Annotated in this window: 59 protein-coding genes (2 of these 59 only partly in view); 8 read left to right on the top strand and 51 right to left on the bottom strand. The window is 36.8% G+C overall.

The features are described from left to right. From I6G50_RS09545 to I6G50_RS09435, 23 genes are all read right to left on the bottom strand, one after another. Window positions 1–1,423: the 5' portion of a hypothetical protein gene (locus I6G50_RS09545; protein ID WP_197908692.1), read on the bottom strand. 374 nt of this gene lie to the left of the window's left edge; the window shows 1,423 of its 1,797 coding nt (coding positions 1–1,423); the start codon lies at window positions 1,421–1,423; its stop codon lies off the left edge, out of view. Beyond that, the gene (locus tag I6G50_RS09540) at window positions 1,420–2,490 is read right to left on the bottom strand and encodes a glycosyltransferase family 2 protein (protein ID WP_197908691.1); all 1,071 of its coding nucleotides are present in this window, start codon (window positions 2,488–2,490) and stop codon (window positions 1,420–1,422) included. Before I6G50_RS09540 ends, I6G50_RS09545 begins: the two co-directional genes overlap by 4 nt. A gap of 14 nt (window positions 2,491–2,504) precedes the next feature. Further along, window positions 2,505–3,479, bottom strand: a complete 975-nt coding sequence (locus I6G50_RS09535; RefSeq protein ID WP_197908690.1) for an alpha-1,2-fucosyltransferase — start codon at window positions 3,477–3,479, stop codon at window positions 2,505–2,507. Window positions 3,480–3,609: 130 nt separating this feature from the next. After that, window positions 3,610–4,620: a stealth conserved region 3 domain-containing protein gene (locus tag I6G50_RS09530; protein WP_232252356.1), complete on the bottom strand. Its 1,011-nt coding sequence runs from the start codon at window positions 4,618–4,620 to the stop codon at window positions 3,610–3,612. Window positions 4,621–4,641: 21 nt separating this feature from the next. Beyond that, window positions 4,642–5,775, bottom strand: a complete 1,134-nt coding sequence (locus tag I6G50_RS09525) for a glycosyltransferase (protein WP_197908689.1) — start codon at window positions 5,773–5,775, stop codon at window positions 4,642–4,644. Window positions 5,776–5,777: 2 nt separating this feature from the next. Continuing rightward, a complete protein-coding gene (locus I6G50_RS09520; RefSeq protein ID WP_197908688.1) occupies window positions 5,778–6,575 on the bottom strand; it encodes a glycosyltransferase in 798 nt (265 codons plus the stop codon). Window positions 6,576–6,643: 68 nt separating this feature from the next. Then, entirely contained in the window at window positions 6,644–7,003 is a 360-nt protein-coding gene (locus tag I6G50_RS09515) for a DUF2304 domain-containing protein (RefSeq protein WP_197908687.1), read from the bottom strand. Next, window positions 7,003–7,740 carry a glycosyltransferase family 2 protein gene (locus I6G50_RS09510; protein WP_197908686.1) on the bottom strand — a complete coding sequence of 246 codons (738 nt, stop codon included), beginning with the start codon at window positions 7,738–7,740 and terminating at the stop codon, window positions 7,003–7,005. Before I6G50_RS09510 ends, I6G50_RS09515 begins: the two co-directional genes overlap by 1 nt. A gap of 94 nt (window positions 7,741–7,834) precedes the next feature. Then, on the bottom strand, window positions 7,835–9,286 hold the full coding sequence (locus I6G50_RS09505) for a DUF2142 domain-containing protein (RefSeq protein WP_197908685.1): 1,452 nt from the start codon (window positions 9,284–9,286) through the stop codon (window positions 7,835–7,837). A gap of 12 nt (window positions 9,287–9,298) precedes the next feature. Beyond that, window positions 9,299–11,056 carry a rhamnan synthesis F family protein gene (locus I6G50_RS09500; RefSeq protein ID WP_197908684.1) on the bottom strand — a complete coding sequence of 586 codons (1,758 nt, stop codon included), beginning with the start codon at window positions 11,054–11,056 and terminating at the stop codon, window positions 9,299–9,301. A gap of 4 nt (window positions 11,057–11,060) precedes the next feature. After that, complete coding sequence (locus tag I6G50_RS09495) at window positions 11,061–12,032, bottom strand: glycosyltransferase family 2 protein (protein WP_197908683.1); 972 nt, start codon at window positions 12,030–12,032, stop codon at window positions 11,061–11,063. Between the two features lie 20 nt (window positions 12,033–12,052). Beyond that, window positions 12,053–13,420 (bottom strand): DUF2142 domain-containing protein, encoded by a 1,368-nt coding sequence (locus I6G50_RS09490; RefSeq protein ID WP_232252355.1) that lies wholly within the window; start codon window positions 13,418–13,420, stop codon window positions 12,053–12,055. A 19-nt stretch (window positions 13,421–13,439) separates the two neighbouring features. After that, on the bottom strand, window positions 13,440–14,630 hold the full coding sequence (locus I6G50_RS09485) for an ABC transporter ATP-binding protein (RefSeq protein WP_197908681.1): 1,191 nt from the start codon (window positions 14,628–14,630) through the stop codon (window positions 13,440–13,442). Continuing rightward, window positions 14,630–15,439, bottom strand: coding sequence for an ABC transporter permease (locus I6G50_RS09480; protein WP_003134561.1), 810 nt, complete (start codon window positions 15,437–15,439; stop codon window positions 14,630–14,632). Before I6G50_RS09480 ends, I6G50_RS09485 begins: the two co-directional genes overlap by 1 nt. Before the next feature lie 32 nt (window positions 15,440–15,471). After that, window positions 15,472–16,425 (bottom strand): glycosyltransferase family 2 protein, encoded by a 954-nt coding sequence (locus I6G50_RS09475; RefSeq protein WP_197908680.1) that lies wholly within the window; start codon window positions 16,423–16,425, stop codon window positions 15,472–15,474. Continuing rightward, complete coding sequence (cps2T, locus tag I6G50_RS09470) at window positions 16,415–17,563, bottom strand: beta 1-4 rhamnosyltransferase Cps2T (RefSeq protein ID WP_003134563.1); 1,149 nt, start codon at window positions 17,561–17,563, stop codon at window positions 16,415–16,417. Before cps2T ends, I6G50_RS09475 begins: the two co-directional genes overlap by 11 nt. Before the next feature lie 56 nt (window positions 17,564–17,619). Further along, window positions 17,620–18,519 (bottom strand): dTDP-4-dehydrorhamnose reductase, encoded by a 900-nt coding sequence (gene rfbD / locus I6G50_RS09465; protein WP_197908679.1) that lies wholly within the window; start codon window positions 18,517–18,519, stop codon window positions 17,620–17,622. Window positions 18,520–18,535: 16 nt separating this feature from the next. Then, entirely contained in the window at window positions 18,536–19,579 is a 1,044-nt protein-coding gene (rfbB, locus tag I6G50_RS09460) for a dTDP-glucose 4,6-dehydratase (protein WP_197908678.1), read from the bottom strand. 23 nt (window positions 19,580–19,602) lie between these two features. Then, complete coding sequence (locus I6G50_RS09455; RefSeq protein ID WP_042753021.1) at window positions 19,603–19,860, bottom strand: hypothetical protein; 258 nt, start codon at window positions 19,858–19,860, stop codon at window positions 19,603–19,605. A gap of 1 nt (window position 19,861) precedes the next feature. Further along, entirely contained in the window at window positions 19,862–20,458 is a 597-nt protein-coding gene (locus I6G50_RS09450) for a dTDP-4-dehydrorhamnose 3,5-epimerase family protein (RefSeq protein WP_197908677.1), read from the bottom strand. Further along, on the bottom strand, window positions 20,459–21,328 hold the full coding sequence (gene rfbA, locus I6G50_RS09445) for a glucose-1-phosphate thymidylyltransferase RfbA (protein ID WP_197908676.1): 870 nt from the start codon (window positions 21,326–21,328) through the stop codon (window positions 20,459–20,461). A gap of 152 nt (window positions 21,329–21,480) precedes the next feature. Continuing rightward, complete coding sequence (locus tag I6G50_RS09440; RefSeq protein WP_197908675.1) at window positions 21,481–23,802, bottom strand: HAD-IC family P-type ATPase; 2,322 nt, start codon at window positions 23,800–23,802, stop codon at window positions 21,481–21,483. Between the two features lie 107 nt (window positions 23,803–23,909). Then, window positions 23,910–24,560 carry a DUF1129 domain-containing protein gene (locus I6G50_RS09435; protein ID WP_197908674.1) on the bottom strand — a complete coding sequence of 217 codons (651 nt, stop codon included), beginning with the start codon at window positions 24,558–24,560 and terminating at the stop codon, window positions 23,910–23,912. Between the two features lie 179 nt (window positions 24,561–24,739). On the opposite strand from I6G50_RS09435, the gene rpmB reads away from it, so the two are divergent. Continuing rightward, window positions 24,740–24,934, top strand: a complete 195-nt coding sequence (rpmB, locus tag I6G50_RS09430; protein WP_003133678.1) for a 50S ribosomal protein L28 — start codon at window positions 24,740–24,742, stop codon at window positions 24,932–24,934. Window positions 24,935–25,085: 151 nt separating this feature from the next. Here rpmB and I6G50_RS09425 read toward each other — a convergent pair whose 3' ends face one another. Further along, window positions 25,086–25,472 (bottom strand): RidA family protein, encoded by a 387-nt coding sequence (locus tag I6G50_RS09425; protein WP_197908673.1) that lies wholly within the window; start codon window positions 25,470–25,472, stop codon window positions 25,086–25,088. Window positions 25,473–25,781: 309 nt separating this feature from the next. On the opposite strand from I6G50_RS09425, the gene I6G50_RS09420 reads away from it, so the two are divergent. From I6G50_RS09420 to feoB, 4 genes are all read left to right on the top strand, one after another. Then, complete coding sequence (locus I6G50_RS09420; RefSeq protein ID WP_042753033.1) at window positions 25,782–26,144, top strand: Asp23/Gls24 family envelope stress response protein; 363 nt, start codon at window positions 25,782–25,784, stop codon at window positions 26,142–26,144. Beyond that, window positions 26,144–27,814, top strand: a complete 1,671-nt coding sequence (locus I6G50_RS09415; protein WP_197908672.1) for a DAK2 domain-containing protein — start codon at window positions 26,144–26,146, stop codon at window positions 27,812–27,814. The genes I6G50_RS09420 and I6G50_RS09415 overlap by 1 nt, the downstream gene beginning before the upstream one ends. 176 nt (window positions 27,815–27,990) lie before the next feature. After that, complete coding sequence (locus I6G50_RS09410; protein ID WP_197908671.1) at window positions 27,991–28,464, top strand: FeoA domain-containing protein; 474 nt, start codon at window positions 27,991–27,993, stop codon at window positions 28,462–28,464. Continuing rightward, window positions 28,465–30,570, top strand: a complete 2,106-nt coding sequence (gene feoB / locus I6G50_RS09405) for a ferrous iron transport protein B (protein ID WP_197908670.1) — start codon at window positions 28,465–28,467, stop codon at window positions 30,568–30,570. A 206-nt stretch (window positions 30,571–30,776) separates the two neighbouring features. Here feoB and I6G50_RS09400 read toward each other — a convergent pair whose 3' ends face one another. From I6G50_RS09400 to I6G50_RS09335, 14 genes are all read right to left on the bottom strand, one after another. Continuing rightward, window positions 30,777–31,679, bottom strand: coding sequence for a prenyltransferase (locus I6G50_RS09400; RefSeq protein ID WP_003135211.1), 903 nt, complete (start codon window positions 31,677–31,679; stop codon window positions 30,777–30,779). A 2-nt stretch (window positions 31,680–31,681) separates the two neighbouring features. Further along, window positions 31,682–32,662: a polyprenyl synthetase family protein gene (locus I6G50_RS09395; RefSeq protein ID WP_003135212.1), complete on the bottom strand. Its 981-nt coding sequence runs from the start codon at window positions 32,660–32,662 to the stop codon at window positions 31,682–31,684. Window positions 32,663–32,772: 110 nt separating this feature from the next. Continuing rightward, on the bottom strand, window positions 32,773–33,384 hold the full coding sequence (locus I6G50_RS09390) for a nitroreductase family protein (protein WP_003135213.1): 612 nt from the start codon (window positions 33,382–33,384) through the stop codon (window positions 32,773–32,775). Window positions 33,385–33,461: 77 nt separating this feature from the next. Further along, the gene (locus I6G50_RS09385) at window positions 33,462–34,592 is read right to left on the bottom strand and encodes an aminotransferase (RefSeq protein ID WP_197908669.1); all 1,131 of its coding nucleotides are present in this window, start codon (window positions 34,590–34,592) and stop codon (window positions 33,462–33,464) included. Window positions 34,593–34,603: 11 nt separating this feature from the next. Then, a complete protein-coding gene (locus tag I6G50_RS09380; RefSeq protein ID WP_081165739.1) occupies window positions 34,604–35,095 on the bottom strand; it encodes a YbaK/EbsC family protein in 492 nt (163 codons plus the stop codon). Between the two features lie 51 nt (window positions 35,096–35,146). Next, window positions 35,147–36,097, bottom strand: a complete 951-nt coding sequence (gene arcC, locus I6G50_RS09375) for a carbamate kinase (RefSeq protein ID WP_081165742.1) — start codon at window positions 36,095–36,097, stop codon at window positions 35,147–35,149. A gap of 97 nt (window positions 36,098–36,194) precedes the next feature. After that, window positions 36,195–37,658, bottom strand: coding sequence for a basic amino acid/polyamine antiporter (locus I6G50_RS09370; RefSeq protein WP_197908668.1), 1,464 nt, complete (start codon window positions 37,656–37,658; stop codon window positions 36,195–36,197). A gap of 204 nt (window positions 37,659–37,862) precedes the next feature. Further along, window positions 37,863–38,903 carry an ornithine carbamoyltransferase gene (argF, locus tag I6G50_RS09365; RefSeq protein ID WP_003135223.1) on the bottom strand — a complete coding sequence of 347 codons (1,041 nt, stop codon included), beginning with the start codon at window positions 38,901–38,903 and terminating at the stop codon, window positions 37,863–37,865. A 134-nt stretch (window positions 38,904–39,037) separates the two neighbouring features. Then, window positions 39,038–40,267 (bottom strand): arginine deiminase, encoded by a 1,230-nt coding sequence (arcA, locus tag I6G50_RS09360; RefSeq protein WP_003135225.1) that lies wholly within the window; start codon window positions 40,265–40,267, stop codon window positions 39,038–39,040. 208 nt (window positions 40,268–40,475) lie between these two features. Then, the gene (gene rlmN, locus I6G50_RS09355; protein WP_197908667.1) at window positions 40,476–41,546 is read right to left on the bottom strand and encodes a 23S rRNA (adenine(2503)-C(2))-methyltransferase RlmN; all 1,071 of its coding nucleotides are present in this window, start codon (window positions 41,544–41,546) and stop codon (window positions 40,476–40,478) included. 90 nt (window positions 41,547–41,636) lie between these two features. Next, entirely contained in the window at window positions 41,637–42,245 is a 609-nt protein-coding gene (locus tag I6G50_RS09350) for a YutD family protein (protein WP_197908666.1), read from the bottom strand. Between the two features lie 440 nt (window positions 42,246–42,685). Beyond that, entirely contained in the window at window positions 42,686–43,138 is a 453-nt protein-coding gene (locus I6G50_RS09345; RefSeq protein ID WP_197908665.1) for a dUTP diphosphatase, read from the bottom strand. 24 nt (window positions 43,139–43,162) lie between these two features. Then, window positions 43,163–43,855: a rhomboid family intramembrane serine protease gene (locus tag I6G50_RS09340; RefSeq protein ID WP_003135236.1), complete on the bottom strand. Its 693-nt coding sequence runs from the start codon at window positions 43,853–43,855 to the stop codon at window positions 43,163–43,165. Next, a complete protein-coding gene (locus I6G50_RS09335; RefSeq protein WP_197908664.1) occupies window positions 43,845–44,363 on the bottom strand; it encodes a 5-formyltetrahydrofolate cyclo-ligase in 519 nt (172 codons plus the stop codon). Before I6G50_RS09335 ends, I6G50_RS09340 begins: the two co-directional genes overlap by 11 nt. A 110-nt stretch (window positions 44,364–44,473) precedes the next feature. On the opposite strand from I6G50_RS09335, the gene I6G50_RS09330 reads away from it, so the two are divergent. After that, a complete protein-coding gene (locus I6G50_RS09330) occupies window positions 44,474–44,671 on the top strand; it encodes a cold-shock protein (protein ID WP_003135240.1) in 198 nt (65 codons plus the stop codon). 133 nt (window positions 44,672–44,804) lie between these two features. Then, a complete protein-coding gene (locus I6G50_RS09325) occupies window positions 44,805–46,160 on the top strand; it encodes an MATE family efflux transporter (protein ID WP_197908663.1) in 1,356 nt (451 codons plus the stop codon). A 13-nt stretch (window positions 46,161–46,173) separates the two neighbouring features. Here I6G50_RS09325 and gatB read toward each other — a convergent pair whose 3' ends face one another. The 13 genes from gatB to rnpA all read right to left on the bottom strand — a co-directional run bounded on the left by gatB (window position 46,174) and on the right by rnpA (window position 56,894). Further along, a complete protein-coding gene (gene gatB, locus I6G50_RS09320; protein ID WP_081165751.1) occupies window positions 46,174–47,607 on the bottom strand; it encodes an Asp-tRNA(Asn)/Glu-tRNA(Gln) amidotransferase subunit GatB in 1,434 nt (477 codons plus the stop codon). A 1-nt stretch (window position 47,608) separates the two neighbouring features. After that, window positions 47,609–49,081, bottom strand: coding sequence for an Asp-tRNA(Asn)/Glu-tRNA(Gln) amidotransferase subunit GatA (gene gatA, locus I6G50_RS09315; protein WP_003135244.1), 1,473 nt, complete (start codon window positions 49,079–49,081; stop codon window positions 47,609–47,611). Beyond that, on the bottom strand, window positions 49,081–49,386 hold the full coding sequence (gatC, locus tag I6G50_RS09310) for an Asp-tRNA(Asn)/Glu-tRNA(Gln) amidotransferase subunit GatC (protein WP_003135246.1): 306 nt from the start codon (window positions 49,384–49,386) through the stop codon (window positions 49,081–49,083). Before gatC ends, gatA begins: the two co-directional genes overlap by 1 nt. Before the next feature lie 171 nt (window positions 49,387–49,557). After that, window positions 49,558–50,349: a GTP-sensing pleiotropic transcriptional regulator CodY gene (gene codY, locus I6G50_RS09305; protein ID WP_003135247.1), complete on the bottom strand. Its 792-nt coding sequence runs from the start codon at window positions 50,347–50,349 to the stop codon at window positions 49,558–49,560. A gap of 136 nt (window positions 50,350–50,485) precedes the next feature. Next, window positions 50,486–52,084 (bottom strand): glycosyltransferase, encoded by a 1,599-nt coding sequence (locus tag I6G50_RS09300; RefSeq protein WP_197908662.1) that lies wholly within the window; start codon window positions 52,082–52,084, stop codon window positions 50,486–50,488. Window positions 52,085–52,223: 139 nt separating this feature from the next. Next, window positions 52,224–52,547 (bottom strand): DUF1292 domain-containing protein, encoded by a 324-nt coding sequence (locus tag I6G50_RS09295; protein ID WP_332262353.1) that lies wholly within the window; start codon window positions 52,545–52,547, stop codon window positions 52,224–52,226. Window positions 52,548–52,561: 14 nt separating this feature from the next. After that, the gene (gene ruvX / locus I6G50_RS09290; protein WP_003135253.1) at window positions 52,562–52,990 is read right to left on the bottom strand and encodes a Holliday junction resolvase RuvX; all 429 of its coding nucleotides are present in this window, start codon (window positions 52,988–52,990) and stop codon (window positions 52,562–52,564) included. Beyond that, window positions 52,990–53,256 (bottom strand): IreB family regulatory phosphoprotein, encoded by a 267-nt coding sequence (locus I6G50_RS09285; RefSeq protein ID WP_003133629.1) that lies wholly within the window; start codon window positions 53,254–53,256, stop codon window positions 52,990–52,992. Before I6G50_RS09285 ends, ruvX begins: the two co-directional genes overlap by 1 nt. Window positions 53,257–53,459: 203 nt before the next feature. Further along, on the bottom strand, window positions 53,460–54,371 hold the full coding sequence (locus I6G50_RS09280; RefSeq protein WP_003135254.1) for an aldo/keto reductase: 912 nt from the start codon (window positions 54,369–54,371) through the stop codon (window positions 53,460–53,462). Between the two features lie 147 nt (window positions 54,372–54,518). Next, window positions 54,519–54,653, bottom strand: coding sequence for a 50S ribosomal protein L34 (gene rpmH / locus I6G50_RS09275; RefSeq protein WP_003135255.1), 135 nt, complete (start codon window positions 54,651–54,653; stop codon window positions 54,519–54,521). A 120-nt stretch (window positions 54,654–54,773) separates the two neighbouring features. Continuing rightward, on the bottom strand, window positions 54,774–55,688 hold the full coding sequence (gene jag / locus I6G50_RS09270; RefSeq protein ID WP_003135257.1) for an RNA-binding cell elongation regulator Jag/EloR: 915 nt from the start codon (window positions 55,686–55,688) through the stop codon (window positions 54,774–54,776). 25 nt (window positions 55,689–55,713) lie between these two features. After that, window positions 55,714–56,529, bottom strand: a complete 816-nt coding sequence (locus tag I6G50_RS09265; RefSeq protein ID WP_003135258.1) for a YidC/Oxa1 family membrane protein insertase — start codon at window positions 56,527–56,529, stop codon at window positions 55,714–55,716. Next, a complete protein-coding gene (gene rnpA / locus I6G50_RS09260) occupies window positions 56,526–56,894 on the bottom strand; it encodes a ribonuclease P protein component (protein WP_003135260.1) in 369 nt (122 codons plus the stop codon). The genes I6G50_RS09265 and rnpA overlap by 4 nt, the downstream gene beginning before the upstream one ends. A 316-nt stretch (window positions 56,895–57,210) precedes the next feature. Between rnpA and I6G50_RS09255 the strand changes: the two genes are divergently transcribed. Then, window positions 57,211–57,671: the 5' portion of a hypothetical protein gene (locus I6G50_RS09255; RefSeq protein WP_197908661.1), read on the top strand. 55 nt of this gene lie beyond the right edge of the window; only the first 461 of its 516 coding nucleotides appear in the window; it begins with the start codon at window positions 57,211–57,213; the stop codon falls past the right edge of the window.

Genomic DNA, 57,671 nt, shown 5'->3' with positions numbered 1-57,671 from the left:
AAGACTGATTAGCTAAAATGTTTTCTTCTTCGTTGAAACTAAATAAATTTGATGTTAAAGGTATGTCCATAGAAAATCCACTTCCTAAATAATAAATCTTACCTCCTGAAAACACACGGTATTGAGAATTATTTAAATCAGTTAGGCTACCCTCTACTTGTTTCCAACCCGTATCAGAATAAATATAATTTTTTTCATTATCTTTATAGCCAAGAAAGTAGCTATATCCACTTACTAGTTTTTTTTCTGAAGATTTTACTGTAACAAAATTTGCACCACTAGTTCGAACAACTGGCATGGCGTAATCAACACTCTGCTCGCCATTGTTTGCCGTGATATTCATGAAGAAACTTGTATTAGGGTGAATGTTTTCTCCACCTATAGTTATATCCACTTGACTCTCAGGAATGTTAGCTGATATGCCGTAAACTTTTGTAGAAAATTTAACGTTTGGATCAATGTGCGCTTTTATTTCAATTGTAATATCAGTTTGATTATCTATTATCGGGATATTATAGCGATCAGTTGTTCCATTATATAAATTTGTCTGAATGTCTTGGGTCATCTGGGACAGCATCGCTTCATTACTAAAGGAGGTATTTGGGGTTACACCAAAGCTTTGTGGCGTTGGTTGTTCTGAAAATATACTATTTTTAGTATAGGGAATAGAGATACTGTCAATAATAAGATTAGATTGTGGATGAATATCGATTGTTGTGGAAGCAGTGAGAAACTCTTTCTTTAACGTTAATTTATAAACTATCTCTTGACCATATTCAACCACATATTGTCTGTTATTAAATTGGTTCTCATTCGTGAAGTTAGTAATTTCACCATGTATAATATCTGAACTATTAACCTTATCCAAGTTAATTTCTTTAGTATCATTAGTAACATTTACTATTTTCAAAAGACTGGTATTACTACTTGAACTAAAAATACCTACAAGCCCCCTAGGAATATTTGCTTCTGCTATTCCCTGATTATTTGTAAATCTTCTAGAAGAGTTTCCTGGCCAATGAAATGCATAGGATGGTACAGGTTCGTTAAAAGAATTAATTAATGCAATACCATTTCCGCCTTCTTTAACCAAGTCTTCCAAAATATCAATAGTTTCACTATGTGAATGTACATTTCCTTTACCAATGTTGAATTTTTTAGAAATATCAACATTACCAGATTCCAAATTTTTCCACGCAACTGAATTCATATCTTCATCTGTTATTTCCCCTGTCTTAATTTTATTATAAGCAGGTTCTAAACTTCTTGCTGTAAAAAGTGTGTTATAGACCGGTTGTCCATTATTACTCACAACTAGTTTTACATTATTGACTAGTTTGCTATTTGCTGATACATTAGTACTAAAAATACCAATTAATCCAAAGACAAATATGAAAAATATAGATATCTTTATTCGCTTCATTTTTTATCCTTTAATCTTTTCAGTTTACTGAATAACTTTAAAATTGATGTTATTATTTTATAGAATGGTAACAAAAGTAACGCTGGTAATTTGGTAAACCCCTTTAGTAAAAATCTCCATTTTAAAGATACCCCCCCACTTTTAAAAAATTCTTTTTCGTCTTCTTTATAATACTTTTTTATTTCTTCTATATTATATCTAACCTTACCATGTAATAATTCTCTTATTGTGCTATCTCTAAATAATTTTGTAAATACCCAACAATAGCGTACAGCAAGGTTATTTTTTTCTACATTCTTATAGTGAGGGTAATGTTTCAAGACTTCCTTTAAAATCTTTTGCTCTTCAGTTATCTTATCAATATGCCTCAAAGTGAATTTCGATTTTGTAGAACTGCTAAAATTATCAACATAAAAGTAAGCATCATAAGCAATTGCTGTGGCTTTTTGAGCTTTGGAAAACATCTGATAGTTGAAAAAATTATCCTCGTGCAATCTACCTGTCTCAAAACGAATACCATCAAATAAACTAGAACAATACAAAGTCGCAACTGGCCCTCTATTAAATCCCTCTCCTTTTAAGAAAGCTCCCATAACATTATCCTGTGTATAACTATTGATTTGTATGAGGGCACTTTCTGTATACAATGGAAAATAAGTAGTAGAATCTTTCTTCAAATTATAACGTCTTACTCCACAACTTATAATATCGGAGCCTTCTTTTAATGCTTGTGTAAGTAGAACTTCAATCATGTCTTGTTGTATAAAATCATCACTATCAATAAAACACAAGTATTTACCACTGGCTAAGGAAATTCCTTTATTTCTTGCAACACTCTGTCCCTTATTCTCTTGTGATATTAAGCTAATACGTGAATCTAGTCTTTTAAATTCTTCTAGAATTTCTAAAGTCCTATCTGTACTCCCATCATTAATAATAATAATCTCTAAGTTACGGTAAGTTTGCTTTAATACACTCTTAAGAGAAACTTCAACAAAATTTTCCACATTATAGCAAGGTATAATTACCGAAACTAATAAATCTTCCTGTTCCATTAACATAAGCATAATACCTTCTCACCTTAAATCTTTATCCAAGTATCTTGTAATAGAGCATCCCCATTATACTCGGATTTTGGCGGAAACCAAGTTTTTGGACCAATAACAATTTTATCTGGATTTTTACCTAAGAACTGTGCCCACCAAGAAAAAGTAGAATTAGAAATAATGAAGTGCTTACATGCACTCATTATTCTTAATTTTTCCCATATTGGATTTCCGGGTAATTCTATATAATATTTATCATTTTTACTTAAATATGCCTGTGCAAATTCTCTGGCATAATCAAGATCATCGCTAAAGAAAAAGAAAACCGGATTCTTAACTTTACTTTTTATAATCTTAATTCCCTTATCAAAGTATTTTTCATCACAATGAAAAAAATTCGTACTGTTTTTATCAGAGAGATAGTCACCTCTACGAATAGTTATACAAACACTTTGGCTACTTCCAATAATATTTAAAAAAGGTATATTTTGTTCTAGAGGAGGTGCTTTAGGTACGATCTCTGCTTTTAATTCATCAGAAACTTCTTCAAAATAATGAGCAACTTCAAACTTTCCATTTAAAAAAGCTTCATCCTTTGTAGAAGGCGCATAAGCTCCTGATAATATAGGAAACATATATAAGGCATTCCTATACAAAAAATTAGCATATTTTTTACTAAGAGTATTCAAATTTTCATATGTTTTGAAATTTTCCGCTTTAAATATTGTTCGAACTAAAATAAAGTGAATTAATATTAAAAGTTTTTGTTTTACAGAAAAAAAAGAAATTATAAACTCCTTTTTAGGCAAAGAAATTTTTTCATATTCTACTCGAAATCCTTTCAAACTATCTTCCCAATTTTGATTAGGAAACTCTTTATCTTTAGCTTCAATATCGTTAAAATTGATTAGGATTTTTCCACCCAGATTATTTTGTACTTTCTTAGCAAATCCATATTGAAAAAGTTGATTACCGAGGCGGCCACTCGCATTCAATATAATTTTTTTCATCTTCTCTCCTATACTATGTACTTTCTTTAAATTTTTGAAGAATTCCCCATATCTTTAAGAAACATTCACTTTTCTTACAAAATTCACAAGCCTTTATTCTAACCAGCACAATAATAGATTTTACTTCCGTTTACTTTTCAAATTTACTTTTCTCTGGAAATTTCTCTTCTAATAACTTAAGTATTGTATTTTTTTCGTCTACAAATTCTGATATATCACAGTTGGAATCATTTATGCACACTACTTTATACTTGGAAAAAAGGGCACTTCTATAATCTACACCTCTTTTCACTTCTATAAGTTTTCCAAATTTAAAAGAGTTACGTGGGTAAAAATTTCCCGTTGCTCTAAGATAGTCTTGGCATAACCAGATATTGATATCACTAACTGTTCTAAATTTATGATTACTCGTTTCCCTAAAAGGTTCCGTAGCTTTAGTTTTTAGTTCTTTCATTGAACTTTTTGAAAGAGCATAAGGTAAGTGATCAGGCATGAAACCCATAAATTTATCAAAATACTTTAACAATGGCGTCAAGTAAATATTCGAAAGAACCGAAAACAAGCCATTTTTTGTTGAATACATTTTTTTATTTAACACTTTCTTTGGGTATGGCAATTGATTTAAGACTAGAGTATTATTAAACAAAACAGAGCTAAATTTTTCAACAGCCTGAATAGGCATATACATCATTTGCAAACGTGGTTGTCCTTGATAAAAAAAGTCCTCAGCTCTCGTTTCAGAACACAAAAACATATCATCATTGAAGTTAACAAATTGCTCGGATAGCTCATCGATTTGATCTAAGTTAAGTTCAATAACATTCGAATTGAAAGTGGGAAGATACTTATCTTCAATATAATCTTCATGGTTTACAATGTTCAATTTTGGATTTTCAATATCTAACCATTCTGGTACATGGCCCCATGTTATTAAATGAATTTTATTGACCCACGGTGCATATTTTTCAACAGCTCTAAACCAATAATGAAAATTTTCTAAATTTCTAAACCTATCTTCTGAATTTAAGGTTTTCTCTATAGCTTCCCCACTATACTTTGCTTTTTCTTTAATCCATTCCGCGTCTGCACCATCTAAATAAGTTACCACGAAGTCAATTTTATCTGTTATCTTTTCTTTCATAATCTATCTCTCTAGTTAACTTTAGTAATCAAGTATTTCCTCCCAAAGAGTAATAATTTTATCTATGCTAAACATTTCTGATCTTTTCTTAGAAAGTGTTCCATATTTAACTTTTAAATCCATTGTCTCTTGAAGTTGTTTCAATTTTTTTGTAAAGTCACAAGTATCTCCTTGATCCACTAAAATACCATATTCTCCTTTGTTCAGCACTTCCTCTGATCCTGAATTTTTCATGGCCAATACCGGTAAGCCAAAGCTCATTGCTTCAGCAAAAACTAACGGAAACCCTTCAAAACGACTTGTGCTAATAAATATAGAACTATCTTGGAAATGTTTTTTTAAGTCTTCTCCTGTTTTTGCTCCATACCAGTGGATTTTTTTATCAAGGCCTTTTTTTTTGATTTCTCGGGAAAAACGTTTTTCTTCAAATAACATCCCTTTCCCAGCAATCTCAATACTCCACTCATCACTCATCTGTTGAGCAACTTCGAGCAAATAATCTAAGCCCTTATGGTGGTAATCAATTCTTCCTACAAAACTGATTTTCTTACTCTCTAAATCTGCTTTCTCATTATGCTGTTCAATTGTCAGTGGGTTATGCATCACTTTAACTTTGTCAAACCCATTCGAAATTAAAGTGTCTCGATCTTCTTGAGTTAAAACACATATTAAATCACAATACTCATAACTTTTCTTTAATTTTGCATAACTTTTACCATATAAAAACGATTCATATATTGTCACATTTAAATGCAGCCATGCAATCAATTTCGTAGCTGGAAGTTGTTCTTTTAACTCTTTAGCAACTACCGCCCATTGTTCAACTAGCACTAGTGTTTCAATTCTATTATCTTTAACGTATTTGACTAGATCGTTTATCATTTTAGCATTTGGTACAACTGTCATATCAACAGGTTGTCTCAAAATATATTTTTGAATACCTGTTTTTACTAATATACCTCTAAATTGATTATTGGTTATTGCATTTTTAGAATATATTATCTCAGGATCTAAATGAAAATAACTTTTAACTTTTCTCATCGAAAACACGGTAATATCATATTTCTCTTTATCTAAATTATTGGCAATTACACTCTGTACTCGCATAGAACCACCCATACGTAAATCTCCAACAGCAAAAGTTACTTTCTTCATTACTATATATTCCCTTTTTGATTATTCACATAAATTTTCATAAGAAACTGGGACATTTTATCACCCCAGTATCGACGAAACATATCATATTCTTCTTTTTCTCTATTTTTATCAATCGTATTAGCACTTGTTTCCGAATCACTATGTATACGATGAGCCATTAATCTTTCTGGAATATATTTGATAAAACCTGGGCGACGCATAATGCGCTCCCAAGCGTCCCAATCCAAAGCCATACGCAGTGATTCGTTAAATTTGAAATTACTAAGGCGGTCCATATTATAAGAGACAGCTGGGCAACAAATAAAATTCCCAAAAGAATAAACACGTCTTTGGTAAGCCTTATTATTAAAGAGAGAAAGCAGACGTAGACCTAAAGTTTTCACTTTTAGATTTAGGTTTCTCTTTCTAAGCTGATCATTTTCATCTGTTTCATAATAATCAGAAAAAACAATGTTCAAATCTTCTTTGGATTCAAATTCTTGTAAAACTTTTGCTCCGTATTCTGGCTCATAAGTATCATCCTGATGCGCAATAGTAGCATATTTTGTGTCAACAAAAGATAAGGCACCATTCCAGTCCGCACCAATACCTCCTCCTTTTCCAATAAATTGCTCAATATTGTATTTTTCAGCGATATTGAACATTGTTTCTGTCGGAGTTGATGTATATAAGATGACTTTTGATTTTTTTTCTATCACAGAAGACTGTGATAACAAAGACTCAATACACTTTTCTAAGTAGGGTGAATCTTGATATGCACAAATAACAAAAGTGTGTGCAAAATGTTTGTCTTGCATGGGTAGTGTAATCTAACCTTTCCTCTGTTTGCTCTAGACAACAGCCTAACCGGTTGATGAAAAGATCCTTAGTTCTTATCCAAAGTGTCAGCTTCTTCCACTTTCTTCTTTAATAATGAAACTTCCTGTACCAGGTTCTTAATCTGTTTTTCTGCAGAAATAAGTGACATTTGATACTTCAAAGATATTAAGAGAAGCAGACCAACGAGTATAAACAAAGATAGAGATGTTAAAGTCTTTATTCCCAAGAAATGGGCAACGCTACTTCCTAAATCAGGAAAGAGTGCACCAAACAAGATGATAAGTGCTAAAATAAACCATTTAAGCATATGTCTTATTTCAGCATTATCTTTTTTTATCAACTGAATAACATAGATGAAAAAAGTAATAGATAAAACAATCGCTAAAATCCGTAATTGAGTAGGCATTATCCTTTCTCCTTTCCAATCAAAGATGATACTAAAACCGCGAGAGAAACACTAATCATATAGTTTGCTCCCTTGAGTAAGTTGATGCTGGAAACGCCTGTCGTTCTTTCAAACATACGTACTCCAACTTCCTTTACACGTATATTTTTAGCGAAAAGATGCATATAACTTTCTGGTTCTGGATACTGTCTCGGGTACCGTTTAGTAAACTGTTCAATTACTTTTCGATTTCCTGCTCGATAACCACTGGTAACATCTTTGATTCTAAATTTTGAGGTCATAAAAATCAGCGAAGACAAAATTTTAATACCTAACTGGCGGGCTTTAGACGACTTGAATTCTGAATTACTCTCGTCTAAAAAGCGTGACCCAACTGTAAAATCTGATTCTCCGCTCAAAATAGGTTCAACCAGATTTGGTAGGGATTCAATATCGTGTTGTCCATCTCCATCATATTGAATAGCAATATCATAATCATTTACTAAAGCATAGATATAACCAGTTTGGACAGCGCCTCCGATACCTAAATTTTGTATTAACTCCACATGGTGGATATTATGAGCGCGGAGAACTTCTTCTTCATTATCTGTTGATCCATCGTTAATTACAATATAATCCAATTGATACTCACATCTTTGTCTATAATTCTCAACTGTTTCAATTACACTAACGATTCCTTCAGATTCATTATAAGCAGGAATTATCAATAATATTTTCTGTTCAGTTTTTTTCTTCATTTTATTCCTTACAATATTTACATAAAACGTATCTTACTTATTATATCTTATATTTCGTTGAAAAACAAACTCCCAAATGTCTATCAATCCTTTATTAAATAAGATTTTTGGCCCAAATTATTAGGTGAGGTAAAAAGTTGGCTCCTCGATCTGCGGTATAGTAAAATAAAATTGTTAGTACTATAAAAAAGGAAAGATTAAATAACATGAGCAGCTTAAAAACTCTTCTTTTGAAGGCTTCATTTATTTCCACTTTCACCCACTTTTTCAATGTTAACATAATAGGTACGAGTATAATTAAAAATGGTGTATAATAGCGCCCTTGATTTCCCAAGCTTATCAAAGCACCAGCAATCTGTAGGTGATTTAAAGTCCAACTCATAAACATTGCAATAGCAGTCATCAGCACAACTAAAGTATAAGCTATACCACTAGAAACTGCCACTCGTTGATCTAGTTTCACTTCTTTCTCTGTGAGACCCAGAATGAATAAGAAGATAAAGTTAATAATTACAAGCCATCCCGGTAACCGATAAGTCATTTGCCCAAAATTACCAATCATGCCTGTGACTAAGACACTATCCATATTATTGTAGAAATCCGGTCTGAAGAAAGTATTAAACATAATTTGTACACCACGTAATGCCCCCCCTGCTTGTCGGAATTCATAAACAAACAAGGCATAAAATAAAACGATAATTGCTAGTAAAGCTATTTTTTTATGTCGAGCCCAGAAATTCCAAAATTTATCAACCAACCGTGTTAGCTTATTATCTCCGAACAGACGCATTGGCAATGTCAAAAAGTAAATTCCTAGAACTAACACAGCTTCTTTAGGAATAAATAAAAGAAGTGCTATGAAAAAGAGATAAAAATACCATTTGTATCCTATTTTTTCTTTACGTGTCCACAAATTACTCATTAAAGAGAAACAAGCAAAAATCGCTATATAATATAGGACATCATAGGAAAGTGATGCGGCCTGCTGAATACTGATGGGCAGCAAAGCAACTGCTGCCATAACCCATTGTCCAATTTTTGCTTTTTTGATTGCAAAATAAATTGCTAAAACATATACGAGAAGGTTCATCAACCGACCAGCTATAATCATCACTCCAAAGCTTGAATGGATGAAGCTACCAATAAGAATCCCCAAAGCCTGTGGCAACCAGACCAGTCTAGAAAAGTTTAGGTTCCACCCTAATGTTCCTATACTTGCCACCTTATCTTTAAAGAATTTTTGCACAAAACTTCCATCTTTATAAGCTGACTCAAAGGCAAAGCTTGATTCTGGGGAATTCAAGGCGCTTTCATTAAGCTCAGAACCTTCATAAGGGATACTTGCTGTTAATTTATCAACCTGTTGAAACAACTCATCCGTATCATCATGAAAAATAGTATGGGCACGCTTAAAGTGGACAAACTCGTCTGGTGCTGAAAAAATAGGTTGGACAAAGACGGTTATCAAGCCGAATATCAGGGCAAAAATAAGGAAGATATTTTCTACATTATATTTTCCATTGGATAGCTTATTTACTGTATTCATAGGTCCTCTAATTTATATATGTTTCGTATCTTTTCCTAAGAGTTTATAGGTTCTATACTTTATTAAACGCAAAGTTTTCTTGACGGCTAGCTTAAGCACAAAGGTTAAGCGGATGTCTTTTGCATTATCCTCTGTTATTCCAAAACGTTGGTTGAACGTCCGTGCATCAATAAATGGAGAAAGTTCTTGGCGGGTTTTACTAATACGGAAATCCAAATCCTTGTCCCAAGCCAGATAAATCATGATGCGTTCGATAGCATGCAGAATCGTATTTTGGGGGAGTGGTTCGTTCGGAACTTCTTTTTTTGTGATTTCTAAGTCAAAAAGTGGTTCAAGAACTTCTGTTTGGACCCAGAAATAGGTTCCATAACTCATGGTAAAGGTTTTGAAATCGTGGAAATTTACCTTTTTTCGCATTTTCATACGCTTCCACATATCATTCATGATTGGGGCAATCATTTTATTTTCATTGTCAGCATCAACCACGCGATTGAAACGGAAAAATGATGGGATATCTGCAATTACAATGCCAAGATTACTGTTCTTTTCAAAATTTCGCATGATATTATCAGCAGGTATAATTAACATATCAATCAATTCTTTACGCCAAGATTCTCCCGCAAAAAAGGCAGCTTCTAATGAGCGCTTTGTATGGAAATGACCAACAACTTCATACTTTCTCAAAGTATCTTTCAAAGCTAGGAAAGGCATAACATCACGTCCGTAGTTAGCCGTTCGCACGAGTTCTGCCTTAACCTGTCTTTGTTCTAATATTTTTTGGATTTGTTTCTCTTTTTCATCCGTATTTGTTGTTAAATACAAATCGTAATCAAAGTGGAAGTTAGCAAAAGCATCAAGAAACTCTTCTAAAAGTTCCGTGTAAAAGACATGGAGATGCACAGCTATTTTTTTAGTTATTGCGATGTCTTCCGCATCTTCCAAATATTTTTCTGCCACCAAATAGTTGGAATCAGGATAATCTACTGTGGAGAGATGTTCCACAATCAATTGTTTAGGATAGCTTGTATATTCACCAACATAGTCCAGCATATATTTAGCGATTCCTGAACTCTCTGGGCTCTGAAAAGCCTTCACCTTGATAAATGGCACTTTATCCTGCAGAATCACATCAGGAGCATAATATGAAAAATCTGGGTGCAACAGACGAGAATCATCAAGTTCACGAGTATCAAGTATCGTTTCATATGCAAATCCTGCTTCCAGAAAAACACTTGTTGAACGGATCTCATAATGGTCGATAACATCTTGAACATTTTCAAAATCTTCGATCTCACTCCAAAACTTTTGAAAAATATCAGCCTTAACAACTTTTTTACTGAAGACTTTAAAATAAGACTGAATATGCTCTGCAAAAGAGTGTTTTTTTGATTCTTGATAGGCACGATGGTTTGTCATTCCCCAAATATCAACGTCACGCGCTTCGTAGTCTTCATAAAAAGGAAGCATGTTATAAAGAGGACCAAAGCATGTATCATTCATCACAGTCACTGAATCATAGTCTTTCAACTGCTCAAATCCAACATACTGCATCCCATCACGCCAAGCGCCAAAATCAAAGCCCTTGTTCTCTCTTTGGATAAAGTCATCCATAAGCCCTGATAATTTAGCTTGTCCTTCTTCGGAAAGTTGACTGTTTGAAATAAGAACAACTTTTTCAAAGAGGGGTCGCATTTGTTTCAGTTGGTATAGAACATGGCCACTGATTTTATCATATCTATTATAATGAACATATAGCAGAAGACGTTTCATTTTTCTACTCCTTAATATCTTTTACTTTCAATCTTTTTTTATAAAGTTTATAGAAGAAAGACTTTTCAAAAGCTTTCACAAGCTGTGTTTTTTCAGCTAAATCTTTTTCTTGATTATGAAGCTTATCCTTGAGTAAAGCTACTTCACTTTGAAAATTTGCTATATGCATATCTTTCTCGCGGATAGCTGTTTCTTTTTCATTTACTCTTTTTTCTAAGTCTTCGTAACCTTTCAGCCAAATATTTATATTATTTTTCAATGCTTGAATTATTTCTTTAGGAATCAAATCTACATATTTGTCTAAAATATAAAAGTAAGACTGATAATATTTATCCCAGTTGCCCCGATCCGTCCTAGAATCATCCAATACTCGGTAGTTTAGTTTAGTTTCTTTAACAAAAATAGATTTTGCCTGTTTGAGCAAAATCATAGCTAACCAAAAATCATAATCTTCTAGTGCTTTATTATCCAAGCTAGCATCAAATTTTAGTCCTGATAGTTTAGACGTACGCACAAGGGAAGAAGCATCGATGAGATTGCCTGTCAATTCTTTAGATAAATTATAATCCAGATCATCTCGCAATACATTTTTACCATGAACAAAATCCCAAAGTTGACAATAAGCTATATCAGCTGCTTCCTTCACCAAAGCTTTTTGCAGATAGTTAATATGTTTTGGATTAATAAAGTTATCACTGTCAACAAAAAGGAGAAACTCACCTTTTATTTTAGTCAAAGCATCGTTGCGCACAGCCACAATACCTCTATTTTCTGATGAAAAATAATAGGTTTCGCCTACAAAAGGACTCTCTTTCAAAACTTCCTCAATGATTTTCCCTGAGTTATCTGTTGAGCCATCATTAAAAACCAAAAGTTCGATATTTTGATAGGTTTGCGCAAAGATACTACGTAAACACTCTTCAATATACTCTTCATGATTGTAACAGGTAACAACGACTGAAACTTTGCCTTCCATGAGTCTCTCCTTATCTAGGATTATTTAAATATATAATGGTGAATGCCGGAACGCCACTCATCTGCGGGTAACTGTAGATGGTAAAATTTTAAGGAAGTAATCCCTAAATTAAGTACTAAGGCACAAACACTCATAATGATAAACAGCCGGATAAGCCAGGTGTCAGATTTCACTGTAATTTTTTGAGCCAAAAGAGTAAACACAGGCGCTAGCAATAAGAGAAAGGGAGTAAAATATCGTCCCTGAGCACCAGTAATAATTCGTCCTGCGTAATCTACAAAAGCAGGGTCGACGGCATAGGACACCATAATTGCTAAAAAGTTTAGACATACTAGACTGAAAGAGCCCCAAGCGAACCATCGTGGAACAACCTCCTTATTATAAGAAAGGAAGAGCAGGACAAGGACTACCATTTGAACTCCAAAAAACCAAGAAGGAACTGCCACTGTGGTTGTTCCGCTAATAATTTCTGTTGATAAGACAGTATAATAGGGCTCAATCAAGCTATAAAACATTTTAATAAAAATCATGACTAGCTGCCCCGAAAATATTACATAAAATATCCCGGAGCCCAAAACTAAGAAAATACAACAGCCTATAGTTAGCTGTAATTTTGATAAGTGAAACTTAAATTTCTTGTTCACAAAATAAAGAAGCATCCCAGGAATTATCAAATACAACAGTTGTGAGTTTATTTTTGCAAAATAAAGCACACCTGAGGGGGGCAATATTTTCAAGAAGAATGTACTGATGGTAACTTCTTGCCCATTTTTAATATCAACAGCTAAGTTTATAGCTGTCATAATCATGAATGCACAAGCTACATAGTTATACACATCATAACTTAGGCTGCTCGCATGTTGAATAACAGTCGGTGTTACTGAAATAGCTACAAAAATATATTTGTATACTTTGAGTTTCTTGATAATAAAATACATACTCAGAACAAAGAAAATCAAACTAAAGAGTCGCGCAGTAATCACCATACTCCCAATAGAGGGGTAGATAGCATATCCTAACTTAACACCTAGGGCTGGGACAATATGCATGATATCATTATACCAAGTAATATTCCACTCTGTGCCATACCCACGGCTAACCCGAGGGTCCGCATCTTTTTTATGGATAAGAGGTAGCTTAGTTTCAAAAAATTTTTTAAAGTAAGTTCCATCAGCTTTCATATCACTTACTTTTGTAAAAGGAATAGGGTGTGACTGATAGTCCTCACCCGAAAAGCCTATCGCTGATCGGTCTACAACAGTATTCGAAATATACATAGAATGATCAAAATGATAACTCGAATCTGGTTCATTGAATAAAGGTTGCACAAAGGAAAAAATCAGTCCAAAAAAGACTGCCAACATCAAGAAAACGTTTTCTGCTTTCACTGGTTTTTCCCTTTTCAGGCTACCCAAACTCCCAGCCTCCATTTCTTTGAATCAAACCCGTAGAGGAATCTTTTGCGCTTAAGTCCCCATCTGCCAAGTCATCTCGATAAATCAGAAATACTTTTTCATCAGCAAATGCGATAAGTTCGTCTTTATCATTACGTACGGATACTTGAAGTTTTAATTTTAAATCATTAACTTGGTCAAGCTTGCAAGAGTAAATCGCTCTTTTATGTCCTGCTCCTTGTGTCATATAATCAAGGGAGTTGTCATTGTAGATCCAAATATTTCGATCAACTTCCGTCATTGAAAAAGCAATATAAGTTGCCATATCCTTTTTCACATCATAGCTGATCTCAAATTTCACTTCATCTTCTGGTGTAATTTGTTGTGCGTTAAGAATATTAACTTGAAGATTTTCAATCAAGTCTTCTGCTGTTTCAGGCGTATCACCTTCTAAAACTTCTGTTTGCAAGTTATCCAAACTATACTGGTTGGCTACCTCATCCACATCTCCCGAAACCTTCACCAATCCTTTTTCAATAAGAACTGCTTTATTACAATATTTTTTAGCAGCTCCCATATCGTGAGTAACTAAAATTGTCGTTTTCCCCGCAGCTTTACGCTCTAAGAAGTAATCGTTACATTTACGCTGGAAAGATTCATCGCCAACAGCTAAAACCTCATCCAGAACTAAAATATCACCTTCAGCTTTAATTGCAACGGAGAATGCAAGACGGACTTGCATACCCGAAGAATAATTTTTTAGCTTTTGGTTCATAAATTCATGCAGTTCAGCAAAATCAACGATATCATCATACATTGCATCAATCTCTACTCTAGAAAAGCCCAACATGGCACCATTTAAGTAGACATTCTCGCGGCCGGTTAACTCTGGGTTAAATCCTACACCAAGTTCGATAAAAGATACAAGTTTCCCATCAATCTCGACAGTTCCTTGTTCTGGTGTATAAATCTGCGAGATAATTTTTAGTAACGTTGATTTCCCTGAACCATTACGCCCAACGATCCCAAAGAAATCGCCTTTTTCAACTTCAAAAGAAATATCCTTGAGTACGTGCTGTTCTTTATATCCCTTAATACCACGCAAACGATTGACGAGAAGCGTACGTAAGCTATTTGTTGCCTCTGTCGGCAAGCGGAAAAACTTGCTGACATGATCTATTTTTACTGCTATATTATCGTTCATTATATAATCTCCGCAAATTTCTTAGCATTCTTCGTGAAAATAAAGAGCCCTAACCCAAAAGTTACAAAAGGAATAATATAAGGAATGGCTACAATAAAAGGATTATCAATCATTTGCCATACTGTTGGATTAGTATTATTACTAAAGGTCAAGATATAGCGCATATCTTGTACGATCTGTGCCATTGGGTTCATCATCAAGAATTTAGCAATAGTCGGATGCGTTGCTGATACTTGTGTAATCGGGTAAATGATCGGTGTTCCATAAAGCCCAGCTTGCATGCCAACTTCCCAGATTGGGCCTAAATCACGAAAACGAACGAAAATCGTAGACAAAATAAAGGCAATACCTGTAGCAAAGAGTACTAATTCAAAAATCAAAGGAATCGCCCAGATTACTGTCCAAGACATCTGAACGCCATTTAAAAGCGCAAAAATAATAACGACAAGTAAACTAATAACGAGGTTAATCATGGCATTAGCAGCAACAGAAAAGATAACTATCTGCTTTGAAAAATTGATTTTACGTAACAAGTCCCCACGTGAAACAATCGCAAGCATCCCCATATTTGTTGTTTCTGCAAAAAAGTTCCACAGTGTGAGGGCAAGGAGAAGCGCCACAGCAAAGTGTGGTACGGCTGAACCAAAACGTAAGAAACGTACGAATACCATGTACATAATCACAAAGAGCATCACAGGTTTCAGGATTGACCACAAGTAGCCAATGATACTTCCTTGGTATCGTAATTTAAAATCAGTTTTAATCAATTCTTTGAGTAGAATTTGGTTTCTACGGTTAAAGAAATTCATAGAGTCCTCCAAGAATTTGCAGTTGCAAATTTTTATTTAATATCCGTACGATCTGTTCGTAGGAAAGCCTTATAGGCAAATTTTGTGATGAGCAAGCCTCGAAATATTAGGGTGTGCCCTGATTTATTTTTTCGTAAATTATATTTTTTAATCCAGACATATCGCGTTTTACGACTTTGTTCTAAAATGCTTGCATAGCTTTGAACTAATTCTCTATTTTCCTTTGAGAGCTGGACGTCTGTCAGTAGCTTTTCAGCTTGTTTTTGACTTGAAACAATCAACCACCAGTATTTTTTAAACCAGAGATGGGGACGTAACCATTTTTTTATCCTTTTCTTAAATGTACGTGCTCCCAAAACATTACTATCATGCTGTCGGTAAAGTATCGTAGCCTGGTCAATATAAATCAAGCCGTCCTGTGCCGCTGCAAGAAGCGCCAAATACCAGTCATGCATGATAATATCAGAAGTATTTTTCCAAAGCTCAATCAAAGCATGGTTTGCGACCATAGTGCATCCTGTTACAGAATTTTCAGTTAGCTCTTGTACTAATTTTGTATTAGCATGGTTTGATTGGCTTCGAATCATTGATTCATTTAACACCTGCAAATCTTTATTCACAATTTTTAAATCGGTATAATAAAGCTTTGCTTTTTCATTGTCATGTTTACTAGCTTCGTCAAGCACAATTTGCATCTTGTCTGACAACCAAAAATCGTCTTGGTCACAGAAAAAATAGTAATCCGCTTGACTAGATTTAGCCAAGTCATAGAAAGATTCAATTACTCCTTTATTTTCTGCCTGAAACAGCTGAATCCGCTTGTCATTTTGTGCATATGAATTTACGATATCACAGGTTTTATCCTTAGAACCGTCGTCTCGCACCAACAAATTCCATTCGGTAAAGGTTTGCTTTTGAATGCTCTCTATTTGTTGACCAACATACTTTTCACCATTGTATGTTGACATTAAAATATTAACTTTCAACAAAAAGCTCCTCGTACTGGGTACATATCATGTCCCACATATATCTTTCTTGAATCCTGGTTCTGGATTTTTTTTGTAATTCTTTACGATCTGTAATCTCTAAATTGGAGATTTGATTTATTTTCTCTGCTAACTCATCTTTAGAGAAGTAAAGAACTGATTCTCCCGCTGTTTCGCGATTAAAATTCACATCCAAAACAAGATTTACTGCAGTAGACCACATCGCTTCGAGCAACCCTGGATTAGTCCCCCCAACTTCATGGCCGTGCAAATAGGCTGTTGCATGTTCACGAATATAGCGTAACTCGTTTTGATCATAAACTGTTCCCACGAACTTTATACGTTTATCTTGGTCAAAAGCCGTTTTTTGACGAAGCTCTTCGTAAAAAGTGTTCCCTTCATAATTAGTAATGATTACCAAATCTTTTTCTGTGTTTGAAGCCATGAAACTACGAATTAAGAGCTCGTAATTGTTTTCTGGTACAAAACGGCCCACAATCAGAAAATAATCTTTGACAGCAAATCTCTGCAAAGTTGGTGAGTGAGTCATACTAGACAGATCCGTCTCTGTCCCGTAAGCAATGACTTCTGAGTCAATATGCCCATATTCTTCTGTGAGATATTCTTTGATTCCTTTATTATCAGAAATTATTAAATCTGCGTGTTTGACCATTTTTTTCTCGGCAAACTTGAGATATTTACGTACTGGAGCGGCCCATTTAGTACGGCGCCACTCAAGTCCATCAGGGTTCACAAAAAGTTTACCCTCTATTTTGTGTATTTTTTTGGCATATCTTCCAATAAAGCCACCAATAGTATTACCTAAAATATAAAAAATTGGCTTTTCTATATCTTCTTCTTTAATAATTTTAAAAGATTTTTTTATGGCCAAAATATCATATGCTATAACACGGGCAGGGCCTATGTTAGGAACTTCTATAGCAAAACAATCTGCACCCAAATAGTCAAAATGACCATCCGAAAGACTGGCCAAATCGGAATTCTCGCTTTGACAAGCTACATGATATTTAATGTTTTCATTTTTTTGATGTTTGACAAGTTCTTCTACAAAAGTTTCAAAACCGCCATATTTCGCAGGAAGTCCACGACTTCCTATGATAAAAATGTGTTTTATCATAATAAATAGATAGCCTCTCAAAACGAGAATTCTGCCGTTTCCGACAGAATATCGTTTTATTTTTTATTAATATCGCCTTTTACGCCTGTTTTATCTGGACGTAAATCACCTTTTTCAATCATTTGAGCCAAAGCTTCTTGCCATGTTGGAACAACAAAGCCTGTAGCTTTTGTTTTTTCCAAACTCATCGTTGAATTGAAAGGACGTTTAGCTTTTGCAGCAAAAGCACTAGAGTCAACTGGTGTTACTTTTGTATCTGTATCTTTTAGGATCTCAGTTGCAAAGTCAAACCAAGTTACATCTTCTCCTGGTGCAGCATCATTTGTCAAGTGGTAGTAACCCAAGTTTACATTATTGTCAACCAAGTAAACCATAAATTCGGCCAATGTCCGTGTCCACGTAGGACGACCATGTTGATCATTGACTACTGTTAAAGCATCATGTGTTTTCGCCAAGTTTTGCATAGTAAACACAAAATTGTGTCCATAGTTTCCAAAGACCCAAGCTGTACGTACAGTATAGAATTTCACCCCAGAATCTTCAACAGCAAGCTCGCCTAAACGTTTCGTACGTCCGTATTCTGATTGAGGATCTATGGGTGCATCTACTTCCCATTCTTGACCAACAGGCAAGTCACCATTGAACACATAATCTGTTGAAATGTAAACTAGAGTTGCATCCACACGAGCCGCTGCATTGGCAACATTTCGTGTTCCATCAACATTAATTTTTTCGTTAAGCGCTTTTCCTTCGTCTTCTGCTTTGTCTACAGCTGTATAAGCAGCACAATGGTAAACCAATTCTGGTTTGTTTTCATCGAAGAAAGCATCAACGGCAGCCTTATCTGTGATGTCCAATTCGTTTACATCTGCTGCAAAATATTTTACACCTCGTTCATCTAAAAGATGACGTAATTCTGTGCCAAGTTGACCATTTCCACCAGTAATTAAAATCATATTTTTTCCTTTTATATTAGAGAATTTTTTGACTTTCAGCATACTTAGCTTCAACCGCAGCTTTTTCTGCTTTCCACCACTCTTGGTTTTCAGTATACCAGTCAATTGTTGCCTTCAAACCTGACTCAAAGTCAGTATGTTTTGGCTCCCAACCTAATTCTGTACGAAGTTTTGTATTATCAATGGCATAACGTAAATCATGGCCTGCACGGTCTGTCACGCGATCGTAATCATCTGCTGCTTGACCCATTTCAGTTAAGATTTCTTCCAATACTTCTTTGTTATTTTTCTCACCATCAGCTCCGATAAGGTAAGTTTCACCCATACGTCCTTTAGTTAAAATAGTCCAAACCCCAGAAGAGTGGTCTTCTGTGTGAATCCAGTCTCGTACATTTTTACCATCTCCATAAAGTTTTGGTTTGATCCCTGACAAAATATTTGTAATTTGACGTGGGATAAATTTTTCAATATGTTGATAAGGTCCGTAGTTGTTTGAACAGTTTGAGATTGTAGCTTTGAGACCAAATGAACGTACCCAAGCACGGACAATCAAATCAGAAGCCGCTTTAGTTGATGAATAAGGACTTGATGGATTGTAAGGTGTTTTATCTGTGAATTTCTCACCTTCACCTTCACCATGTCCAGGCAAATCTTCACGGTATGGTAAATCACCGTAAACTTCATCTGTTGAAACATGGTGGAAACGCAAATCATATTTGCGCGCTGCCTGAATCAGTGTATATGTTCCGATAAAGTTGGTTTGAATAAACTCATCTTGTGATTTAAGTGAGTTATCGTTGTGACTTTCTGCTGCATAGTGCACAATAGCATCTGCTTTAGAGGCAACTTGATCCACAATTTCTGGATCTGCAATATCGCCGACAACAAGCTCAACACGATCTCCAAGAATCATGTCAATATTGGCACGATTTCCAGCATAAGTCAGCTTATCTAAAACTGTAATGTGTACATCAGGATGATTGTTATAAACGTAATGTACAAAGTTTGAACCGATGAATCCAGCGCCACCAGTAACTACAATGTTTTTAAATTCAGTCATTATTTTTTCCTATTGTATATTTTTTATTGTAAGTGATAATCTTGTCTAAACTTGCTTTCTGAAACAATTTTAAGATATTTCCCATTGTAAACAAGAAATTCATTAAGATGAGCATTAATTTTTATCAAGCCACCCGTGTTTACAATGCGCAAAGTTTTATCACTAACCCAAGAGAAGCCACTTGTCGAAAATGCCTTTTTCACCCATTCAGGTTGCTCATTTTCTTTACTCACCTGCCAACATTCCAATACTTTTTTACTTTTTAAATGTCTGGCCTTCATTTTAACCGAGTAAATCTTCTGTCAAAGGTTTAACGTCTGCAAGCATTGGATGGTTTTCATCTGCTTCACTGACTTCTGCATTTTCAAGGTTTTCCCATTTAATGCCTAAAGTTGGATCTGCATAATTTACAAAGGCATACTTAGGTTTAAGCTCCAAAGCCCAATAATCGTTTACGAGATACGAGTAAGATACAGTGTCACTTAAAACTTGAAAACCATTAGCTACTCCGCGCGGCACAAAGATACCTTTGCTGGCATCAATGATGGTTTGGTAAACATGACCAAAGCTGTCGCCTTCGCGTAAGTCTACCCATGAGCCCAGCACACGCCCGCCATCTGCTACAGAAATATATTTATCCCAAGGCTCAGCGTGTAAACCTCGTAAAACATTTTTGCGTGAGAAAGAAACGTTGTTTTGGAGTTTTCCTTCTGCAAAAAACTTCTCTGGGAAGCCTAAAGGCACCATTTTTTCTTTTTGGAAATTTTCTTTAAACCACCCACGATTATCTCCGTGTACAGGAATATCAAATTCTAGCATACCTGGAATCGCATCAATCTTACGTGCTGCAAGTTCTTTTCCGAAAAAATTCTCAGTCATTTATTTATCACCTACTAATTTAAGCAAATATTTTCCATAGGCATTTTTCTTTAAAGGCTGTGCGAGCTCACGTACAGCATCTCCAGAAATATAACCCATACGCCATGCAATTTCTTCAAGGTTGGCTACCATAACATTTTGCATACGTTGGACAGTTTCAATGTACTGTGCTGCTTCAAGTAAGCTTTCATGTGTACCTGTATCCAACCAAGCAAAGCCACGTCCCATGAGTTCCACAGATAAGTCCCCACGTTCAAGGTAGACCTTATTAACATCTGTAATTTCTAACTCACCACGTGGTGAAGGTTTAATATTTTTAGCAATTTCCACAACGTCATTATCATAGAAATAAAGACCTGTTACTGCGTAATCAGATTTTGGTACTTCAGGTTTTTCTTCAATAGAGATAGCATTCATGTCTTTATCAAATTCAACCACACCAAAACGTTCGGGATCTGGAACTTGATAACCAAACACTGTGGCACCACTTTCCTTAGCAGCAGCTGTTTGGAGTAATTTAGACATACCAGGTCCATGATAGATGTTATCACCCAAAATAAGGGCAACAGAGTCATCTCCAATAAACTCTTCTCCGATAATAAATGCTTGTGCTAAGCCATCTGGACTTGGTTGAACCGCGTATTGCAAATTCAGACCAAATTCAGAACCATCTTGCAAGAGTTCTTGGAAACGTGGAGTATCTTCTGGTGTTGAGATAATCAAAATATCTTTGATTCCAGCCAACATCAGTGTTGACAATGGATAATAAATCATCGGTTTGTCGTAGACTGGCATCAATTGTTTACTCGCTGCACGCGTCAATGGATACAAACGTGTTCCCGATCCACCTGCTAAAATAATCCCTTTCATGAGGTACCTCACTTTGTTTTTTTATATTTTATTATAGTTAATCAGCACAATTATAGCATATTTTTACTTTTATTTCATACTGATTCTGTTTGGACTGCCAAACAAAAGGGCAAGAACCTTGACTCTTACCTTTTTTCTTTCTCCATATTTGGTTACAATTTTTGAAACAGAAAGTTCGACCCTTTGGCGAGTATAGTTTGTACAAACGGTGTAACGGCCAAAAAGGGGAGGAGCAATATGCTATGAAGAAGAGTCGGCCAAGCTAAGTTAAGAAAGCCTGACCCTAGGACTAGTGCAATCAAGAAAGAAATCTGTGTAATACTGAAAATCCACAAACGATAACGCTTGATGGGCCAAAATATCTTGCGTTGCATCAAAACATAGTTCCATGCTGAAAAGAGTACAGTCATCATCGCAAGTTCCCCATGCGAAATTCCCAAAACAGCTCCAAGTCTTACAATAAGTGTCGCCCCCACTGCAATGCTTAAACCTACGGGAAAGGCGCGTTCAAACAAAGTCTTTAAAAAACTGCCTTCTACCTTTGAAAAATCTGACTCAAAACTAAGGAAAAACGAGGGAATACCCACAAAAAACGCGGTTAAAATCGTTAATTGAATCGGCTCAAATGGATAAACATTCCCCGCAAACAATGTCAAAACAGTCAGCACAATAGAAAACATCATCCGTACCATTAACAGAGAACCCGTACGGGTCAGATTATTAATCACGCGCCGCCCTTCATTAACAATATAAGGCATAGCCGAAAAGTTATTGTCCATCAAAATTAAATTAGCGGTTTGCTTCGCGGCCTCACTTCCTTCACGCATCGCAATAGAGCAATCAGCTTCTTTAAAGGCTAAAATATCATTAACACCATCGCCTGTCATTGCAACGGTATGCCCTTTTGCTTTAAGAATTTCTACCATCCGTTTCTTTTGCTGTGGAGAGACGCGTCCAAAAATTTGTTGGTGTTCTACCGCAAATATCAGGTCTTCATCTGTATGGACTTGGCTCACATCCACATATTTTTCTGCATCTGGCAAGGCGACCGCCTTAGCAATAGCAGAAACAGTAACAGGGTCATCTCCAGATATTATTTTGCAACGTACCCCTTGCTTTTTGAAATACTCCAAGGTTTGTTTGGCATCAGCGCGCAGAATATCAGAAATCACAATCAGAGCTTGCGCACTTAAATCATTAGGCAATAGGCCCTTTTCTAGCTTTTCTCCTGACTGAGCCAAGACTAAAACCCGATGTCCCTTCTCTGCATATTTTTGAGCTTTATCTTGCAAGCGCGAATTACCTTGTGGAAATAAAAACTGTAATGCTCCTAAATAGTATGTACCTTCCGAAAATTCAACCGCACTATACTTTCTTTCTGAAGAAAAAGGGAGTGTCTGTAGAACCTCATAATCTTTTTGCGCACCAAAGTACTTCCTCAGTGCTTGAGCTGTAACATTTTGATCAGGTAGACTTCCGAGTATGTTACCAATAGTATGATCTATTTGGGCTAAGCTTTGCTCTGAAAGACTTTCTACTTGCTCCACTTGCATTTCACCCGTTGTAATGGTTCCTGTTTTATCCAAGCAAAGCACATCGACACGCGCAAGTGCATCAATCGTATGCAACTCTTGCACCAGCACCTTCCGCTTCACTAAATTGATGACTCCTAGTGTTAAGGCCATACTCGTTAATAGAATTAATCCTTGCGGAAACATCCCTTCTAAGGCTGCAACTGTACCTAATACTGCTTGCTCGTGCCCCGTTTGGGTAACATAAAATAATTTCAAATAAAGTAAGACACCCAAAGGTATCATAATGAAACTAACAATACGTACCACTTTCGCTAAACTGTCACGTAGCATCCTAGTTTGTTTTTTAATCTTACGTGCTTCATGCGCCAACTGATGGATGTAGTTATCTTTTCCGACATGAATAACCTGCGCAACCGCTGTACCACTCGTTACAAAGCTTCCAGAATAAAGTTCAGCTCCTTCTCTTTTTAAGAGAGCATCTGACTCCCCTGTTAAAAGGGCCTCATTTACTTCTATTTCTCCCTCTATAATCTGACTATCACAAGGGATTTGATCGCCCATTCCTAAAAGAAGGGTATCGTCAAGTACTAACTCTCCTTGTTTTAATTCAATTTGCTTTCCTTGACGGAAAAGTTTCACCTTACTTGTGTTCAGCAAGGATAGTTTATTCAATAAGCGACGTGCCTTGATTTCTTGGTAAAGGCCAATACCTGCATTGACTACAACAATAATGATAAAAAGAGCATTCTTATGTGATCCAACAGAAAGGACTAAGATAAAAAGAAGAATATTAATCAAATTGAAAAAAGTCAGCAAATTACTCGCAAAAATTTGACTGTATGTTTTACCACTTTCGTTTTTAGCAATATTGACTTGCCCTGCTTCTAAACGTTTTTCGACTTCTTTTTGAGTCAATCCTTCGTATTTAAATGCTGCCATAAGTTCTCCTCTAATTCTCATTCTATCCTAACATGATTAGGGAAGCAAATACCTTACATTTTCGAAATAAAAAAGCCCATCTTTCTAATGATGAGCGCTTTTCTTTGTTATTTTGTTTGGCGGGCCATAGAGGATTGAACATTGAATTTACGTTGAATAAGGAAGCGAAGTCCCATAACAACTAAACCAAGAATAATTGTAATGTAAGGAGCCAGCACAATATTGATTGATTTAGGCAATAGAGCGACTAAAACAGAGACTCCTGCCCAAGCGACCATTGCTAATGCAAGCATCACAAAACCTTTTCTTTTTTTCTCTGGACGTTGTGCGCTGTAGAAGAATTTATACATCCAGTACATTACTAAACCAGCCAGAGCTGAGGATGCAAGTGTTGTTAAGAGTCCATAAACACTGGCCTGAGGTTGAAAGAGTCCCATAAGGCCCATAATAACTGAAATTACACCAAAGAAAAGCATCGTGCTATCAAGCCACATTAAAAAAGGTGTTTCATTTTTTGCTGTTTCTTGACGCGTAGTTTTTTCTTCATCTGGTTTGTATTGAGTTGCAAACTCTATCGGCGCACCCAATAACTTGCGGGCTAAAATGCCTTCTTTTTGTCCTTCGATAATTTTAGGCAAAATTTCAGCAAGGATTACTTTAATCTCCTCGTCTGATTTTCCTAAAAGCATCAATTGCTTTGTTACGCCATGTACGTATTCGCTATTTTTTGCAGTGAGTTGCTCGATTAGATTTTCCATATCTCCTATTATATAAAATTTTTGGCGAAATTTGGAAAAAAAACTTGATTTTTTAAATAAAAAAATGTTATACTAATCTGGTATGTTATTTTGAGGGTTTCTGTAAGAATTGTGTTTCAGATCTGAATTTTTAGAGATGCTCTTTAAAAAGCATAAAATTTTTAAGGAGGAATCAAACCATGTCAAAAGAATGTTATTTTACTGGTCGTAAGACTGTATCAAGTAATAACCGTTCACACGCGATGAACCAAACTAAACGTGTAGTTAAACCTAATCTTCAAAAAGTTCAAATTCTTGAAAACGGTGAACTCAAAACTGTATGGGCTTCAGCTAAAGCATTGAAAAAATTGCCTGCAGGCGTTGAACGTGTATAAACCATTTAAATAAAGAAAGCCATGAAACGTAAGTTTACTGGTCTTTTTTTATTTTACGGGAATACGGCACGACACTACACTTGTATTTACCTCCACAAACTTGTCTAGTATACAAACAATACCACCAGTTTTTTCTGGTGGTATTTCTTTATCACTTTTCATTTTTTTGAGCAACTACTTCAATTTCGATGAGGGCTCCCATAGGTAAGCGCCCCACTTCAAAGGCGGTTCTTGAAGGAAACTCGCCTGAAAAATATGTTTTATACACTTGATCAAAATTCGCAAAATCTTTGATGTCGTTCAAATAAACTGTAGTTTTTACAATATTATCTAATGAAGAATTATTATCTTCTAAAATAGCTTTTACATTCTCCATAGACTGCTGAGTTTGCTTTTCTATACTCTCTGGATAATCTATCTTGTTAGTCTCTCCATTAATCGGTAATTGTCCAGAAGTAAAAATTAACTCCCCTACTTCTGTTGCGGGTGAGTAGCTTCCCACTGCTGGAGGTAGTTTTTCACTTGATATTCTTTTCATGATTCGGTTCTCCTTATTTTCTTTTTAACACAATCGAAACACTTGGTAACAAAACTAGTATACTATACCCCTTTCTAAAAGTAAAGGCTTTCACGGATTCAAAAAAGTTTATAGAATAATCCGTTTACTTTCTATTTAATTACATAAATTCACAAGAGCGGAGTGTTTTGTTTAAAGCACTTACAAGGCAAATGTGACCAAAAAACTAATGAAACAGCTGTTCTATTTCACAAAATTATGATAAAATGAAGCGATACATAAATTATTATGGAGGAAAGTGCTGTATGATTCAACAGCACGCATATGAAAATGACCGTTACTATTAATACTCAACATGGTAATGTTGACATTGCAACAGATGTTATTGCTACTGTTGTCGGTGCTAGCACTACTGAAATTTTCGGTGTTGTCGGTATGACAAGCAAAAATGCTGTTAAAGACAACTTCCGCAATATCCTTGGACAAGAAAACTATTCTAAAGGTGTCGTTGTAACGACAACTGATAACCAAACAACCATTGGTGTATATGTTGTTGTAAGCTATGGTGTTAAAATTAGTGAAGTTGCTAAGAACATTCAAGAACGTATCCGATTTAATCTGGAAAATCAACTTGGCATTGTAGCAGCTAGAGTCAACGTATATGTACAAAATGTGAAGGTGGTCGAAGACTAGTGTCAAATATTAACGCAAGTAAATTACAAGAAATGATTCAGGCGGCGGCGAGTCGCCTTAATGAACAAGCTGAATATGTCAATTCTCTTAACGTTTTCCCTGTACCTGATGGTGATACAGGAACAAACATGGGTATGACAATTACAAACGGTGCCAAAGATGTAGCTGAAAAACCAGCTGAAACAGTGGGACAAGTTGCTCAAATCCTTTCAAAAGGTCTACTTATGGGTGCTCGTGGTAATTCGGGAGTTATTCTTAGTCAAATCTTCCGTGGTTTTGGTCAATATGCTAAAGATTACGATGAACTTGACGGAATCCATTTGGCAAACGCCTTGCAAAGCGGTGTAGAAGTGGCCTATAAAGCCGTAATGAAGCCAGTAGAAGGAACTATCCTAACTGTTGCTCGTGGTGCTGCTGAGCTTGCTAACCGTAAAACAAACGAAACAGACAACGCAATTGCTATTATGGAAGCCGCTCTCGAAGGGGCTAAGATTGCTCTCGCTAAAACACCAGATATGCTTCCTGTGCTTAAAGAAGTCGGTGTAGTCGACTCGGGTGGGCAAGGCTTAGTTTATATCTATGAAGGCTTTTTGATGGCTCTTAATGGTGAATTTGTTCCTGAAAATCCTGAGCAAGGCTTAGGAGCTATGGATCGTATGATTAACCTCGAACATGAGTCTGAATCAAGCGTTGCTGGTGCTTCTACAAGCGATATCAAATATGGTTACTGTACAGAAATCATGGTAGAACTTGGTCAAGGGCCAACCGCACGTGAAAGTTATGATCACGATACCTTCCAAACTTATTTGGCAGGGATTGGGAACTCACTATTAGTTGTTGATGACGAAGAGATAGTTAAAGTTCACGTCCATACTGAAGATCCGGGCTTAGTTATGCAAGAAGGTTTGAAATACGGACGACTCGTTAAAGTCAAAGTAGACAACATGCGCTTGCAAAATGAAGGTGTTGCTCAAAAAGAAAAAGCAAGCAATATTAGTACTTCTACTTCAAAAGTGGATTGGGGCTTAATTGCCATTGCTGCGGGTGAAGGGCTTGCTGATATTTTCCGTGAAATGGGTGTACAGCACGTCGTGTCTGGTGGCCAAACAATGAACCCATCAACAGAAGATATTCTTAAAGCTGTAGATTCTGTAAACGCTGAAAAAGTAATTATTTTACCTAATAACAAAAACATCTTCATGGCTGCTAAATCAGCAGCTGAAGTGGCAGATATTCCTGTGGAAGTTATTGAAACTGCAACTGTACCACAAGGTTTTACTGCTTTACTCAGTTTCGACCCAACCAAATCTATTGAAGACAATAAAGCAAATATGACTGCAGCCCTTGAAGATGTACAATCAGGCTCAGTTACCCAAGCTATTCGAGATACAAATATTGATGGTATCGAAATTCACAAAAAAGATACGCTTGGAATGGTAAATAATAAAATTGTCGTTTCAACTAAGAAAATGAATGACGCTATCTTTGCTGCCTTTGACAAAATGATAGATGAGGACAGTGAAATTGCGGCAATTTATATTGGCGAAGATGGTAAAAAATCAAATGCCGAAAAAATTGCAAAAGAACTTGAAAAACGTTATCCTGAACTTGAAGTAGAAATTCATGAAGGAAAACAACCTGTTTATCCTTACATCTTCTCTGTAGAATAAAATAAATAAAAAACTTGTCTAAGTAAAGACAAGTTTTTTATTTGTTTTCACGTGAAACATCAGTAAATCTTTCATAAAAACTTTACATACACGAATTTTCTCGAAATTACAAGTAATTCGTGTTATACTTATTGTAATGTAAAAAACCTTTTACATTCTTTGTTGAAGGAGCACTCATGAAAGTATTGAATACTGCGCGCATCGGTCAAATATACTATGTACACAAAATATTAAAATCTGCACATGCCAGCAAACTAAGGGACCTCGGGTTTTCTCCCGACAAGGAAGTGGTACTCCTCTCTCTGGAGGGTGAAAACGCTATTCTAAAAATCGGGAGTACCCGGTTGGCACTCAGTAGTTTTTACCTCACAGATATTCTGATAAAAAATGAACAGTCAGAAGAAACCTTATCCTCTCTTTCAGATTTGGCTGTTGGTCAAACGGGTGTGGTTCGCCTCATTGATGGTCAGGGAGAGATTAAAAGACGTTTGATGGATATGGGTATTACACGCGGCACCAGCATTGCAGTCCACAAGCTCGCACCCTTAGGAGACCCTATGGAGCTACATCTACGAGGATACTCACTCTCCTTACGTAAAATAGATGCCGAAAAAATTAAAATAGTAACCCAAAATCATAAGGAAAAATAGATGACTAAAATTGCCTTACTCGGAAATCCCAATAGCGGGAAAACCAGCATCTTTAATATCTTGACAGGAAGCAATCAACAAGTCGGAAATTGGCCAGGGGTCACAGTTGAGTGTAAAACAGGCCGTTATAAAAAAGATAAGAACATCGCTATTCAAGACTTGCCGGGAACTTATTCCCTTTCTCCTTATACTTTGGAAGAACAAGTAACGCGGAATTATCTCAGAGAAACGCCTCCTGATGTCCTCCTTAATATTATTGATGCTACTAACTTGGAACGTTCGCTTTACCTCACTTTACAGCTGATGGAATTTAATGTTCCGATCGTTATCGCCTTAAATATGAGTGATTTGCTTGAACAGCAAGGAAAAAAGATAGACATTGAGAAACTATCTTACAGTTTAGGCTTACCCGTAGTGCCAACAAGCGCCTTAAAAAAGCAGGGTTTAGATGAAGCCATCCGTATAGCCTGCCTCCCGTTAGAAATGCAGGCTTTAGATTATGATCACCGTCTCGAAAGTGCTTTGTCAGAGATAGGAAAGATCTGTCCTCATGCAGATAACCGCTTTGAACAAATCAAACTCTTTGAAGGAGATGCTTTAGCCTTAAAAGCACTAAGTGATTCGCAACAGAAAGAACTCAATGAAGTTGTTACAATTACGGAAAAAATAATGGGTGACGACCGTGAAGCTATCATTGTCAATGAGCGCTATGACTTAATCGGGCAAATCGTTCGTCTTGTCGTAACACAGAAGGAAAACGGCAAGCTCAATCTGACGGATAAAATAGACAGCATTGTAACGAACAAATGGCTGGGTCTTCCTCTTTTTATCCTCATCATGTGGTTTGTTTATTTCTTAGCGATACAAGTTATTGGTACTCCTGCGAGTGATTGGCTGAACGATAACTTTTTTGGTAGTTTCTTACCTGACATTCTTAGTAAGGCGATGGACTATTGGGCTATCGTTCCTTGGATACAAGCCCTTCTCTTAGATGGTGTGCTTGCAGGTATTGGTGCTATCTTAGGCTTTGTTCCCCAAATTTTTGTTCTTTTCCTTTTACTAGGTTTTCTTGAAGATTCAGGATACATGGCGCGTGTTGCTTTTGTAATGGATCGTATCTTTAGACGATTTGGTCTTTCTGGAAAGTCCTTTATTCCCATGTTAATTTCTTCAGGGTGTGGTGTTCCCGGCATCATGGCTACACGTACTATTGAACAAGAACGTGACCGGAAAATTACGATTATGGTCACGACCTTCATGCCCTGCTCAGCCAAACTACCTATTATTGCACTCGTTTCTGGTGCCTTCTTCCATTCTACGAGCTGGGTTGCACCGAGTGCCTATTTTTTAGGTATGGCAATGATTATCCTCTCAGGAATTATCCTCAAGAAAACAAAAATGTTTGCAGGGGACACATCAGCTTTCATCATGGAATTACCTTCCTATCATTTGCCTCATTTTCCTACTGTCCTTAAGTATGCTCTAGACCGCGGTTTCAGTTTTATTAAAAGAGCAGGAACAATCATCTTTGCCCTGAATGTCTGCCTTTGGTTCTTATCCAACTATAGTTTCAGCCTACAGCAGGTTGACCCAGGACGATCCATTTTAGCCACTCTCGGTGGATATTTAAGCATTGTCTTTGCACCTTTAGGCTTTGGCGAATGGAAAGCTACCGTCGCAACTTTAACAGGCCTTATTGCAAAAGAAACAATCGTAGGGACGATGAGCCAACTTTACGCACAAAGCGCGGAGGCTGGAAATAACAGTAGAGCGATTTGGGCTGCTTTACAAAGCAGCTATACCCCTCTTGCTGCATACTCTCTACTTGTATTTAATCTTTTATGTGCTCCTTGTATTGCTGCTATATCTGCTATTTACAAAGAAATGGGTGAAGTAAAGTGGACCTTGCGCGCAGTGGGCTTTCAAACAGCTGTCGCTTATAGCATGAGTTTTATCATCTATCAGTTGGGCTTTGCTCTTATTGAAAAACATTTCAACATAAGCACTTTACTGGCTCTACTTCTCTTGAGCTTTGGGCTCTATCTTATCTTGCGTAAACCAAAAACTATATTAAACAAGGAGGAACTCTCTCTTGAACTTAGCTAGTATGATACTTTTATCCCTCATTTTAATAGCGGCTTTCTTCTCTATTCGTAAAACAATACGTAGTAAAGGGGCTTGTGAGGATTGTACAACAACAACTTGTCCAGTCAAAGGAGTCTCCGCTTTAGAAACTTCGACGAAGAAGGATTGCTGTGATTAAACAAAAAAATCTTCCTTAAAGGAAGATTTTTTTCTATCTGTATTTTATTTTAAAAAGCTAAGGCAACCAGCATAAGCAAAGTTTGCACTAAAGAAAAGACCATCAAAATTTTTACTGAAGCAATAAAAGTTTCTTTTTTAACTTGTTTTTGCAAGTATGGTCGCGCTTGTTTTACAATGAATGGCAAAAGTAAGAACATACCTAGCATTAGAGGTGACACTAACTTAAGAATAACAGCCGCAACAATAGAAAGATAAGCTAAAACAATAGCGAACGTCCACCACCTTAAAGCATTTTGTCTCCCTATATAATGCACAATAGTATAACGGTAATTGGCTTCATCTTCATCTAAATCACAGGTATTATTTGCCAGCATCAAGTTAGAAATTAAAAGTGTACTTGGTAGGGCCACCAAAAATGTTGAACCCAATGTTGCCCAATTCCATACAAAAACTTGACTGGTATTAATATAAACGCAAATCAAGAAAATCAAATAGCCCATAGTTAGACCACTTGCCACTTCTCCAACAGGTAAACTGGATAAAGGTTTAGGACCTGCCGAGTAAAAAATACCAACAAAATAGCAAAAGAGACCCAGCCAAAAGACTGGCCAACCCACCATCCACGCTACTATTAGTCCAAGTGCTAAGGAGATAAAAAAGAAAGAAGCAAGTAATAATTTTATCGTTTTGAGAGAAAGGTTTTCTCGACCGATAATGTTCGTATTCTTCTTATAATCTTCCGTATCTATGGCCTTATGGAAGTCGTTAAAATTATCCCATATGTCCACAAAACAATTAAAGCAGAACATGGCAATAAAATAAATTGCTAAAGGGATAAGATTGGCTATTTGATAATGATAAAGGGAGAAAGCTAACCCAAGAAAAAAGGGAAAGACACTCGCTGTTTTGGCTTTTAGCTCAATGAGCTCGGCAAATATTTTAAAATTCATTCTTAATAATTTCTTTGTAATAAACTCTGTGTTACTTCTATCAAAATTTCACGATTACGTGATTCTGGAAGTTTTTTAATTTCTAATAGCGCTTGATCTGTAAGATGCTTAGCTAAAAATAGACTTCCTGTAATTCCACCTAAATCCGCGACTAATTGTGAAAACTCCACACATTCTTCACGGCTAAGTTTCTCTGGGGCAGCTAAGTAAGGCAATACTTTACTAGGGTCCTCATCTTTAGCTAAGAGTAAAGGCAAAGTGTAAATACCCTGTCTAAAGTCTGTCAGTATTGGCTTATCCGCCTCTTCTAGACCCACAGTGAAGTTCAAGACATCATCATATATTTGAAAAGCCAAACCGATAGCTAGACCAATTTTTCGAGCTGAACGTTGCATTTGCTTATCGCCACCTGAAAAGTAAGCACCTTCTAAACAAGCCAAGCTCAATAGTTCAGCTGTTTTTCCACTAATTGCTTTAAGGTAGCGACGAATATTATTTTCTTTATTGTATGCTGCCTGCATTTGAGTCAGCTCACCTTGCAAAATCTTTTTCATTGATTTGGCATTTTTGGGTAGAAATGGCGTCGCTGCCATGGTTTCGCAAAGTAATTCAAAATATACGGTGTAAATAAAGTCCCCTGTATAAACCGCCACATCCTTGCCAAACTGAGCTTCAACACTTGGCAATCCTCTGCGTAGAGGAGAATCATCTATAATATCATCATGAATCAAGGTAGCAGAGTGTAATAACTCTAAGCTAGCTGCTATTTTAATCAAGCGTTCTTCATCTTGCTCTTCGTCTTCTATTAATCCAGAGAATAGAAAAAAAAGCGCTGGCCGAACCATTTTACCACCGCGAGTTGTAAACTTTTGCAATGCATCACGTATATCTGTATTATTTACCGCTAAACGTTCTGTCATCAAAGTTTGTACTGCGATAAGTTTTTCCCTAATTTCAGGATAGTTCTGCCAAAAATCTAGCACTTTTTCCCCTTACTACCTAATATATCTATCGTTTTTATACCTCTATTATTCTAGCAAATTACACCTTAAATTTCGATATAAACGACTCACTTTTTTCGCAAGAAATTCACTTAACGAATTTCAACAATATTTTGCTGTGGCAAGCGATAACTTGCTTCACCTTTTTCTTCTGATGAACCAAGTACCACGAGTAATTCTGGGCGATAACGTTTATCAACTTCAAGGATTTCATTGATACGCTCTGTATGTTCAAACCCAAGGATAACATTTCCTTCATAGCCTCTATTTTTGATAGCATACATCAGATTCATCGTTACAAAACCAATGTTCAATGATAAATAACTTGCTTCCATCATTTCATCCATATTTTCAAACATCTGAGGATAGCGACTATTAAAGCGTTGTAACTGCTCACTGTTCATTTCACCCGCTCCTGTACGCGCAATTTCACTTGAGCGTTCAGAAAGATCAGTATCACTGAAAATAGCAATAACAGCGCCTGCCGACTTGACTTGCTGTTTATTTTGCCCTTTAACTTCTGGCAAAAGCTCTTGACGCTTTTCTTCACTTTCAATAATGACAAAGTGCCAAGGTTGAATGTTGTGCGCAGAAGGTGCTAAACTTGCGGCTGAGATAAGCTGTTTTACATCTACTGTCGGTATTTTTTTACCGTCAAAAGTTTTTACAGCGTGACGTTCTTTATTAATTTTTACAAAATCCATGAAAACCCTCCTCTCATTATTGTACCAAATTTGTAAATTTTTAGTACACAAAAAGGAGCCGAAACCCCTCTATTATCCTATTTGTTATATTCTCGCAAAAATTGAGACAAAGCACTTAATCCCTTACGCAATGTGTCTTCATTTGTACAATAGCCCAGACGTGCGTAACCAGGCAAGTCAAATCGGTTACCAGGTACCAAAAGGACACCTTTACTTTTCAGTAATTCTATACAAAAATCTTCCGTATTCTCTGGATTCAGGTTTTCAAATTTTACAAAGCTGGTGGAGACAGACTTAGGATAAATCATCGAAACCTGAGGCTCATTTTCTACCCAATCACGTAATATCTGCAAGTTATTGTTTACGATTTTTTTATTTCGTGCAAGGACTTCATCTCTGTGTTTTAAAACGAGTGTGCCTAAGGCATCGTCAAAAACACCACAGCAAATCATTGTATAATCTCGATATTTCCGAAATTCATCTGCAAGTTTTTCATCTTGAGTGGCCACCCACCCTAAACGTACACCTGGTACAGAGTAAGTTTTAGATAGAGAATTTGTTGAAATACCTTTTTCATACAAATCAACAATGGGCGCATAATCTTCAGCGTCATCTAGTGGCAAATAAACTTCATCTACCAGCACATAAGCTCCAACAGACCTAGCGAGATCAACTACTTCTTCTAAAAATTCTCTATTTAAAGTTGTACCCGTAGGATTGTTAGCATTATTGAGGCAAATCATTTTGGTATTCGGTCTAATCAATTGACGTAATTCCTCAAGGCGTGGATACCAATTTTCACTTTCATAAATGTGCCAAAAGTCTATTTCTGCCCCGAGCGAGCGAGGAATATCATAAAGTTGCTGATAGCTAGGATATTCGGCAATAACGTGATCGCCAGGCTCAATCAAGCCATAGAGAACGAGATGATTTGCTCCTGTGGCGCCATTTGTTGCTAAGATATTTTCTTCAGGGACTTTTTGATAAAGTTTAGCTACTTCTTCTTTAAATTCAGGCGAGCCTTCAATCCAACCGTAGTTAAACTTTTCTTGCATCAGCTTGGACATAAAAGCCTGTCCGTTATCCTCTTCCAGATTTAGTATTTCTTGCAAAGTCATCGAAGAAATCGTTGATTGTGCAATATCATATACTGCTGATTTTTCCCACACATTGAGCCATTCTTCCACTCCAAAACCATCTATCTTCATAACGTTTCCTCCTAAAAATCAATTATAGTATAAGTATAGCATTGTGACTCCAATATTTTAAAACAATCTTCCATAGGAAAAAATATTGTCTTAGTATTAACATTTGGATGTAAAGTCATGATGTCATGCTGTTCGAGCATTTCACGATCAAAGTATATATGCATATTATCCATCTTCTTCCCTACTAACCCAAAAATAGAAACAATCCCTGGCTGTAGGCCTAGCAGACTTTCTAAGCGTTCTTTGGATACAAAGTGTAGCCGATTTACTTCAAGTAATTCCGCCAAGCGATCCATTTCGATGCGCTTAGAATCATCCATAATAACCATATAAAATTGAGTCGATTTCTTATTAGCCAGAACCAACGTTTTTGAGCGACACCCCTCATGCCCTTCAATATAGCGATCGGATTCCTCAGTAGAATGGCTGGCGGGGTGTTCAACTATTTTATATGGAATCTCTAGTTCTGCCATTAGTTGCTCTACTTCTGCAAAAGTTCTCATCTTGTCCTCCCAATATAGAAAAAAGGCCGCATGAAATACAGCCTTTTTACATTAATCAGCAACAATAGTTGTTCCTGAACCATTTGCCAAAAAGTCTTGAAGGTTTTCAAGTGAAGTGATTGTGGCAGCGCGACCTGTACGCTCCACAAAGGCCATAGCAGCTTCAACTTTAGGTTTCATAGAACCTGCCGCAAATTGACCTTCGTTCAAATAAGTACCAATTTCAGACAAAGTAATTTTTTCTAATTTCTTTTGATCAGGTTTGTTGTAATTAACATACACATTATCAACACCTGTCAGGATGACTAACTCATCACCCTCTACAAGCTCTGCAAGTTTAGCAGCTGAGAAGTCTTTGTCAATAACGGCTTCTACTCCAGTGTAAGTACCGTCTGCATTTTCGATAACAGGGATACCACCCCCACCTGAAACAGTTGTCAATACTGCAGCATCCAACAATGGCTTAATTGCTTCTGCTTCAATAATACGTTCAGGTTTTGGACTAGCGACTACGCGCCGATAACCACGGCCTGAATCTTCAACGAATTTCCAATCTGGATATTGTTCCAACATTTTATTCATTTGCGCTTCATCATAGAAGGGACCGATTGGTTTTGTTGGATTTTCAAAAGCAGGGTCTTTACTATCTACAACGACACGTGTGACAACAGAAGCTACAGGAATACGCTCCAAACCTTCTTTAATCAAAGCTTTCGTAAATGCTTGTGTCATCCAATATCCAATTTGCCCCTGTGTCATGGCAACTGCTGTATCTAAAGGCATTGCTGGATTTTTTTCACTGTCTGATCCAAGTTGTTGCAAGAGTAAATTCCCCACTTGAGGGCCATTACCATGAGTGACAATAATTTCCACATCGTTGTCTTTAATAAGCGGGATAAGTTGGCTTGCTGTAATTTCAAGCGCTTCTTGTTGTGCCTTTGCTGTTGGGTCATCTGTCAAAATAGCGTTACCACCCAAAGCTACTACAATACGTCTAACCATAATTTATATTCTCCTAATCTTTATTTTTAAAGCGCTTACTTAGCGCTCGAAAGAATAAAACTTTCGATTGCTCAAAAATTTTACTCCCATTTTATTTTTAAATACCAAGTAGTTCTCTGAGACCAAATTGGTTAGCAACTAGGCCGTAGAGAGCGAGTAAGGCAGCAAGGGTAAAGATTATGATAGCCACCCATTCTCCAGTTGTAATTGTTCTGTGGTTTTCACGTTTTGCTCGGATATAAAGGACAAAACCTACTACATACAAAATAGAAGCCATCCAAACAAACTGCCAACCACTCAAGTAAAGAGCAATAATTTGAAAGGCCATTGCAAAGAAACCGATCAAAACATTTTTAGTTGATTTTTCAACTAAACCAACTTTAAAGAGATAAGCACCAACTAAAGCGTAGCAGACCATGATTACTGCAGTACAGAGATAAACAAAAACATTGTAAGCATCTGCCGCAAAGTAAGTAATGATGATAAAGAGTTGGACAAAACCTTGAGTCAAGAGCAACGAATTGACAGGAGCTCCAGCTTTATTTTCTTTACCGAACCATGCAGGTAAGAGCTTTTGTGATGCCAGTTGTGAAGTTGATTCTACTGGAAGCATTGTCCATGACAACCATGCACCTAGAAGTGAGATAATGAGACCAATAGCCATCAAATTACCACCCCAAGGTCCAACCATTTCTTTCAAAATACCAACCATACCAGGTTGAGGCATGCTTGCGAGCTGTGCTTGATCTAAATATCCGTAAGGTAAAAGTGAAAGCAAGATATAGATAACAAGCAAAGTGAATAAACCAATAATTGAAGCTTTACCAGCATCAGATTTTTTCTTGGCACGGTCTCCCATCATCGCAGCACCTTCAATACCAACGAAGACCCAAATCATAACCATTAAGGAACTTTGGATTTGTCCTACTAAGCCAGATGCAGTCATGTTGGTAAATGCAGCTGTTCCATCAGCATTAATGGCTACATTTTGCCAGAAATGTTCAGTAAAGACACCTGCTCTAAACATGACAATAGCAACAACGGCAAAAATTGCGATTGGAATTAACTTAGCAATGAGAACAATAGCATTAATTACTGCAGCACCTTCAACTCCGCGAATAACAAGGGCTGTTAAGGACCATGAAACGACAGAAACGACAACAACTGATAAAAATGTTAAAGAGCCGTCATCATTAGCAAAAACGCCTGGGAAGAAATAATTGACCGAAGTCATCATTAATACAGCGAAGGCAACGTTACCTGCCCAAGCAGATAACCAGTAACCCCAACCTGATAAGAAACCTGCAAAGTCACCAAAACCTGCGCGTGCATAGTCTGAGACACCTGAAAGTTCAGGTTTATTTACAACGAGATGATTCAAACTCAAAACGAGCATTAAAATACCAAAACCGATAAAGAGCCATGAGATAACAACACCACCGGGTGTAGCTCCATTTGCTAAATCGTTTGAGAGGTTAAATACCCCACCACCGATTGCTCCTGAAACGATAATAGCTACGAGGGCCATGAGCCCAATTCCTTTTTTATTTTCTACTTCCATATTACTTCCTATTTCTTTCATAAAGTCATATGCTTTAAAAAAGTCTCCAACACTATGAAAAGATAAGCGAGGTCTGACCTTTTCAAAACAAGAGTTATAGAGGGAACTAAAAATATTTTTTCCAGATTTGTGCAAACTTCCCGCTGGTATAAGGAGGCGGAAAGTCTGTCAAATCTGGAAAAAATCAAATTTCTAGATTAAGAATTAGATGCTTGGTACATCTGGAATAAAGAGATTACCCAAAGTAGCTGCCATGATTGCTTTAATTGAGTGCATACGGTTTTCAGCTTCTTCAAATTGACGTGCATATTTAGAGCGGAACACTTCGTCAGTAACTTCCATTTCAGTCAAGCCATATTCTTCTTTGATTTCTTTACCATATTCAGTTTCAGTGTCGTGGAAAGCTGGTAAGCAGTGCATGAAGATAAGCTCTTCATCTGGAGTACCAGTTAATTTCATCATATCCATAGTGATACGGTATGGAGTGAGAAGTTCAACACGTTCTTCCCAGTTTGATTCACCCATTGATACCCACACGTCAGAGTAGATAATGTTTGCGCCTTTAACACCTGCTTCAATATCAGCAGTTGTTTCAGGTTTTGCACCTGATTCAGCTGCAAATTTACGCGCAATTTCCATTACTTCATCTGATGGTTGGAGTGATTCTGGAGCAACGATAGTTACACTAACTCCGAGCATCGCACCTGTTACGATAAGAGAGTTAGCCATATTGTTACGACCATCCCCTACATAAGCAAGTTTCAAGCCTTTGAGGTAACCGAATTCTTCCTTGATAGTCATGTAGTCAGCTATCATTTGAGTTGGATGCCAATCGTCTGTCAAGCCATTCCATACTGGAACTCCTGAATATTTGGCAAGGTCTTCAACTTCTTGTTGTGAGAAACCACGACGTTCAATCGCATCAAACATTGACCCAAGAACACGTGCAGTATCTTCAGTTGATTCTTTAATACCAAGTTGGATATCGTCTTTACCAAGATACTCAGGGTGAGCACCGAGGTCGATAGCAGCAGTTGTGAACGCTGCACGCGTACGTGTAGAAGTTTTAGCGAAAAGCAATGCAATGTTTTTTCCTTCAAGATAGTGATGAGGGATGTTGTTTTTCTTCAAAGCTTTCAAATGGATTGCGAAATCAACAAGATATTGAATTTCAGCAGGTGTGAAGTCTTTTTCTGCTAAGAATGAACGTCCTTGGAAAACTGAGTTAATTTTTGGTGTTTGCATTTAATTTTCTCCTAATTTAATTATTTTGTTTTTTTGAAATAAGATGATAATAGCATCTACTGGTTTACAGTTTTTTAAAATTTGTCAATCTTGTTGACACTACTGTAAACCTAGTAGCCTTTGATAAAATAATTTTAGATATCTTCACGCCACAATGGTTGAGACATACAACGAGCTCCACCACGTCCACGAGCTAATTCACTTGAAAGGATTTCATGAACTTTGATACCGTGTTTTTTAAGTAATTCAATAGTTACATAGTTACGGTCATAAGTTACGATTTCTCCTGGAGCGATGGCCAAGGTATTTGAACCATCATTCCATTGTTCACGTGGTGCAACGATTGGGTCACCATCACCACATTCAATCAAGTCAAGCTCTGATACATTCAAAACTTTCTTAAGTGCTGCTTTAAGATCTGTCAAGTGTTCAATTTCCACATCATCATTTTTACCTGGACGTAAAATGAAAGCATTGATATTTCCTGAACCATCGAAGATGCCTGGGAAAACTGTAAATTGATCATGATTAATCATTGTAAACACAGTATCCAAGTGCATCATAGCGTGGTTATGTGGGATTTCAACTGCGAGTACTGTATCAAAAGTTGACAATGGGTTTGCAAAAAGTTCTTTTGCGAGAGCTTGAATTGTTTTAGATGAAGTACGTTCAGAAACACCAATTGCTACAGTGTGTTTGTTAAGAACAAGTTCGTCACCACCTTCAATACGTGTTGTATGATTACGATCACGCCAGATTGGAGTGTCTTTAAAACGTGGGTGGTTGGCCATCACATACTCTGTAATCAAAGATTCAGGTTGACGTGCGGGGAAAGTCATTTTATTGATTGTCATCCCTACACCCATAGAAGCTTGTGGGTCACGTGTAAAATAAGCGTTTGGTAATGGGTTAAGATAGAAATGGTTTTCTGCATCTGACCCAGCCATATCACTAAGTACAGTGCGTTGAAGATCCAATTCATTTTTACGAACACCAGCATAGATTTTATCAACCATTGCTTTTGTATCCATACTTGACAAATACTCTGTCAATCCATCAAGTGTACGACCTGGACGATACCCAGCTTCGTGCAAGAGACGAGCTAAGAAATCTTTCTTGACGTTTTCACTTTGGAAAACATCAGCTGCGAGGTCTTCTATATAGACTGTTTCCGCACCATTGTCACGCAAAGTTTGCGCAAAGAAATCGTGTTCCTTCTGTGCAATTTTCAAGTAAGGGATATCATCAAACAAGAGCTGATGCATTGTATCAGGTGTGATGTTTTCTACTTCAGCACCTGGACGATGAAGGAGAACTGATTTAAGTTTCCCGATTTCTGAGTTGACATTGATTGCTTTTTCCATGAGATAAGCATCCTTTCTTAAATAAATCTATATATAAAATTTTGTAAAAGCGCTTTCAACACTCTTAATTATAGTCTAATCTTTTTTTAAATGCAAATCGAACACCATTATAATAATTCGCTTTCATTTTATATTTAATAATAAATATACAAAAAGAAACCAGTAATAGCACGGTTGAGCGTATCAGCTGGTTTCTTTTATAATTTACTTATTTTTCTTTATTTTTTCTAATCTGTTTACTGCGGAGTTGACCGCAGGCAGCATCAATGTCTGTACCGTGCTCTTGGCGCACCACACAGTTGATACCATTTTTCTTGAGCACATCATAAAATTTTGTCGTATCACTTCTTGTTGAACGTTCATATTTTATGTGTTCTGCAACAGGATTATAGGGAATCAAATTGACATAAGAAAGTTTATTTCGCGGCTTAATCAAGTCAGCAAGTTCTTGAGCAATTTCCGGTGTATCATTTTCTCCAGAAAGCATAATATATTCATAAGTTACACGACGGTTTGTTGTTTCAGTATAGTAATCAATAGCTTCAAAAAGCTTTTCGAGTGGAGCACTTCGTGTAATACGCATAAGGCTTGTACGTAAATCATTATTAGGTGCATGTAAAGAGATTGCTAGATTCACTTGTAGATTTTCATTTGCAAATTCTTTGATTTTTGCAGGCATGAAACCACAGGTTGACACTGTAATATGGCGCGCACCAATAGCCAAGCCGTTATCATCATTAATGGTACGTAAAAAATTCATCAAGTTTACATAGTTGTCAAACGGTTCACCGATACCCATAACAACAACATGGGATACACGTTCGTCTAAACCTTTTTCGTCAAAGTACTTTTGCACCAGCATAATTTGTGCGACTATCTCACCTGCTGTGACATCGCGTTCTTTTTTCAAAATACCTGAGGCACAAAAAGTACAACCCATATTACAGCCTACTTGTGTTGTTACACAAACAGATAAGCCATATGACTGACGCATAAGCACTGTTTCAATCATCATCTTGTCGGGCAGCATAAAGAGGTATTTAACTGTACCATCTTCTGATTCTTGCACGACGACCTGTTCTAATGGATTCATAATGAAGTGTTCGTTCAACTTAGCGATGAAATCCTTTGATAAGTTTGTCATTTCTTCAAAAGTTTGGACACGTTTTCTATAGAGCCAATCCCATACCTGCGTTGCACGAAATTTTTTTTCATCATTTTCAATTGCCCAAGCTATAAGTTGATCACGTGTTAGGCCATAAATTGTTTGCTTTTCCATTATATCTCCGATGTTTTAACATAAAATTTTTGCTTCAATATTTTTTATGCATATTATTCAATAATTTTTAGACACATTTATATATTTTGTCTAATTTATTTTTTTGGGACGTTCCCTTATTACAAAATTAGATTTTGATTGAGATTTTTTCTCATTGTTCTCATTCTTTCTTATTTTCTGAGGTTTCTTGTCTGATTTGTCGCGGATTTCAAAAGTTTTTTTCTCATTTTTCTTTTGTTTTTCTTGACTATTACGATTTTTATTACGATTGTTCCGACGACGTGGCTTGTCAAATTTTGGATGACGTGGCTTATCTTCAAACACACGCTCAGAAGTATAGGCTTCATCCTGTGAACGCACGCGACGTAAAACAAAATAGGCACAGCCATAATTACAATACTCATTGATGTAGTCTTCTAGACGGTCTATTTTATTTTCAGACTGCATCTTTTTTCTACTGGTTGAAAAGAAACCTTTTAAACGAAGCTGCTCAAAACCCCAGTCACCCACAATGTAGTCATATTTATCAAAAATATCACTGAAACGTTGTTCTAACTTCTCAGTATCAAAGCCTTCTCGATAATTGTAAACTAAGTGAAAGGTCTTACCACCCACTTTAACAATATCCTTGGTCGCAATAACACGTTCACCTGGAAACCGGTTATAATTTAATTTTGATTCATCAATTTCTTTTGGCACTTCTTCTCCCTTCTTGTTCTTTCTAATTATTTAACATTCCTCATTCATTTGCTCTTATTTCTTTTAAGAAATATGGAAAAAGTATTTCTGGTTTCTTCTGTTCCTTTTAAATAGAGGAAGACACGGTCCACAAATCTAGCGGTATAGTATAACATTACTATACGGTTGGAGCTACAGTAAATTTATTGATATAATAAAACCTCAATTTCAAAATACATCCTTGAGCATTTTGACTGGATAGATCTTACTTATAGGTCAATGTAGCCTGCCTCACTTTGTCGTTAATTTTTCCGCAAAAAAACGCGCAATCACTGGAAATTGCTTCAAATACGAGTGCAAATCATTCAAGTGAAGAATGCGCAATGAATTCATTTTACCATTATAGCACAAAAACTACCGCCAAAGCGGTAGTTTTTGCAATTTTTTCTTCTAGTAACTGCTTATCTTCCTGTAGATCCAAAGCCGCCCATACGTGTAGTTTTAACCACTTCTTCATCTCCATCGGCTACTAAAAAGGGCATAAATACTGCTTGGACAATTCTTTCCCCTTTTTCCAGTACAACTTCAGCTTCGGTAATATTTTTCATTTGAGCAAATATTTCGCCTTCATTTCCTGAATTATTATAGTAATCTCCATCAATAACACCTACGGAGTTAATCAGAATTAAACCTTTTTTACGAGGATTTGATGAGCGGTCGTACAGGTAAAGCACTTCTCCAGCTTGCATATAAGCCTTGAGTCCTGTAGACACGAGTTTGATTTCTCCAGGTTTAATGGTTGTCTTTTCAGCCACAGATAAATCATATCCTGCTGCATGACGAGTTGCTCGTATCGGCAACTCTATTCCTTCATTTTCGTATTTGCTTACAAGTTCAAAGCCACGTGTTTTCATATTTGTTTCCTCACTACTTACTATCTATTTTATAAAAGGCAAAACAAGGAGTACGATAAAGAGAACCACAACCGTAACTCCCGATAAAATGCGATTTTGCATTGGTACAGAATTTTTGAAATATTTCGGTGGAAAAACGGGTGCTAAAAGCAAACCGCCAAGGGCACCACCGACATGAGACCAAATATTTACCGAACTCAAATTAAACAAATTAAAGAAAAGATTTATAACAATCAAAACGGTAAAAGTTTTACCAATCTGCTTAAGCAAAGGATGACCTGTAAAGAAACCAATCCCTGCAATGGCTGCAAAAAGACCAAATATTGATGTTGATGCTCCAGCTGATAAAGTATTAGGCGAGAAGAGGAAAGTTACAGCATTTCCAAATATTCCTGATAAAATATAAATCAAGCTAAAGTTAAGGCTACCAAAAACAGCTTCCACTTGGCGACCGATAAAAAAGAGAGTCAAAGTATTCATCAAAAAGTGCGTCCAGCCAATATGGACAAAAATTGGTGTAACGAGACGCCATATCTGAGTAGGGTCATCAAGAATAGCTGGAGGAAAGAGTGCTCCAGTATTAAAAAGATTGATAGCATTCGTAGCTGCCAATCCATATCTAAAGAATTGATACAACCAAACCATTGTTGTGAGTAACGATAAAATATAAGTCGCTTTATGCTTCATAAAGTCTTTTTTTATCATATTAATGTTCATAAGTAAATATTTCTCCTACCCTAATATCGTGAGGTTCTGGGTCAAAATTTATTTGCTGAAAATCATAACAAACACTCGCTGTTTGTCCTTTGAAGTTAGCCAAATAACGATCATAATATCCCGCGCCAAAACCAATTCGATCGCCTTGATGATTCCATGCCAAACCTGGCACTAAAATCAAATCAGGAATTTCAGCCTGTTTAGACCTAGGTTCTAGTATACCAAATTTTGTCCGTTCTAAGTCATTTTTGTCATATTTTGCAAATATCATTTGGCGATTTTCTAACGTTTTTGGGATAAGAATTTGTTTATTCTCTTGTTCAAACAACAGCTTTAAATCAAATTCAAACTCCTGAGGCATATACAGGGCAACGCTTTTCGCCGCTTTCCACTTCTTAGAATAAAGAAGTTTTTCCAGAATAATTTGACCTTGATGGCTTTTGTCAGCAAAATCAAAACTTTTCAGTAAATTTATCATTTCTTTTCGTATTAGCGCTTTCTTTTCCATACTATATATGTTATCATAAAGCTGTAAGTTTTTTTCAAGTTAACGTTTATGCTTTTGTTACACGCTTTTCGATGATAAGATTTACCAAACTAAAGAAAGGATGTATTCAAATGGCACAAGGAACTGTAAAATGGTTTAACGCTACTAAAGGTTTTGGTTTCATTACTACTGAAGAAGGCAACGATGTATTCGTCCACTTCTCAGCTATCCAAACTGATGGATTCAAAACTCTTGATGAAGGCCAAAAAGTTAACTTTGATCTTGAAGAAGGCCCACGTGGACCTCAAGCAATCAATGTTACTAAATAATTGATAATCAAAGCACCCTAGGGTGCTTTTTCTTTTTGTTCTGACAAAATAATATTATAAAAAAGACAGATAAGCTATTGTTTTATATATATAAAAAGTTTACAATGTATAAAGCAAATAATTTAGGAATATTATGAAAGACTTAACAAGAGGAAATATCCTCAAAGGTTTAATCGCCTTCACACTCCCCCTACTTTTAGGAAACTTTTTTCAAGTTCTCTATAACACCGCAGATACCCTCATCGTTGGACAAACTTTAGGTAAAAATGCTTTGGCCTCCGTTGGTGCCACTGGATCGATTAACTTTTTAATCGTTGGTTTTGCCCAAGGTATGACCGCTGGCTTAACGATTATCACAGCTCAACGGTTTGGTGCCAAAGATGCGCATGCCGTTAAAAAGTCCTTTATAACCGGACTTTATTTCACGATAGCTATTTCCCTTCTTCTTAGCCTCCTGTCTGTCATCTTTGTCGGACAACTCCTGCAGCTTATGCAGACACCCGCTGAAATATACGAAGGGGCACATACCTTTTTAAGTATTATGTTGGGCGGTCTTACAGCAACAACTCTTTACGCTTACTATTCAAATGCGTTGCGCGCTTTAGGCGATTCTAAAACTCCACTCTATGCGCTCATTGTTGCTAGTATTTTGAATATTGGTTTTGAGTATTTTGCCATCCTTGTTCTACATTTAGGTTTAGCTGGTGCGAGTGCTGCGACTATTTTGGCTCAATGTATCTCCGTCCTTTATCTGGTTTTACATATTAAACGGAAAGTTCCGGAGCTACACCTTAACCGCAAACTGCTCCTCTATGATGTTAAAGAAATTCGTGAACACGCGCGTCTCAGTATCCCGATGGGTTTCCAATCCAGTATCATCGCTATTGGATCTATTACTTTGCAAGTTGCCCTCAATACGATGGGCACAAATGCTGTCGCCACACAGGCAATCGTCTCTAAAATAGATCAAATTGCAATGCTGCCGATGATGTCGATTGGCTTAGCTATGGCTACCTTTGGTGCGCAAAACTATGGGGCTAGACAGTACCGACGTATTAATCAAGGGCTTTTTCGAGCTCTACTCATCGCTGTTGCTTGGGCTATTGGCTTTGCAGTGGTGTTGATTAGCTTGAATTACTACTTCACGACCGCTTTTATCTCTCCAAGTCAAACAGCTGTAATTGATATGGCACGGCATTACTATGTGGTTAACGGAAGTTTCTACTGGCTTCTCGCCATACTCTTTGTTACTCGCTCAACATTACAAGGTTTAGGTAATGCTCGAATACCAACCATTTGTGGTGTAATGGAACTGCTCATGCGTGCAGCAGTCGCGATTATTGGGGTTAGCCTGCTAGATTATACCGTAATCATTTCCTCTAATCCCGCTGCTTGGATTGGTTCCACAGCTATTCTAATTCCTACTACTATTCGAATGGTTCGTCGCTTTAGTCAAGAAAATACAGAAGAAAAAATCGTTCTTAATTGAACGATTTTTTGTATTAGTTTTTATCTAATTCTTGATAGAGAAGTTTTTGTGCTACTGTTGGGTTAGCTTGTCCTTTTGTAGCTTTCATCAATTGACCAACCAAAGCTTTAGCTGCATTCTCCTTACCTCCACGGTAATCAGATACAGATTGCTCATTTTTGGCGAATACTTCATGAATAATTGGCAAAAGTACTGCAGGATCAGAAATTTGAACTAATCCAGCTTTCTTAACAAACTCTTCAGCAGATCCGCCATTTTTGGCTAATTCAAGGAAAACTTTCTTGGCGATTTTTGATGAAATTGTTCCATCTGCAATCAAACGCAACATTTCTGTTAAGTTTTCTGGGGTCAGCTTGATCTCTTTGAGTTCAAGATGTGCTGTATTCAAGTACTGAGCAACTTCACCTTGGAGCCAGTTAGAGACTAACTTGGCATCCCCACCCAATTTAACTGCAGCTTCAAAAAAGTCTGAAACATCCTTAGAGCTTGTCAATTGACGGGCATCATATTCACTGAGTCCCATTTGTTCCACATAACGTACACGACGTGCTGCCGCAAATTCTGGAAGTTCAGTACGAACTTCATCAATCCATTCATCTGAAATTTCAATACGAGGCAAGTCCGGTTCTGGGAAGTAACGATAATCAGAAGCCCCTTCTTTAACACGCATCAAAATAGTTTCTCCAGTCTTATCATCGAAACGTCGTGTTTCTTGACGGATTTCACCACCTGCACGAAGGATTTTTGCTTGACGGTCAATCTCAAAAGCTAAAGCTTTCTTAACATTACTGAAAGAATTCATGTTTTTAACTTCTGTTTTAACGCCAAACTCTTCTTGACCATAAGGACGCAAAGAGATATTCGCATCACAACGCATTGAACCCTCTTCCATCTTCACATCAGAAATTCCTGTATAAAGAATCAACTCACGTAAAGCAGTTAAGTAAGCATAAGCCTCTTCCGCACTACGCATATCTGGCTCTGAAACGATTTCGATTAAGGGAACACCTTGACGATTTAAGTCAACATAAGAGTAGCCATCTGTACCATGAGTATTTTTTCCTGCATCTTCCTCAATATGCGCACGCTCAATGCGAACAGTTGATTTTGTTCCATCTTCGAGTTCAATTTCGATAGAACCATTATAGCCGATAGGTTCATCTGCTTGAGAAATTTGATAAGCTTTTGGATTATCAGGATAAAAGTAATTCTTACGGTCAAAATGCATGCTCTTTTGAATCGACATATTCATAGCAAGAGAAGCTTTCATACCGGCAACCACAACACCTTTATTCAATGTAGGGAGAACACCTGGCATTCCCCAGTCAATCACATTTGTATTGACATTCGGCTCAGAGCCAAATTCAGCTGGAGTTGGGCTGTAAATTTTTGAGTTCGTATTTAGCTCAACGTGGACTTCAAGTCCAATGACTGTTTCAAAATTCATCTTATTTTGCCCCTCCTTCTGTAAAGATTATTGGTTTTTTCTTATGATGGTCAGTAGTTGCTTCAAAAGCTGCTGCTACTTGGTAAATTGTTTCTTCATCATAACGTTTACCAATCAATTGCATGCCCACAGGTAATCCCTCAACGTATCCAGCAGGAATCGAAATACCTGGCAAGCCTGCAAGATTCACTGGAATTGTCAAAATATCTGAAAGATACATTTGTACAGGGTCTTTTGATTTTTCATCAAAACCAAAAGCAACCGTTGGTGCTGTTGGGCCAAGAATCAAGTCATAGTCTGCAAATACTTTATTAAAATCATCAATAATCAAGCTACGCACTTGACCTGCTTTTTTAAAGTGTTTGTCATAAGCACCTGCAGATAAACTAAATGTACCCAGCATGATTCGACGTTTAACCTCATCACCAAAACCTTCTGAACGAGACTTAACATAAACATCTTCAAGATTTTCAATATTGTCTGCACGATAGCCATAGCGAATACCATCAAAACGTTGGAGGTTTGAGCTGGCTTCGGATGAAGCAATAATATAGTAAACTGCTACACCATACTTGCTGTGAGGCAAACTTACTTCTTCAACAATGGCACCTAAAGATTCCAAATGTTTTGCAGCAGTCATGATTTGCTCTTTCACTGCTGGATCGATTCCTTCTCCAAAGTATTCTTTAGGCAAAGCAATCTTCATCCCCTTGATGTCTTGACCAATTTTTGAAGTAAAATCAGGTACAGCAATTTCTGAACTTGTTGCATCTTTAGCATCAGCGCCTGAGATAACATTCAGAAGTTGTGCATTTTCTTCAACAGTAGATGCAAAAGGCCCAATTTGGTCTAGTGAGCTTGAAAAAGCAATTAAACCATAACGTGAGACACGACCATACGTTGGTTTCAAACCAACAATACCACTAAATGAAGCAGGTTGGCGTATTGAACCACCTGTATCAGAACCTAATGAAAGTCGTACTTGCCCACTCGCAACCGCACTTGCTGAACCTGATGATGAGCCCCCTGGAACTTTGGTTTGGTCCCAAGCATTATGTGTTGGCTTAATAGAGGAAGTTTCTCCAGAACCACCCATCGCAAATTCATCCATATTAGCCTTACCAATAATTACCATACCATTATCATAAAGCTTTTCAACTACAGTTGCATCATAAGGGGGAACAAAACCTGAGAGTATCTTGCTAGCGGCTGTTGTTTCAATGTCCTTAGTAACAATATTATCTTTCACAGCCAAAGGAATACCATCTGTTAATTTAGACGCATCAATACCACGCGCATCAATAGCTGCTGCTTGAGCTAAAGCTTTTTCGTCTAAAACAGAAATAAAGCTTCCCATTGCTGCCTCACGAGCGTTAACATCTTCAAGTGTAGCACGTGTCAGTTCAACGGCTGAGACTTCTTTATTAACTAAGAGTTCATGCAGTTCTTTAATTGTTTTATCGTTCAATGACATTATGCGTCACCTCCATCAGCTAACATTGCTGGTACCTTAATAAAGCCATCTTGCTTGGTTGGTACATTCCGCATTAAATCTTCACGGTTATCTCCCGCCACAGCTATATCTTCACGCATACGATTGAGATTATCCGCAACACTCATTGTGAATTCTACACCGTCGGTATTTACTTCTTCTAACTGCTCTACCATCTCAATAATTTTATCTAATTGATCTGTCACAGTGTCGAGTTCATTTTCCGCAAATTTGAGCTTGGACAAAGTTGCCACATGCTCCACTTGTTCTTTAGTAATCTTGCTCATGTTATTTTCCCTAACTATTAAAGATTTTCATTTTCAATTATAGCAAAATTCTTGAAAAACTGATACAGCTAGGCGTTACTGCACACTTGTACGGTATATCAAGAAAAGTAATAACTTCATAAAAGAATATATAAAAAAGCTTCCTTCACAGAAGCTTTTGCCCATCTTTTTTTAGAAATTACGGCCCTCAAGTTTTGTAAACAAACCTTGATTGAGAACTTTGAGGTAAGTACCTTTCATTCCCAATGAACGACTTTCGATAACCCCTGCAGACTCGAGTTTACGAAGTGCGTTAACGATAACTGAGCGTGTAATACCAATCTTGTCAGCGATAACTGAAGCAATAACATGTCCCTCTTCACCATCAAGTTCCTCAAGTATTGCTTTAACAGCTTTCATTTCTGAGTAAGAAAGGGTGTTAACAGCCATATTTGCCATAGTGTCTTTACGAATGTTTTCTTCCATTTGTTCAAGCTTAAGATTAGAAAGTTGTACACCGATAACTGTAGTTGCAAGTTCGGCAAGAACTAAATCATCATCATTAAATTTTCCATCTGTACGCCAGAGAATAAATGTTCCCAAACGCATACCACTACCATAGATAGGAGCGCAAGTTGTCAAACCATTTGGATATTCCCCTAAAAGTTCGGCAGGAAATACTGATAAAGGCTCGTTGATTGTGATGTTTGCTAGTGTATCATAGATACGAATAGCCGCACGTGCATAATCTTCTGGTAATTGTTTTTGCACATGGAAAAGCTCATTAACACGATCGTTGTTAATCTCATATGGCAATGAAAAGCCCAAAAGCTTCCCTTTTGTATCAATAATACAAGCATTACAATCAATAACGTTGGCTAAACGCTCCGTCATGTTATCGTAGGGTAACTCCTGCTTTAAATCAGTCACACCATCTTGTAGAACTGACGTAATTTTGCGGGTTTTTTCTAATAATGTAGCCACGGTTTTCTCCTATTATATTATTTTCTAAATAAACTCTTAACAGATTATAGCACAAAAAAATTCAAAAAACAACAGGAATAGTCAGAAAATTCGCTTTTTTCATTATAATAAAACAAGATATACATTTATGTATATCTTATTTCTTTTTATATACAGAAAATTGACTAATATTACCAACGTCAGTTTTTTGATAAGAAGCTTTAAGTGTCTCTTGTACAGAAGACGAAAGGTTTTGTCCGCTTTGAACAATCACATACTTGTCCTTAGCATTCGCAAAGACGAGGTCAAAATTCTGATGGAAGCCAATAGGATAGTAACTTGGGAAACTATCTAAACTTGCGACACGATGAGAACGTAAATTAATATTTTTATTCGCTGCTATTGCTAGCACTTTATCATCTGTCGTCGTGTCTGACTTCACATATTGAGCAATTTGTTGTTCCTCTGAAAAGACTTGACGGTTCATCCACTGCGAAACAAGAGGTGCACCCACCACGAATAATAAAGCTAAAATCGGTGCAAAGAGTTTTGCTCTCATATAGCTTTTGAATATATTTTGACGTTGATCTACTGCATCTTGTAAAGTATCACTAACAAAGAGTAAGAGCAAAGGCAAGATCGCCAGCAAGTTTGAGCTCTCAAACACCTGTGAGAATACCACGAAAGCGAGCACTATAATAGAACCAATCAGCAATAAAACTTGCCAAATAAAGGTTTGACCTGCTTTTTGAATATTTCTTACACCATGAACAAAGTTAGCAGCTAATCCAAAGACTAAGAGAAAGACTACAGCTTTCAGAAGAGTCATCCAGAAACTTCCTGAGAAGCCGAGAGTTGTAAGTGGAATAATCACTGACTGCTCTACAGATGTGTACAATACCTGAGCATTTAAGGAATAAAAAGCCACGCTATACCCCACGAGCATTACGCCTAGTATAATAGCAAGTAATTGGTAAAAACCACGGCCAATTCTTTTATTTTGAATGTTAAAGATAAGCAAAGCAAGCATCGAAAGAAGCCAAAGAACAGTCATTATCGGTGATATAACTAGGACAAGAGCCCCAGACATCCCAAAGAAGATAAAGGATTCATCTCGGCTGTCTTGACGTAGATATCGGTCTAAAAACTGCAAGGCCCATAGAGCAAAAGGCAAGGCAAGTAAAGTAGGAGCTGTTCCTCCTTGCGCTAATCCGGCAATTGCAACCAAAGTAAATGCGGTAGTGATACGCGCAGCCAAGCGGCTACGTGTGCGTTGTGAAATCAAGCGATAAACTTGTACACCACTCATTAGCAAGGCAAGAAGTTGGATAAGATAAAGCACCCATGTAGTCTGACCAAAATGTCCCACCCAATTAATCAAATAGAAGATGACACCACCAGTACCCCAAAAATCATTGTAAGGGACCATACCGGCTTGCATAGCCATCCCAGAGTAGAGATATTGAGACTGCACTCCCACAGGTTGTAAGTTGAAAAGGGGGAAAGCATAGAAAGTCAAACTAAGCAGCAAAGAAACTAACGAAATAAAAGACCAATCTGCCAGTAAAAGTCTAGGTGTCTTTTCTCGAGTAGGTTTAAAATCAGTTTCGATTTTACTCCGACGGGAATAAGCGCCGTGTTCTTCAATAGAATCAACAGCTTCTTCTTCAATCATCGTTTCATCAAATTCTTCAGATTGTTCATTTAATTTTTTCTGTACACGTCTCGATGAACGTGAGCCATATCTTTTATTCATGCATATTTCCTTCAAAGAGTAATCACTAAATTATAACAAAATTTTCCACAGTACTCAATCTTCTCAAAAATATCGGAATAAAATACGTCATATTTGCATCTTAATGCAATAAAAAAAAGAGGCAACAGCCCCTGTTTTATCAATAAACTTCGTCGTCTTGATTTTCCATGAAATTATTGAAAACTTCTTCAATCATATCCCATTCTGCATCTGAGTCTTCTGGGATTGGTTGTAAGTCACCTTCAGTACCATCTTCATTTTGTGTAAATGAATAGGCTTGGATTTCAACTTCACCGTTATCGTCTTCTGCACCATCAACAGGCATAACAAGCACGTAGTTTTTTCCAAATTCTTCTTGACCATCAATAGTAATCAAAATCTCGAAAAGACTTTCGCTACCATTATCATCAATTAGAGTGATAAAACGGTCTTCATGTTCATGATCATGTGTATGTTCTGACATAATATTTCCTACTTCTAAAATAATTTGTGCGCATCCAGATAATTTTGTAATATCAGGACTGCTGCGAGTTTATCAATTGATTTCTTCCGGTCCTTACGACGGACACCTCCATCAATTAATACCTTTTCTGCTTGCATAGTTGTCAAGCGTTCATCTTGGTATTCTACGGCAACACCAAACTTTGCGGAGATTTTCTCACCGTAGCTTCGTGAGGCTTCTGCCCGAATACCTTCATCATTATTCATATGTTTGGGTAAACCCAGTACGATTTTTGAGGGCTTATATTCCTCAATAAGTTCCGCTAAACGGTTAAAACCAAAATCTCCAGAATCACTGTCAATTTTTATTGTTTCAACAGGTTGTGCCGTCATACCAAGTAAATCGCTAACAGCGATACCCACTGTTTTCGTACCGACATCAAGCCCTAAAATTCTACTGTACATTAGAGTTGCACACCATGTGCTTTCAAGTATTCTTTAATCAATTCTTCAACAATATCATCGCGGTCAAAACGACGGATTTTGTTACGCGCATCATCATGGCGTGGAATATATGCTGGATCTCCTGACAAGACATACCCTACCATTTGGTTGATAGGATTGTAGCCTTTAGCATCAAGCGCACGATAAACATTTACAAGTGTTTCGCCGATTTCTTTCTTACTTGAATCATCAAATTCAAAGCGGACTGTTTCATCTGTAAAACTCATAATCTGTACCTCCTTTGGGATAGGTTCAAGCAATTTGCTTAAAAATCCTTTTAATTAATTTTTTCTAATAATGCTCTTTAATTATACATTATTTCTGCTACTAATTCAATCTATTTCGACTATTGCTTCAATGAAAGACGAGGTGATATTTATTTTCTTCACCCTTTAAATTCAAGAGACACCTCTCTTAAATTGTCTAAATTTTAAGGTAAAATATTGCCTGCTGAGATATACAAATCATACCATTCCTCACGGCTCAAGATAAGGTCACTTGCATCTGTAACTTCCTTAATTCGACTTTCGGTCATTGTACCAATGATAGTCTGCATATTAGCTGGGTGACGATTAATCCAAGCAATTGCAACACCAGAAGGAGTTACACCATATTTCTCAGCATAGAATTCTAATTTTTTATTTAGATCTGGAAATTTTTCATTGCCCACAAATGGCCCATCAAAATAACCATGCTGGAAAGGCGACCAAGCTTGTATCGTCATTTTGTTAATTCGTGAATACTCTAAGACAGAACCATCTTGCATATGACTGGCTTGGTTAGGAATATTAACATTCAGACCCGCATCTATCATTTCTGTGTGCTTGAGTCCAAACTGCAATTGATTAAAGAGTAAAGGTTGTTTCACTGCTGTTTTTAATAATTCAACTTGCATCGGGTTTTGGTTGGAGACGCCAAAATATCGAACTTTTCCTGATTTTTCCAACTCATAAAACGCCTCTGCAACCTCTGAAGGCTCCATCAGCGTATCTGGCCGATGTAGAAGCAAAGTATCCAAGTAGTCGGTCTTCAAGCGCTGCAAGGAGCCTTCCACAGACTGGATGATATGCTTCTTAGAGAAGTCAAAGGCCACGCCAGGCCGAATTGAACATTTTGACTGTAAATAAATATCTTCTCGTCTAATTGACGTTTGTGCTAAAGCTTCCGCAAAAACAGTTTCACACTTACCTCCACCATAGATATCCGCATGGTCAAAGAAATTAATCCCGTTCTCATAAGCTGTTTCAATCACTTTAACAGGATTTTTTCCGGGTTCAACAATACGCATACAACCTAAAATTATTTGGGATGCTTGCATATCAGCAATCTGAATTTTTTTCATAAATAAAGGCTCCTCTTCATTTTACAATAATCTCATTATATCACAATAAAAGTAAACGCTTTATATTTATAAAATATTTGTACCACTTTGTAAATCTTATTTTAAAGTATAAAAAAACCTACCCTAAGGTAGGTATCTTTTTTACAATTAAACTGTAAGTGAAGCACGTCCTTTACGACGACGAGCTGCAAGTACACGACGTCCGTTTTTAGTTGCCATACGTGCACGGAATCCGTGAGTAGTCTTACGAGGTTTTTTATGTGGTTGGTAAGTACGTTTCATTTGTTAAATCCCTGGGCTACTTCACTTGGGAAAGTAGCTCCACCGTTCTTGCGGTGTTCCTTTCTTTCATTTCTGTGCTTAAAGCATACTAAAATATTCTACAACAAATCATCACAAATGTCAAATTTCTTTTGTAACTGTGATATATCGATTGTATTCATTGCCTTCAGAATGGCTTGAAACACCTTTTTCTTTCGAAATAATAGTGTGTACAATTTTACGCTCATTGGATTGCAAGTCGTTAATATAAACTGTTTCACCCGCGCGCGCACGCTCTGCTGCACGATGTGCCAAACTTGTAATGTAGGCCTTACGTTTTTCATGGTAATCCCCAACATTGACCGCAATGTTTACTCGAGTGCTTAAGATACTATTGGCATAAGCTTTAGCCAATGTCTGTAAACTTTGCAAAATTTTACCATGTTTACCAATTAGTAAAGCATCTTGGTTTGAGTTCAGATTGAAAACAATCAGTGTACCCTCTTTTACAACCTTAACAGTGATCGCAATCCCCATTTCAGAAGTAATATTTTTTAAATAAGTTGATATCTTATTTGCAAAGTCTAATTCTTCATCGGTTAGTTCTAGAGGCAATGCCTTCGCCTTTTGTTGTACTTTTTCTGGAAGCTCAATATCCTCAACAACAGGTTCTTTACTTTGCGCTAAGTCTGCTTTAACTTCTTCGATAATAACTTCACGCTCTTCGGCTGTCAATTCACCTTGCTGCTCTTTTTCCGCTGCACGTACAGCCTTAACAATTTGGCTGAGCTCAAGTGTCGCTTCCATTGCAGATTGTGCTTTAGGAACACCAAGGTTAACATCTGCAATACCACGCTCTGCCAATCGATCAGCTTTACGGATTGTTTCTTCCTTGATTTCTTCTATGTCTACAAGAGCACGCTTTTTCCCAAAACCTAAAAAGCCACGCTTTTCTTTTTGTTTGACATGAATATGTACATTTTCACGCTTTACACCCAGTCGATATAATCCGCGATCTATTGCTTCTTCAACTGTTTTCCCAGTAAAAATAGTCATGATTTAATACTCCTATCTCCTGATTTTACTTTTTATTTTTCAAAGCCTTCTTCAATGCTTTTTCACGTGCTTTCACCTTATCTTTTTCAGCTTGAGCCTTAGCTTCACGCGCTGCTATTATCTTGAAAGGATTAGCAATAAGCATAGTTTGCAATACTTGGAAACCATTTGAAACTACCCAGTAAAGGGCAACACCGCTGGCAACATTGATAGCAAATACAAAAATCATTATTGGCATAGCAAAGGTCATTGTACTGGTCATTGCATTTTTTTCAGGTGCAGATTTCATTGTCAACCATGAGCTTGCAAAAGTGAATAAAGCAGCCAAAATTGGCAAGACGAAAGTCGGATCTTTATCCCCAATATTAAACCACAAGAAGGTTCCGTGTTTTAAGAAATCAACCCGTGTCAATGCTTGATATAAAGCCCATAATATTGGCATTTGAACCAAAAGTGGTAAGCATCCTGCATAAGGGTTCACCTTATTTTTAGCGTAAAGTTCTTGAGTCTCTTCTTGGACCTTACGGCGAGAGTCTGCATCTTTACCAGGATATTTCGCTTGTATTTTTTTAATTTCAGGTTGGACTTCCTGCATTTTTTGGCTTGACTTAATTTGAATATTCATCAAAGGCAAAAGTGCCGCACGAATAATCAAGGTAAATAAAATAATACCAACGGCTGTCATGCCACCAAATGACAAGAAACGAATAACCTGGGCAAATCCATAAACTATTTGTTCCCAAAAGTTAGTGGAATGTTGTGTGACCTCAGAACGCCCACAAGCAGCCAATAAGAGTAAAGAAGCACTTGCCATAGAAAGCAAAGTTATTTTCTTTTTCAATTCTTTTCTCCATCTTTATAAATTTTAGATAATTTCAATACGTGTTTGAGATTTCTTTTTACTTCTTCAAAACTGAGTTTTTCTACGCCTGGTCTGGCAATCACTACGAAATCTTCATTTTCTAGATACAATGAAAATTCAGCTATTGCATGTCGAATCAAGCGCTTCACACGATTTCTTGTAACAGCATTTCCTATTTTTTTACTTACTGAAATTCCGGTACGAAAATGCTGCTGATCAGTATCAAGCTTATATACGACAAATTTCTTATTGGCAAAGCTATTTTTCGCTAAAAATATTTGTTCAAAGTCTTTCGAGCGTTTTACACGATAGGTCTTTTTTATAGCCAAGCCACTCTCTCCCATACTAAAAATTATCTCCATTATTTTAACACAAAGTAGCGTAAAAGTCATCTTTTTTTATGAAAGCGCTTATAAAAACGGTGTTTTGTATTGCATATTGTTATCATGAAAGTCATATACATGTTAGAATAAAAGTAATAAAAGATAGAAGTAGTACAAGAGCCTACCAAGTGAGCTTCATTTCGCTTCCCTAGACATATTGGCTCCAAGAATCAATCCCCTTTGATTCCCGACTACTCCTTTTCCTCCCCACACATTTGTTGGCTCTTGTGGGGAGGTTTTTTGTGAAAAATAAAAAATTAATGGGAGCAGAAACAGAATGGAATATCAGTTAAATGGAACACTTACCGAGGCCGATTTTTTGGCGATGCATATGCTTAATTCTAAAAAATATCGAGCGCTTCTTCTTATAATTTTCAATATATACATTTTAATACACTTTGTCAGGTTTTTTATCTCTACCTCTTTATCAATCTCCATTGGAGCCAGTTTCCTTCTTTTACCTCTACTTGTTGGTTTTAATTTTATAGTTTACTTTCTACTAAAATATGTTTTGAAAATAAATAGTAGAAAAGTCTATAAAAGTGGAAAAATCAATATTTTACCACGAGAAATTCATATCAACAATCGAGAGCTTCAACAAAAAACAGATATTTCTTTACTGACACTAACCCCCGAATTGATATATAAAGTGAGTTATAATACCTCTGCAATTTATATCTATCCCTCAATTAATCAAGCAATATTTTTGCAGAAAAAAGGGTTAAAAAATGAAGATTG

The organism is Lactococcus garvieae, from assembly GCF_016027715.1.
GTDB classification, from domain to species: domain Bacteria; phylum Bacillota; class Bacilli; order Lactobacillales; family Streptococcaceae; genus Lactococcus; species Lactococcus garvieae_A.
This window is presented reverse-complemented; position numbering and strand designations above follow the sequence as displayed.

Excerpts from the sequence above, each read along its gene's own strand:
- I6G50_RS09540 (WP_197908691.1), bottom strand. The coding sequence starts at position 2,490 with ATGCTTATGTTAATGGAACAGGAAGATTTATTAGTTTCGGTAATTATA.
- I6G50_RS09535 (WP_197908690.1), bottom strand. The coding sequence starts at position 3,479 with ATGAAAAAAATTATATTGAATGCGAGTGGCCGCCTCGGTAATCAACTT.
- I6G50_RS09530 (WP_232252356.1), bottom strand. The coding sequence starts at position 4,620 with ATGAAAGAAAAGATAACAGATAAAATTGACTTCGTGGTAACTTATTTA.
- I6G50_RS09525 (WP_197908689.1), bottom strand. The coding sequence starts at position 5,775 with ATGAAGAAAGTAACTTTTGCTGTTGGAGATTTACGTATGGGTGGTTCT.
- I6G50_RS09520 (WP_197908688.1), bottom strand. The coding sequence starts at position 6,575 with ATGCAAGACAAACATTTTGCACACACTTTTGTTATTTGTGCATATCAA.
- I6G50_RS09515 (WP_197908687.1), bottom strand. The coding sequence starts at position 7,003 with ATGCCTACTCAATTACGGATTTTAGCGATTGTTTTATCTATTACTTTT.
- I6G50_RS09510 (WP_197908686.1), bottom strand. The coding sequence starts at position 7,740 with ATGAAGAAAAAAACTGAACAGAAAATATTATTGATAATTCCTGCTTAT.
- I6G50_RS09505 (WP_197908685.1), bottom strand. The coding sequence starts at position 9,286 with ATGAATACAGTAAATAAGCTATCCAATGGAAAATATAATGTAGAAAAT.
- I6G50_RS09500 (WP_197908684.1), bottom strand. The coding sequence starts at position 11,056 with ATGAAACGTCTTCTGCTATATGTTCATTATAATAGATATGATAAAATC.
- I6G50_RS09495 (WP_197908683.1), bottom strand. The coding sequence starts at position 12,032 with ATGGAAGGCAAAGTTTCAGTCGTTGTTACCTGTTACAATCATGAAGAG.
- I6G50_RS09485 (WP_197908681.1), bottom strand. The coding sequence starts at position 14,630 with ATGAACGATAATATAGCAGTAAAAATAGATCATGTCAGCAAGTTTTTC.
- I6G50_RS09480 (WP_003134561.1), bottom strand. The coding sequence starts at position 15,439 with ATGAATTTCTTTAACCGTAGAAACCAAATTCTACTCAAAGAATTGATT.
- cps2T (WP_003134563.1), bottom strand. The coding sequence starts at position 17,563 with ATGATAAAACACATTTTTATCATAGGAAGTCGTGGACTTCCTGCGAAA.
- rfbD (WP_197908679.1), bottom strand. The coding sequence starts at position 18,519 with ATGATTTTAATTACTGGTGGAAATGGTCAACTTGGCACAGAATTACGT.
- rfbB (WP_197908678.1), bottom strand. The coding sequence starts at position 19,579 with ATGACTGAATTTAAAAACATTGTAGTTACTGGTGGCGCTGGATTCATC.
- I6G50_RS09455 (WP_042753021.1), bottom strand. The coding sequence starts at position 19,860 with ATGAAGGCCAGACATTTAAAAAGTAAAAAAGTATTGGAATGTTGGCAG.
- I6G50_RS09450 (WP_197908677.1), bottom strand. The coding sequence starts at position 20,458 with ATGACTGAGAATTTTTTCGGAAAAGAACTTGCAGCACGTAAGATTGAT.
- rfbA (WP_197908676.1), bottom strand. The coding sequence starts at position 21,328 with ATGAAAGGGATTATTTTAGCAGGTGGATCGGGAACACGTTTGTATCCA.
- I6G50_RS09440 (WP_197908675.1), bottom strand. The coding sequence starts at position 23,802 with ATGGCAGCATTTAAATACGAAGGATTGACTCAAAAAGAAGTCGAAAAA.
- I6G50_RS09435 (WP_197908674.1), bottom strand. The coding sequence starts at position 24,560 with ATGGAAAATCTAATCGAGCAACTCACTGCAAAAAATAGCGAATACGTA.
- rpmB (WP_003133678.1), top strand. The coding sequence starts at position 24,740 with ATGTCAAAAGAATGTTATTTTACTGGTCGTAAGACTGTATCAAGTAAT.
- I6G50_RS09425 (WP_197908673.1), bottom strand. The coding sequence starts at position 25,472 with ATGAAAAGAATATCAAGTGAAAAACTACCTCCAGCAGTGGGAAGCTAC.
- I6G50_RS09420 (WP_042753033.1), top strand. The coding sequence starts at position 25,782 with ATGACCGTTACTATTAATACTCAACATGGTAATGTTGACATTGCAACA.
- I6G50_RS09410 (WP_197908671.1), top strand. The coding sequence starts at position 27,991 with ATGAAAGTATTGAATACTGCGCGCATCGGTCAAATATACTATGTACAC.
- feoB (WP_197908670.1), top strand. The coding sequence starts at position 28,465 with ATGACTAAAATTGCCTTACTCGGAAATCCCAATAGCGGGAAAACCAGC.
- I6G50_RS09400 (WP_003135211.1), bottom strand. The coding sequence starts at position 31,679 with ATGAATTTTAAAATATTTGCCGAGCTCATTGAGCTAAAAGCCAAAACA.
- I6G50_RS09390 (WP_003135213.1), bottom strand. The coding sequence starts at position 33,384 with ATGGATTTTGTAAAAATTAATAAAGAACGTCACGCTGTAAAAACTTTT.
- I6G50_RS09385 (WP_197908669.1), bottom strand. The coding sequence starts at position 34,592 with ATGAAGATAGATGGTTTTGGAGTGGAAGAATGGCTCAATGTGTGGGAA.
- I6G50_RS09380 (WP_081165739.1), bottom strand. The coding sequence starts at position 35,095 with ATGAGAACTTTTGCAGAAGTAGAGCAACTAATGGCAGAACTAGAGATT.
- arcC (WP_081165742.1), bottom strand. The coding sequence starts at position 36,097 with ATGGTTAGACGTATTGTAGTAGCTTTGGGTGGTAACGCTATTTTGACA.
- I6G50_RS09370 (WP_197908668.1), bottom strand. The coding sequence starts at position 37,658 with ATGGAAGTAGAAAATAAAAAAGGAATTGGGCTCATGGCCCTCGTAGCT.
- argF (WP_003135223.1), bottom strand. The coding sequence starts at position 38,903 with ATGCAAACACCAAAAATTAACTCAGTTTTCCAAGGACGTTCATTCTTA.
- arcA (WP_003135225.1), bottom strand. The coding sequence starts at position 40,267 with ATGGAAAAAGCAATCAATGTCAACTCAGAAATCGGGAAACTTAAATCA.
- rlmN (WP_197908667.1), bottom strand. The coding sequence starts at position 41,546 with ATGGAAAAGCAAACAATTTATGGCCTAACACGTGATCAACTTATAGCT.
- I6G50_RS09345 (WP_197908665.1), bottom strand. The coding sequence starts at position 43,138 with ATGAAAACACGTGGCTTTGAACTTGTAAGCAAATACGAAAATGAAGGA.
- I6G50_RS09340 (WP_003135236.1), bottom strand. The coding sequence starts at position 43,855 with ATGAACATTAATATGATAAAAAAAGACTTTATGAAGCATAAAGCGACT.
- I6G50_RS09335 (WP_197908664.1), bottom strand. The coding sequence starts at position 44,363 with ATGGAAAAGAAAGCGCTAATACGAAAAGAAATGATAAATTTACTGAAA.
- I6G50_RS09330 (WP_003135240.1), top strand. The coding sequence starts at position 44,474 with ATGGCACAAGGAACTGTAAAATGGTTTAACGCTACTAAAGGTTTTGGT.
- I6G50_RS09325 (WP_197908663.1), top strand. The coding sequence starts at position 44,805 with ATGAAAGACTTAACAAGAGGAAATATCCTCAAAGGTTTAATCGCCTTC.
- gatB (WP_081165751.1), bottom strand. The coding sequence starts at position 47,607 with ATGAATTTTGAAACAGTCATTGGACTTGAAGTCCACGTTGAGCTAAAT.
- gatA (WP_003135244.1), bottom strand. The coding sequence starts at position 49,081 with ATGTCATTGAACGATAAAACAATTAAAGAACTGCATGAACTCTTAGTT.
- gatC (WP_003135246.1), bottom strand. The coding sequence starts at position 49,386 with ATGAGCAAGATTACTAAAGAACAAGTGGAGCATGTGGCAACTTTGTCC.
- I6G50_RS09300 (WP_197908662.1), bottom strand. The coding sequence starts at position 52,084 with ATGAATAAAAGATATGGCTCACGTTCATCGAGACGTGTACAGAAAAAA.
- I6G50_RS09295 (WP_332262353.1), bottom strand. The coding sequence starts at position 52,547 with ATGTCAGAACATACACATGATCATGAACATGAAGACCGTTTTATCACT.
- ruvX (WP_003135253.1), bottom strand. The coding sequence starts at position 52,990 with ATGTACAGTAGAATTTTAGGGCTTGATGTCGGTACGAAAACAGTGGGT.
- I6G50_RS09285 (WP_003133629.1), bottom strand. The coding sequence starts at position 53,256 with ATGAGTTTTACAGATGAAACAGTCCGCTTTGAATTTGATGATTCAAGT.
- I6G50_RS09280 (WP_003135254.1), bottom strand. The coding sequence starts at position 54,371 with ATGAAAAAAATTCAGATTGCTGATATGCAAGCATCCCAAATAATTTTA.
- rpmH (WP_003135255.1), bottom strand. The coding sequence starts at position 54,653 with ATGAAACGTACTTACCAACCACATAAAAAACCTCGTAAGACTACTCAC.
- jag (WP_003135257.1), bottom strand. The coding sequence starts at position 55,688 with ATGACTATTTTTACTGGGAAAACAGTTGAAGAAGCAATAGATCGCGGA.
- rnpA (WP_003135260.1), bottom strand. The coding sequence starts at position 56,894 with ATGGGAGAGAGTGGCTTGGCTATAAAAAAGACCTATCGTGTAAAACGC.